Source organism: Enterobacter sp. BWH64 (assembly GCF_001037645.1).
Classification (GTDB): domain Bacteria; phylum Pseudomonadota; class Gammaproteobacteria; order Enterobacterales; family Enterobacteriaceae; genus Enterobacter; species Enterobacter hormaechei_C.
Window position 1 is genome coordinate 692,972 of the sequence record NZ_KQ089922.1, and the last position, 57,671, is coordinate 750,642.

Below are 57,671 nucleotides of genomic sequence, written 5' to 3' on the forward strand. Positions count from 1 at the left end.
CTATTTAATCCGACAAATTTGAAGTAGCTCACACTTATTCACTTCGCGCACGTTTGGATATTGCTTCTCATATGCCCCGGCAGGACAATGTTACCGATAACTGTTACCCGTAACAATTGACTGAGGGACACCCTTTGAGCACGACTAATCACGATCACCACGTTTACGTCCTGATGGGCGTGTCCGGTAGCGGTAAATCTGCCGTGGCGAGCGAAGTGGCGCATCAACTCCAGGCTGCGTTTCTTGATGGTGACTTCCTCCATCCGCGCAGCAACATCATGAAAATGGCTTCCGGCGAGCCGCTGAACGACGACGACCGCAAACCATGGTTGCAGGCGCTGAATGACGCCGCGTTCGCGATGCAGCGCACCAATAAAGTCTCCCTGATCGTCTGTTCCGCACTGAAAAAAACCTATCGCGACCTGCTGCGCGACGGCAACCCGAACCTCTCTTTCATCTACCTGAAAGGTGATTTCGGGGTGATTGAAAGCCGCCTGAAGGCGCGTAAAGGCCACTTCTTCAAAACCCAAATGCTGGTAACGCAGTTCGAAGCGTTGCAGGAGCCGGGAGCTGACGAACAGGATGTCTTAGTGGTTGATATCGATCAGCCGCTGGAAGGTGTTGTTGCCAGCACCATCGAGGTTATTAATAAAAGGCAGTAAGTTTTGAGTACATTAACGCTAGTTTTGACAGCAGTGGGTTCCGTATTGCTGCTGCTGTTTTTAGTGATGAAGGCGCGTATGCACGCCTTTGTGGCTTTGATGGTGGTTTCTATTGGTGCCGGTCTCTTTTCCGGCATGCCGCTCGACAAAATCGCGGCGACGATGGAAAAAGGGATGGGCGGCACGCTCGGCTTCCTGGCCATTGTGGTGGCGCTGGGCGCGATGTTTGGCAAGATTTTGCACGAGACGGGCGCGGTCGATCAGATTGCGGTCAAGATGCTGAAATCCTTCGGGCACAGCCGTGCGCACTACGCGATTGGTCTGGCCGGTCTGATTTGCGCGCTGCCGCTGTTCTTTGAAGTGGCCGTTGTGCTGCTGATTAGCGTGGCGTTCTCCATGGCGCGGCATACTGGTACCAACCTCGTGAAGCTGGTCATTCCGCTGTTTGCGGGCGTGGCGGCGGCGGCGGCGTTCCTGCTGCCGGGGCCTGCGCCGATGCTGCTGGCCTCCCAGATGCATGCTGACTTTGGCTGGATGATCCTGATTGGCCTGTGCGCGGCAATTCCGGGGATGATTATCGCTGGTCCGCTGTGGGGCAACTTCATCAGCCGTTACGTTGAGCTGCACATTCCGGATGACATCTCCGAGCCGCACCTGGGCGAGGGCAAAATGCCGTCCTTCGGCTTCAGCCTGTCGCTGATCCTGCTGCCGCTGGTGCTGGTGGGCCTGAAAACCATCGCTGCGCGCTTTGTGCCGGTGGGGTCAACCGCTTACGAATGGTTCGAATTTATTGGTCATCCGTTCACCGCGATCCTGGTGGCGTGTCTGGTAGCAATTTACGGCCTGGCGATGCGTCAGGGTATGCCGAAAGACCGCGTGATGGAGATCTGTGGTGCCGCGCTGCAACCGGCGGGGATTATCCTGCTGGTGATCGGGGCGGGCGGCGTGTTTAAGCAGGTGCTGGTGGATTCCGGCGTTGGCCCGGCGCTGGGTGAAGCGCTGACCGGGATGGGGCTGCCGATTGCAGTCACCTGTTTCGTGCTGGCCGCGGCGGTACGTATCATTCAGGGCTCCGCGACCGTAGCGTGCTTAACCGCCGTGGGTCTGGTAATGCCGGTGATTGAACAGCTGAACTACTCCGGTGCGCAGATGGCGGCGCTCTCTATCTGTATCGCGGGTGGCTCGATTGTGGTTTCTCACGTTAACGACGCGGGCTTCTGGCTGTTCGGTAAATTTACCGGCGCAACCGAAGCGCAAACCCTGAAAACCTGGACGCTGATGGAAACCATCCTCGGCACGACGGGTGCGGTTGTCGGGATGATTGCGTTTACGCTGCTGAGCTAATCCCGGTTTTCTCCCTCTCCCCGTGGGAGAGGGCTGGGGTGAGGGCATCAGGCCACACCCTAAAATAAAATTTCGTTTTGCGAGCCACCTTCCAGAGCCTCTCTTGTCACCCCGTCCCCAACGCAGTATCTTCTTGCCGCGCCTGCAAAATCAGGCGTCAGGATTAGCCTCCTGAACTACCTCATCAGCGACACGAGTGTTATCGTGTCGTGCGCTTGGCTACACTCCAATGGTGGGCCAGGCGGGGGCGTCGCAAGACGCGCCGGTAGCTGATGAGGCCGGTAAGGCTAACCCTGTCTGGTTCCACCACCCGTGAGATTAGCCTCTCCAGTGGTGGATACACATTACTCATCAGAGGCTGTCTTATGACTACTACCCCTAACTTTTCTCACACTTTATTTACTACCCCATTCGATCACACCACTGATTTCACCGAACTGGCAGATAATTGCTCGCGGTTTGTCGACGTGCTGGTTGAATGTGACGATCCAACCCAGAAGATGGCGCTGTGCGGACGGCTCTCAGCCTGCCTCGCACTGCTTCAGCCTACGCTGCTTGAACCTGTTCCGGAATATTTAAAAGCCAGCCTGACGGTGGATGACCTGCCGCTGGACGTGCCGGTCTTCGAACCGGAAGTGGATCAGTTAGGACGATATTGCCAGCTGTTAACGCAAATGCTGTTAGCGCATTCGCTGTCAGAAAGCGATGAAAGAGTCGCAGGAGATTTGTTGCAGGATTTAGTGGGGTTTTACAGTGATACGCTGAAAGCGCCGCGCTGGTTGCTCACAAAGGAAGGCATCGTGCCGCTGTAAAAAAACCGGGTGGCGCTTACGCTTACCCGGCCTACGGGACCAGAGTTTGTTGTAGGTCGGGTAAGGCGAAGCCGCCACCCGACAAAATAAGACCTCTGCGGCCTGATGCCCTCACCCCGGCCCTCTCCCACGGGGAGAGGGGGCAAACACTAAAAACGGCAATCTAAGATTACCGTTTTGCTTTTACCTACCCTTTCATCCACGCCCGGATCCCGTCCAGGAACATCTGCGTCGCCATCATCACCAGAATCAGCCCCATCAGGCGCTCCAGGGCGTTTACCCCTTTCTCACCCAGCAGGCGCAGGAACAGCGACGACTGCAACAGGATAATAAACGTCCCGCCCCAGGCGATCAGCAGGGCAATCACCAGATGGCTCATCTGATTCGGATACTGATGCGACAGCAGCATCAGCGTCGCCAGAATCGTTGGCCCGGCGACCAGCGGAATTGCCAGCGGCACGATAAACGGCTCTTCACCCGCAGGCAGGCCGCTGCTGCTGCCCTCCGCGCTCGGGAAAATCATCTTAATAGCAATCAGGAACAAAATGATCCCGCCGGAAATGGAGACCGTTTCGGCGCGTAAGTTCAGGAAAGCGAGGATTTTTTCACCGGCGAACAGGAAGATAAACATCACCAGCAGGGCGATGAGCAGCTCGCGGATCATGATCGCCCGGCGGCGCTTCGGCTCGGTATGCTTCAGCACCGACATGAAGATCGGCAGATTACCGAGCGGATCCATAATCAGGATCAATAAAACCGCTGCGGAAATGATTTCACTCATCTTAAATTATCCCTGATACTTATTGTGGTCATTGCGATGATTAGCACTTTTTCTGATTGCCGGGCAATCATCGATTAATTTCGCTTGCGACTTTGGCAGCATTTTGTAATGTGAAGCATATCCCAGTTCAATACTGGCTTGCACAATCAGCACACACCCCTTGCAGGAAAAAAATGCTATGAAAAACGTTGGTTTTATCGGCTGGCGCGGTATGGTCGGCTCTGTACTCATGCAACGCATGGTTGAAGAGCGCGATTTCGACGCCATCCGCCCGGTCTTCTTCTCCACTTCCCAGCTCGGCCAGGCTGCACCGTCCTTTGGGGGTACCACAGGCACGTTGCAGGATGCTTACGATCTGGAAGCGCTGAAGGCACTCGACATTATTGTGACCTGCCAGGGCGGCGATTATACCAACGAAATCTATCCGAAGCTGCGTGAAAGCGGCTGGCAGGGCTACTGGATTGATGCGGCCTCTTCGCTTCGCATGAAAGACGATGCCATCATTATTCTTGACCCGGTTAACCAGGGCGTCATCACTGACGGCCTGAACAACGGCGTGAAAACCTTTGTTGGAGGTAACTGCACCGTCAGCCTGATGCTGATGTCCCTCGGCGGCCTGTTCGCACAGGATCTGGTGGAGTGGGTCTCCGTGGCGACCTACCAGGCGGCCTCCGGCGGCGGCGCGCGTCATATGCGCGAGCTGCTGACCCAGATGGGCCAGCTGCACCAGAGCGTCGCTGCCGAGCTGGCAGACCCGGCGTCCGCCATCCTCGACATCGAGCGTAAAGTCACTCAGCTCACCCGCAGCGGCGAGCTGCCGGTGGATAACTTTGGCGTACCGCTGGCCGGTGGCCTGATCCCGTGGATCGACAAACAGCTGGATAACGGCCAGACCCGCGAAGAGTGGAAGGGCCAGGCTGAGACCAACAAAATCCTCGGCACCGCGAACACCATACCGGTTGACGGTCTGTGCGTGCGTATCGGCGCGCTGCGCTGCCACAGCCAGGCCTTCACCATTAAACTGAAAAAAGATGTGTCTATTCCGACCGTGGAAGAGCTGCTGGCCGCACACAACCCGTGGGCGAAAGTGGTGCCAAACGATCGCGATATCACCATGCGCGAACTGACCCCGGCAGCCGTTACCGGCACGCTGACCACCCCGGTTGGTCGTCTGCGCAAGCTGAACATGGGGCCGGAGTACCTCTCCGCGTTCACCGTTGGCGATCAGCTGCTGTGGGGTGCAGCCGAGCCGCTGCGCCGTATGCTGCGCCAGCTGGCGTAATAATTTGTTAAACACGGGGGGTGATTGTCACCCCCTTTTTTTGCGTACTACATGGAGTAAAACGCAGATGTCTTATTTTTTATCAGGAGGACCCACGACGTTGGCTATGCTTTAAGGAAGATTTATTTCTCACCTGAGGGTAGGGCGGAGCAGAGAGGATTAACTGCACCGTTTAGGTCACATTAAAAGTCGTCCCGGAGCGCGTAAAAAGGGCGACATAAAAAAACAGGATGAACACCATGTCCGATCGTATTTCGAGAGACGTGATTAATGCGCTTATTGCGGGTCACTTTGCCGACCCCTTTTCTGTGCTAGGGATGCACCGTACAGAGGCCGGACTGGAAGTTCGGGCGCTGTTACCGGATGCAACAGAAGTGTGGGTTATCGAACCCAAAACCGGCCGCAAGGTAGGTAATCTGGAATGCCTCGACTCGCGTGGCTTCTTCTCGGGCGTCATGCCCCGCCGTAAAAATCCTTTTCGTTATCAGCTTGCCGTTATCTGGCACGGTCAGCAAAACCTGATTGACGATCCCTATAGCTTCGGCCCGCTCTTAAAAGAGATGGACGCCTGGCTGCTGTCCGAAGGGACCCATTTACGCCCCTACGAAACGCTGGGTGCCCATGCGGATACCATGGACGGTATCACCGGCACGCGTTTTGCCGTATGGGCGCCAAACGCCCAGCGCGTCTCCGTCGTCGGGCAGTTCAACTACTGGGACGGTCGTCGTCACCCCATGCGCCTGCGCCGGGAAACCGGCATCTGGGAGCTGTTTATCCCCGGCGCGCACAACGGTCAGCTCTACAAATTCGAGATGATCGATGCCAACGGCAAGCTGCGCATTAAATCCGACCCGTACGCCTTTGAGGCAGAACTACGCCCGAATACCGCCTCGCTGATTTGCGGCCTGCCGGAGAAGGTTGTCCAGAGTGAGGAGCGCAAGCAGGCCAACCGCTTTGATGCGCCAATCTCCGTCTATGAAGTGCATCTCGGCTCGTGGCGTCGCCACACCGATAACAACTTCTGGCTGAGCTATCGCGAGCTGGCGGACCAGCTGGTGCCGTACGCCAAATGGATGGGCTTTACCCATCTGGAGCTGCTGCCGATCAACGAACACCCATTTGACGGCAGCTGGGGCTATCAGCCAACCGGGTTGTATGCGCCCACGCGCCGCTTCGGCACGCGCGATGACTTCCGCTATTTCATCGATGCCGCGCACGCCGCCGGGCTGAACGTGATCCTCGACTGGGTGCCGGGCCACTTCCCGTCGGATGATTTTGCGCTGGCAGAGTTCGACGGCACAAAGCTGTACGAGCACAGCGACCCGCGCGAAGGCTATCACCAGGACTGGAATACGCTGATCTATAACTACGGTCGCCGTGAAGTATCGAACTACCTGGTCGGGAACGCGCTGTACTGGATCGAACGTTTCGGCATTGATGCCCTGCGCGTGGATGCGGTGGCGTCGATGATCTACCGCGACTACAGCCGCAAAGAGGGGGAGTGGATCCCGAACGAGTATGGCGGCCGTGAAAACCTGGAAGCGATTGAGTTTCTGCGCAACACCAACCGCATTATCGGCGAGCAGGTGGAAGGCGCCGTGACCATGGCGGAAGAGTCCACCGACTTCCCGGGCGTTTCCCGTCCACCGGCAATGGGCGGCCTGGGCTTCTGGTACAAGTGGAACCTCGGCTGGATGCACGACACGCTCGACTACATGAAGCTCGACCCGGTTTATCGTCAGTATCACCACGATAAGCTCACCTTCGGGCTGCTCTACAACTACACCGAAAACTTCATGCTGCCGCTGTCGCACGATGAAGTGGTGCACGGCAAGAAATCCATTCTCGACCGCATGCCGGGGGACGCGTGGCAGAAGTTTGCCAACCTGCGCGCTTACTACGGCTGGCTGTTTGCTTTCCCGGGCAAAAAACTGCTGTTTATGGGCAACGAATTTGCGCAGGGGCGCGAATGGAACCACGATACCAGCCTTGACTGGCATCTGCTGGAAGGCGCGGACAACTGGCACCACGGCGTACAGCGTCTGGTCCGTGACCTGAACCTGACCTATCGCCACCACAAAGCGCTGCACGAGCTGGACTTCGATCCGTACGGCTTTGAGTGGCTGGTGGTGGACGACCACGAGCGCTCGGTGTTTGTCTTTGTGCGCCGCGATAAGGCGGGTAACGAGATCATTGTCGCCAGCAACTTCACGCCGGTGCCGCGCGAACACTATCGCTTCGGCATTAACCAGCCGGGCAAATGGCGCGAAATTCTCAATACCGACTCCATGCACTACCACGGCAGCAACGCGGGTAACGGTGGCCTGGTGCAGAGCGATGCGATTGAAAGCCACGGTCGTCCGAACTCCCTGAGCCTGACGCTGCCGCCGCTGAGCACCATCTGGCTGGTGCGGGAGGGCGAATGACGCAGCTCTCGGCAGGTAAACCCGAACCGCTCGGGGCGAGTTTTGACGGAAAGGGGGTGAACTTCACGCTCTTTTCTGCCCATGCGGAGCGGGTGGAACTCTGTGTGTTTGACGGGGAAGGTAACGAGCATCGTTACGATTTACCGGCGCGCACGGGGGATACCTGGCATGGCTACCTGGCCGGAGGACGGCCGGGGATGCACTACGGTTTTCGCGTACACGGCCCCTGGGAGCCCTCTCAGGGGCACTGGTTTAACCCGGCGAAGCTGCTGATTGACCCGTGCGCGCACCGCGTGGACGGTGAGTTTAAAGATGACTCGCTGTTCCACGTTGGCTACGGCGAACCTGACCACCGCGACAGCGCGCCCGTCGCGCCCAAAAGCGTGGTGGTGCACGATCTCTACGACTGGGAAGACGATGCCCCGCCGCGCACGCCGTGGGGCAACACCGTTATTTATGAAGCCCACGTTAAAGGGCTGACATATCTGCACCCGTCAATCCCTAAAGAGATGCGCGGCACCTACAAAGCGCTTGGGCATCCGACGATGGTCGCGTACCTGAAGCACTCAGGGATCACCGCGCTGGAGCTGTTGCCCGTAGCGCATTTCGCCAGCGAGCCGCGGCTACAGCGTCTTGGGTTAAGCAACTACTGGGGCTACAACCCGCTGGCGATGTTCGCCCTCGACCCGCGCTACGCGGTGCAGCCGGAGAAGGCACGGGATGAGTTTCGCGATGCGGTGAAGGCGCTTCACGCGGCGGGTATCGAGGTCATTCTGGACGTGGTGCTGAACCACAGTGCGGAAAGCGATCTTGACGGCCCGACGCTCTCACAGCGCGGAATCGATAACCGTAGCTATTATTGGATCAGGGACGACGGCGATTACGAGAACTGGACCGGGTGCGGTAACACCCTCAACCTCAGTCATCCGGCCGTTACGCATTACGCGTACGAGTGCCTGAAATACTGGGTTGAGACGTTCCACGTGGACGGTTTTCGCTTCGACCTGGCGCCGGTGATGGGGCGCACCCCGGCGTTCAGCCAGCAGGCGCCGCTGTTTGAGGCCATCAAAAACTGCCCGGTGCTCTCAAAGGTTAAGCTGATCGCGGAGCCCTGGGACATCGGAGAGGGCGGTTATCAGGTGGGGAATTTCCCGCCGCTGTTTGCCGAGTGGAACGACCACTTCCGCGATGCCATCCGCCGCTTCTGGCTGACGCGCGATCTGTCGCTGGGGGAGTTTGCCGGTCGCTTTGCCGGCTCCAGCGATCTCTTCAAGCGTGACGGCAAACGTCCGTCGGCCACCATTAACCTGCTGACGGCACACGACGGTTTTACGCTGCGCGACTGCGTTTGTTTCAATCAGAAACACAATGAGGCAAACGGCGAGGAGAATCGCGATGGGACTAACAATAACCATAGCTTCAACCATGGTATAGAAGGGTTAGGCGGAAGTCTGGATGTGATCGAGCGGCGACGCGCCAGCGTTCATGCGCTGCTGACGACGCTTTTGTTGTCGCAGGGCACGCCGATGCTGCTGGCGGGCGATGAGCACGGCCACAGCCAGCACGGCAACAACAACGCCTATTGCCAGGACAACACCCTGACCTGGCTCGACTGGGGAGAAGCGAATAGCGGGCTGACCCATTTCACCGCGGCGCTGATCCATCTTCGCCAGCGCATCCCCGCGCTCACCGCCGACCGCTGGTGGGAAGAGGGCGACGGAAACGTTCGCTGGCTGAATAAAGACGCGCAACCGTTAAGCGCGCAAGAGTGGCAACACGGCATACCCTGTCTGCAAATCCTGCTTTCGGATGCGTGGCTGGTGACGCTGAACGCGACGGATGACGTCGCAGAGATTGTTTTACCTGACGGGGAATGGCGAGCCATTCCTCCCTTTGCCGGAGCGGATAATCCGGTTGTTATGGCTGTCTGGCACGGGCCTGCGCACGGAGTGTGCGTATTCCAAAGATGATAAAAAAGGAGTTAGTCATGGTTAGATTAGAGAAGAACGATCCGTTAATGTTGGCGCGCCAGCTACCATTAAAAACAGTTGCCCTGATACTCGCGGGCGGGCGTGGTACCCGTCTGAAAGATTTGACCATCAAGCGCGCCAAACCGGCCGTTCACTTTGGTGGTAAGTTCCGTATTATCGATTTTGCACTTTCCAACTGCCTGAACTCAGGCATTCGCCGTATTGGCGTCATTACCCAGTATCAGTCGCACACGCTGGTGCAGCACATTCAGCGCGGCTGGTCATTCTTCAGCGAAGAGATGAACGAATTTGTCGATCTGCTCCCGGCGCAGCAGCGCGTTCATGGGGAGAACTGGTACCGCGGCACGGCGGATGCCGTGACCCAGAACCTCGACATCATTCGTCGCTACAACGCGGAATACATCGTTATCCTCGCCGGGGACCACATCTACAAGCAAGATTACTCCCACATGCTAATCGACCACGTCGAAAAAGGGGCGCGCTGCACCGTGGCGTGTCTGCCGGTGCCTGTTGCGGAAGCAACCGCGTTTGGCGTGATGCATGTAGATGGCGACGACAAGATTATCGACTTTGTCGAAAAACCGGCGAACCCGCCAACCATGCCGGGCGACGACACCAGATCGCTCGCCAGCATGGGGATCTATGTCTTTGATGCCGATTACCTTTATGAACTGCTGGAAGAGGACGACAAAGACGAAAACTCCAGCCACGACTTCGGTAAAGACATCATCCCGAAAATCACCAAAGCTGGCATGGCGTATGCGCATCCCTTCCCGCTGTCCTGCGTGCAGTCCGATCCGAATGCGGAGCCTTACTGGCGCGATGTGGGAACGCTGGAAGCGTACTGGAAAGCCAACCTCGATCTGGCGTCCGTCACGCCTGAGCTGGATATGTACGACCAGAACTGGCCGATTCGCACGCATATGGAATCGTTGCCGCCGGCGAAGTTCGTTCAGGATCGCTCCGGCAGCCACGGCATGACGCTCAACTCGCTGGTCTCTGGCGGTTGCATTATCTCCGGTTCGGTGGTGGTGCAGTCCGTGCTGTTCCCGCGCGTGCGTATAAACTCATTCTGTAATATCGATTCGGCAGTTCTGCTGCCGGATGTCTGGGTAGGACGCTCATGTCGTCTGCGTCGCTGCGTTATCGATCGTGCCTGCATCATTCCCGAAGGGATGGTGATTGGGGAAAACGCGGAAGAAGATGCGCGTCGTTTCTACCGTTCGGAAGAGGGGATCGTGTTAGTAACACGGGAAATGTTGCGGAAGCTGCAAATCAAACAGGAGCGATGATGCAGGTTTTACACGTATGTTCTGAGATGTTCCCGTTGTTAAAAACGGGCGGCCTGGCGGATGTTCTTGGTGCATTACCAGCGGCGCAAATCGCCGGAGGGGTGGATACCCGCGTGTTGTTGCCCGCTTTTCCGGATATCCGGCGCGGTATTCCCGATGCAAAGGTTGTTACCCGTCGCGAGACCTTCGCGGGACGTATCACCCTGCTGTTTGGACATTACAATGGCGTAGGGATTTACCTGATTGATGCCCCGCATTTATACGATCGACCCGGCAGCCCGTATCACGATACCAACCTGTACGCCTATACCGATAACGTGATGCGCTTTGCCCTGCTCGGCTGGGTGGGGGCGGAAATGGCCGTCGGACTGGATCCGTTCTGGCGTCCGAACGTGGTGCACGCGCATGACTGGCATGCGGGGCTGGCTCCTGCGTATCTGGCGGCGAAGGGGCACCCGGCCAAATCGGTGTTTACGGTGCACAACCTGGCGTATCAGGGCATGTATTACGCGCATCATATGAATGACATCGATCTGCCATGGTCGTTCTTTAACATGCACGGACTGGAGTTTAACGGACAGATTTCGTTCCTGAAGGCGGGTCTGTACTACGCCGACCACATCACGGCGGTCAGCCCAACCTACGCGCGGGAAATTACCCAGCCGGAGTTCGGTTACGGTATGGAAGGGCTGCTGCAACAGCGCCACCGTGAAGGTCGCCTGTCGGGCATTCTGAACGGCGTGGATGAACAGATCTGGAATCCGGAAACGGACCTCCTGCTGGCGGCGCGCTATGGTCGCGACTCCGTGGAGGACAAAGCGGAGAACAAGCGCCAGCTACAGATTGCGATGGGGCTGAAGGTCAACGACAAGGTGCCGCTGTTTGCGGTGGTCAGCCGCCTGACCAGCCAGAAAGGGCTGGATCTGGTGCTGGAAGCGCTGCCGGGATTACTGGAGCAGGGCGGCCAGCTGGCGCTGCTCGGCGCGGGCGACCCGGTATTGCAGGAAGGTTTCCTTGCGGCCGCGGCGGAACATCCGGGGCAGGTGGGCGTGCAGATTGGCTATCACGAAGCGTTCTCGCACCGCATCATGGGCGGCGCGGACGTGATTCTGGTGCCGAGCCGCTTCGAGCCCTGCGGCCTGACGCAGCTCTATGGTCTGAAATACGGCACGTTGCCGCTGGTACGCCGCACGGGCGGGCTGGCGGATACGGTGTCTGATAGCTCCCTCGAAAACCTGGCGGACGGTATCGCCAGCGGGTTTGTTTTCGAGGACAGTAATGCCTGGTCGCTGCTTCGGGCGATCCGGCGTGCTTTCGTCTTGTGGTCCCGTCCATCCCTGTGGCGTTACGTACAACGTCAGGCGATGTCCATGGACTTTGGCTGGCACGTTGCGGCGCAGTCCTACCGCGACCTTTATCAACGCTTGATGTAACGAGGCGAAGTTACTGATATGAATGCTCCATTTAGCTACTCTTCCCCCACGCTCAGCGTTGAGGCGTTGAAACACTCCATCGCCTATAAGCTGATGTTTACCATTGGGAAAGATCCCGTTATTGCCAACAAACATGAGTGGCTGAACGCCACGCTGTTTGCAGTGCGTGACCGTATGGTCGAACGCTGGCTGCGCTCCAACCGCGCCCAGCTTTCGCAGGAGACGCGACAGGTGTATTACCTGTCGATGGAGTTTCTGATTGGTCGCACCCTCTCCAATGCGCTGTTATCGCTCGGGATTTATGACGACGTCAAAAACGCACTGGAAGAGATGGGGCTGGATTTAGAAGAGCTGATTGACGAAGAGAACGACCCGGGGCTGGGTAACGGTGGTCTCGGGCGTCTTGCCGCCTGTTTCCTCGATTCACTGGCGACGCTGGCGCTGCCGGGGCGCGGCTACGGTATTCGCTACGACTACGGTATGTTCAAGCAGAACATCGTGGATGGTCGTCAGAAAGAGTCTCCAGACTACTGGCTGGAGTACGGTAACCCGTGGGAGTTCAAGCGCCACAACACGCGTTACAAGGTGCGTTTTGGCGGGCGTATTCAGCAGGAAGGGAAAAAATCCCGCTGGGTGGAAACCGAGGAGATCCTCGCCGTGGCCTATGACCAGATCATCCCCGGCTACGACACCGATGCGACCAATACGCTGCGCCTGTGGAACGCGCAGGCCAGTAGCGAGATCAACCTGGGTAAATTCAACCAGGGTGACTACTTCGCGGCGGTGGAAGATAAAAACCACTCCGAGAATGTGTCACGCGTCCTGTATCCGGATGACTCGACCTACTCAGGCCGCGAGCTGCGCCTGCGTCAGGAGTATTTCCTCGTCTCGGCAACGATTCAGGATATCCTTAGCCGTCACTATCAGCTGCACAAAACCTATGCGAATCTGGCGGAAAAAACCGCCATTCACCTCAACGATACCCATCCGGTGCTGTCGATCCCTGAGCTGATGCGCCTGCTGATTGACGAGCATAAGTTCAGCTGGGATGACGCGTTTGAAGTAACCTGCCAGGTGTTCTCGTACACCAACCATACGCTGATGAGTGAAGCGCTGGAGACGTGGCCGGTGGATATGCTCGGCAAAATTCTGCCACGCCATCTGCAAATCATCTTCGAGATCAACGACTATTTCCTCAAGACCTTGCAGGAGCAGTACCCGAACGATACCGGTCTGCTGAGCCGCGCCTCGATCATTGATGAATCCAACGGGCGTCGCGTACGCATGGCCTGGCTGGCGGTGGTGATCAGCCACAAGGTGAACGGCGTGTCAGAGCTGCACTCGAACCTGATGGTGCAGTCCCTGTTTGCGGACTTTGCGAAGATCTTCCCGACGCGTTTCTGCAACGTGACCAACGGCGTCACCCCGCGCCGCTGGCTGGCGCTGGCGAACCAGCCGCTCTCCGACGTTCTGGATGAGAACATTGGCCGCACCTGGCGCACCGATTTGAGCCAGCTGAGCGAGCTGGAGCAGCACATTGATTTCCCGACGGTGAATAAAGCGGTACGGGAAGCCAAGCTGCTGAACAAGAAGCGTCTGGCGGTCTGGCTGGCGATGCATCTGAACGTGGTGGCGAACCCGAAAGCGCTGTTCGACGTGCAGATCAAACGTATCCACGAGTACAAGCGTCAGCTGATGAATGTCCTGCACGTTATTACCCACTACAACCGCATTAAGGCTGACCCGACGGCGGAGTGGGTGCCGCGCGTGAAAATCTTTGCCGGTAAGGCGGCGTCCGCGTACTACATGGCGAAGCACATCATTCATCTCATCAACGATGTGGCGAAGGTGGTGAATCACGATCCGGACATTGGCGATAAGCTGAAGGTCGTGTTTATCCCGAACTACAGCGTAAGCCTGGCGCAGCTGATTATTCCGGCGGCGGATCTCTCTGAGCAGATTTCCACGGCGGGGACGGAAGCATCCGGCACCAGTAATATGAAGTTTGCCCTGAACGGCGCGCTGACTATCGGCACGCTGGACGGCGCAAATGTCGAAATGCTGGAGCATGTGGGCGCGGAGAATATCTTTATTTTCGGGAATACGGCGGAAGAGGTGGAGGCGCTGCGCAAGCAGGGCTACTCGCCGCGTGAGTATTATGAAGAGGATGACGAGTTACGCCAGGTGCTGACGCAAATCGCCACCGGCGTGTTTAACCCTGAGGAGCCCGGACGCTATCGCGATCTGGTGGACTCGCTGATTAACTTTGGCGATCACTATCAGGTGCTGGCGGATTACCGCAGCTACGTGGATTGTCAGGATAAGGTGGACGAACTGTACCGTCAGCAGGAGAAGTGGACCAGCGCCGCGATGCATAACATCGCCAACATGGGATACTTCTCGTCGGACAGGACTATCAAAGAGTATGCCGAGAATATCTGGCATATTGATCCGGTGCGGTTGTAAAAACAAAGCCCGGTGGCGCTGCGCTTACCGGGCCTACGGGATCGAGTAGGCCGGGTAAGGCGGAGCCGCCACCCGGCTTTTTTTCAATTACGACGCCAACGACAATTCACGCTTTCCCGCATGCTGCTGCAACCATTGCGCCACGCGAGACTGCTGCTCGGCATTCAGCCACATCCCTTCTTTAGTACGACGCCAGATAGCATCGTCCAGACGGCGCACCCACTCGTGTTCCACCAGGTAGCGCAGTTCCGCTTCGTACAGCTCATGGCCAAAATGCTCGCCCAGATCGGCAATCTCTTTCGCCTCGCCGAGGAACAGTTCGGTGTTGCTGCCGTAGGTGCGGGCATAGTGGCGCGCCATTCCTTCGGTAATGAACGGGAAGCGGCGACGCAGCTTCGCGGCGTAATCGTCGCGGTTATCGCCGATATCGCCGCCAGGCAGCACGGCGCCTTTCGTCCACGCCGGGCCGATGCCTTTGTAATACGGCGCCAGTTTCTCCAGCGCGTGCTCCGCCAGTTTACGGTAGGTGGTGAGCTTACCGCCAAATACCGACAGCAGGGGCGCCTGACCGTCCACGTCATGAATATCAAGCGTATAGTCACGGGTGATGGCCTGCGGTGAGTCAGACTCGTCATCACACAGCGGACGCACGCCGGAGTAGGTCCAGACCACGTCATCGCGCGCCAGCTGTTTCTTAAAGTGCGCGTTGTACACTTTCAACAGGTAGCTGACTTCACTCTCGTCGATCTCAACGTTTTTCGGATCGCCCTTGTACTCCACGTCGGTGGTGCCGATGATGGAGAACTCGTCCATCCACGGGATCACAAACACAATGCGCTTGTCTTCATTTTGCAGGATATAAGCCTGTTTCTGGGTATGCACGCGCGGCACCACAATGTGGCTGCCCTTGATCAGGCGGATGCCGTACGGAGAAGGCAGGTGCATACCGTCATCGAAGAACTGTTTTACCCACGGGCCGGTGGCGTTCACCAGGCCGCGCGCTTTCCAGCTAAACTTCTCACCGGTATCCACGTCTTCCGCTTCCACAATCCACAGGCCGTTTTCGCGGCGTGCGGCGGTCGCGCGGGTACGGGTTTTCACCTCGCCGCCTTTCTTCTCGACCATCTGCGCGTTAGCCAGCACCAGACGCGCATCGTCCACCCAGCAGTCGGAATATTCGAAACCGCGCACGATTTCAGGTTTAAGAACCGATTCTGAGCCAAAACGCAAGCCGTTCGATCCCGGCAGGCTGGTGCGTTTGCCGAGATGATCGTACATAAACAGGCCGATGCGGATCATCCACGCCGGGCGTAGATGCGGGCGATGCGGCAGACGAAAGCGCATTGGGATCGCCAGATGCGGCGCCATCTTCAGCAGCACTTCGCGTTCAGCTAAGGCTTCACTGACCAGACGGAATTCGTAGTGTTCCAGGTAGCGCAGGCCGCCATGAATCAGTTTGGAGCTGGCGGACGACGTCGCGCAGGCGAGATCGTTAGCTTCCAGCATCAGCACGGATAAACCGCGTCCTGCGGCATCAACCGCAATACCGGCACCGTTGATGCCCCCGCCTATCACAATCAGATCTTTGGTTTCCATAACACCCTCATGCACTTTCGTTAAAGCTCAAAAATGTTCGATATCGCTCATAATAGCAAAGGAACGCGCCTTTGGTAACATCAAAAAAACAATTTAGAGTGATATGGATAACATAATGGCGTTTACCCGCCGCCAGGACGTACACTACGGGGTAAAATAGTGCGGCTTGATGCCCTCACCCCAACCCTCTCCCACGGGGAGAGGGGGTTCCCTTTTCCTCTCCCTCCGGGAGAGGGCAGGGTGAGGGGGGAAAACCGCGCCACACCTGAACAGAAGATGAGAACACCATGGATCAGTTTGAATGTATTAACGTAGAAGAAGCCCACCAGAAGATGCACCAGGGAAAAGCGGTGCTGGTGGACATCCGCGATCCGCAGAGCTTTGCGATGGGCCATACGCCGGGCGCGTTCCATCTCACCAACGATACGCTGGGCGCGTTTATGCGCGATAACGACTTCGAAACGCCGGTGATGGTGATGTGCTACCACGGCAACAGCAGCAAAGGCGCGGCGCAGTATCTGCTTCAGCAGGGTTACGATGCGGTGTACAGCGTTGATGGCGGCTTCGATGCCTGGCATCGCCATTTCCCGGCAGAAGTTGAGTACGCGTTTGAGCGCTGATCTCGCTATACTGTCCTCTTTTGTGTGGAAATAAGCGACCGCCGCCCATGTTGATGATCACCTCCTTTACCAACCCGCGCGTCGCCCAGGCGTTTGTCGACTATATGGCGACGCAGGGCGTTATCCTTACCCTTCAGCAACATACGCAAACCGACGTCTGGCTCGCCGACGAAAGCCAGGCCGCGCGCGTCAACGAGGAGCTGGCGCGTTTCCTTGAGAATCCCGCCGACCCGCGCTACCTCGCCGCGAGCTGGCAGTCCGGCCAGACGGGAAGCGGGCTGCAATACCGTCGTTTTCCTTTTATCGCCACGCTGCGCGAACGCGCCGGGCCGTTTACGCTGCTGCTGATGGCGGCCTGTATTCTGGTCTTTATCATTATGAACGTGGTCGGCGACCAGCCCGTGATGCTTGCGCTGGCGTGGCCGTACGATCCCTCCCTGCAGTTTGACGTCTGGCGTTACTTCACCCATACGCTGATGCACTTCTCGGTGATGCATATTCTCTTTAACCTGCTGTGGTGGTGGTACCTCGGCGGTATCGTTGAGAAGCGACTGGGCAGCGGCAAGCTGATTGTGCTTACCGTGATTAGCGCCCTGCTGAGCGGCTATGTGCAGCATAAATTCAGCGGGCCATGGTTCGGCGGCCTGTCCGGGGTGGTCTACGCCCTGATGGGGTACGTCTGGCTCAGGGGCGAGCGCGATCCGGAGAGCGGCATCTATCTGCAGCGCGGATTAATCGCCTTTGCGTTAATATGGCTTATTGCCGGATGGTTTGATCTGTTTGGTATGTCCATTGCCAACGGTGCCCACGTCACCGGTCTGGCCGTCGGGCTGGCGATGGCCTTCGCCGACACGCTCCATGCGCGAAAACGAACATAATTCCAGGGATATTTCATGAAACAAACGCAGCGTCATGACGCCATTATCGAACTGGTAAAAAAACAGGGATACGTCAGTACCGAAGAGCTGGTGGAACAGTTTGCCGTCAGCCCGCAAACCATTCGTCGCGATTTAAACGACCTGGCCGATCAAAGCCGTATTCTGCGCCATCACGGTGGGGCGGCGCTGCCGTCCAGCTCGGTGAACACCTCCTGGCACGACCGTAAGGCGACACAAACGGCGGAGAAAGAGCGTATTGCGCGTAAGGTCGCCAGCCAGATCCCCAACGGCGCGACGCTGTTTATTGATATCGGTACCACGCCAGAGGCGGTTGCGCACGCGCTGCTGCAACACGAGAACCTGCGCGTGGTCACCAACAACCTGAACGTTGCCAATACCCTGATGCAGAAAGATGATTTCCGCATCATTCTCGCGGGTGGCGAACTGCGCAGCCGCGACGGCGGGATCATCGGCGAAGCGACGCTCGATTTCATCTCTCAGTTCCGCCTCGATTTCGGCATTCTGGGGATCAGCGGTATCGACAGCGACGGCTCGCTGCTGGAGTTTGATTACCACGAAGTTCGCACCAAGCGTGCGATCATTGAGAATTCACGCCACGTGATGCTGGTGGCGGACCACTCCAAGTTTGGCCGAAACGCGATGGTGAATATGGGCAGCATCAGCATGGTCAATGCGCTTTACACCGACGTGATGCCTCCGGCGGGCGTGTTGCAGGTGATTAAAGATAATAATTTGCAGTTAGAGTTGTGTTGATCGGTCTTTCTCCCTCTCCCTGTGGGAGAGGGCCGGGGTGAGGGCATCAGGCCGCACAAAACCTACACGCCATACCCCATCATCTTCAGCAGCTGCTGCGCATGCTGCACCGCATCCTGACGATGCGCCACGCCGAGCTTCTGATACAGATTACGGATGTGCGTCTTAATGGTCGTCGCCGCGACGGCCAGCTCGCCGGCAATCTGCTCATTGCTGTACCCTGAATAGATCAGCCCCAGTACCTGCCATTCACGCTGGGTGAGCGGACTGGTGCGGATAAGTTCCGGCACTTCAGGATGGTTCAGCAAACGTTCGACGAAATTCTCGTCAAAATGGGCGAACTTGTGCCGATGATGCTGATTAATCTCACGCAGAATGCGCTGAGCGCGGTGCTGGTCCAGCTCCGGCAGCGTGTTGAGCTGAATCAGCTGGCGCAGCTGTTGCGCCATCACTTCACCCTCAATCACAAAGTGACTGATAAACCCGGTGCGGTTAGCCAGCTGCAGCGCTTCCAGCAGCACGCGCTGCGCGTCGTTTTTGCGACCCGCCTGCCAGTAAAGCTGGTTGAGCAGCAGCAGGTTGCGGTTCAGATCGCTCATCAGGCGCAGGCTGCGGGCGTTTTCGTTCAACTCTTCCAGCACAATTTCGGCAGGCTCAAATTCACCGAGCAGGATCTGCACGCGGGCAATGTTTCGCCACTGGCTTTGCAGGAAGTGGTTATTGGCAAATTCAGGTTTCGGCGTGTGGCGCAGCCAGTTGGCGGCGGATTTTTTGTCGCCGGTCATCTGCCAGTAAATCACCCGGACCTTATCGGCGTTGGAAACCCAGTCGCTGTGGTACTGGCCGTTGCCGAGCAGGTTTTCCAGGCGGTTGAGATGGTTGCGCGCATTGTCCAAATCCCCACGCGCCAGCGAGCATTGCACCAGCAGCGCCAGGCATTGCAGCTGCTGCTGCGGCTGGAAGCTGGAGAGCACGTTCACGCCCTGACGCGCGGCGCTTTCCGCCTCGTCCAGACGCGACCACGCCCACAGCAGCTGAGCGCGAATGCGCAGCAGGAACTCGTGCATCGGCAGCTGTTCCAGATGCTGCTCACGAATAAGCTGGAAGGCTTTCTCCTGGTTCTCCCAGGCGGCCTGCAGGAACCCCTGCGCGAATAAAATCTCGCTTTGCTGGATCAGGCTCCACAGCGCGTAATGCCACACGTCATGGCGGCGCGCCATCTGTTCGGTTTGCTGCATCAGCGACAGCGAGCGCGTCAGGTCGCCTTTGCAGTGCAGCACTTCGCCGTGTACCGAGGTGGCCACAATACGGCTGTAAAAATTCGCCAGCGGCAGCTCATCCAGCGCGACCATCGCCAGCCGTTCGGCTTCCTCAGGGTCACCGTCGTTAATCGCCACCTGCGCACGCAGGGCGTTAAATTCGCCATGCAGGGTGGTATCCATCTCGCTTTCCATCTCCTGCTCGGCGCGCGCCAGCAGGGTGTTCACTTCGCTGTAGCGATGCTGGCTCTGCATCAGCCAGGCCTGGAGCAGCACCAGACGCGGATTTTCCAGCAGGCTTTCCCACGGCAGCGCTTTTAACGACTCTTCCAGCAGCGTCAGTTCACTGTGGTTGAACAGTCCCCACGCGTGGTTGAGCAGAATATCGCGCAGCATACCGGCATCCCCGGCGGCCAGCGCATGGTGGATAGCCTCGCTCGGGAAACCTTGCGCCATCCAGCTTTCGGCGGCGGCGCGGTGAATGTCAGGCAGCTCTGCGGCCAGTTCCCACTGGCAACGCTGGCGCAGGAAGCTGCCAAACAGCGGATGGTAGCTAAACCATTCGCCGGGATCGTCCATGCGCGTCAGGAACAGACCCTGACGTTCAATCTCTTCGAGCTGAAGCTGCCCGTTTTCAATGCCGGTGACGCGTACAATCAGCGCATCGTTCATGGAACGCAGCAGGGAGCTTTTCAGCAGGAAATGGCGGGTGGAGAGGTCAACGCTGTCGAGTACCTCATCCACCAGATAATCCGACAGGTGGCTGGCGTTGATGCCCGCCAGGCGGCGCGCGGACTGATGCGTCGGGCTGTTGTTTTGCCGCGCGGAGAGGGCAATCAGCTGAAGCGCCGTGGCCCAGCCGGCAACGTCATCGCACAGGCGGCTGCTTTCCGACGCCTCAATCGGAGACGTCAGGCGGCAGTCAAAGAACTGCTTCGCTTCCTGATGGGTAAAGGCCAGCTGCTGACTGCCGATTTCCAGCAGCTGATCGCGCACGCGCAGGTTGGCAATGCCCAACTGCGGAAGGTTACGCGACAGGACAACCAGCGTCAGGTTTTCCGGCTGATGGCGCAGGAAGAAACGCATGGACTCGTGAATAACCGGGTTGGTGATCAGATGATAATCATCAATCACCACATACAGCGGGCGATGCCATTCGGCCAGCTCGATAAACAGCTGGGAGAAAAGAGAGGACAGGCTGGCGTACTGGCGCTTTTGCACCATCACCTCGCTGGTGACGCAGTGTCCGTTGGTTGCCTGCTGAATCGCGGCAATTAAATAGCTGGCAAAACGCTCCTGCTGGTTATCCCCTTCATCCAGGGAGTACCAGCCAAGATCGCTTTTACCTGCCGCCCATTGCGAAATGAGCGTTGTTTTTCCATAACCCGCAGGACTCGTAACCAGCGCCAGTCGGAAATTATGCGCACCGGAAAGTTTAGCCAGCAGGCGCTCGCGGACCACAGTATGGTCAAGACGAACCGGGCGACTTAATTTGGACGGAATCAACATAGTTTTCACTTCACTGTGGGGAACGAGAGAATTTATTTTTTTTGCGCTTCGTAATTAATATCTATAAGTTCGGCCAATAGAGGAACTATTGCAAGTTATGTCTGGGTTTGGAGGCTCTGAATTTGCACTCTGTCACAAAACATTCTCATCACTGATGGAACTTTCCGTAAATGGCTGGATGCCGCGCTGCTTCTGGCTTGTGTGCATAAGTCGCGGTTGCGCTGAAACTGGTTTCAGAAAGAGATAATGACGCTGAAGTTAATTAACTTCGGGGAAAGTTGCATCGGCTTAATAGGGGTGCTGAATAATCGCGACGCGCGGAAATATTATTCTACGTAAGTAATCATTTCAGCGATGATTAATTTCCTCCGAAACTGCATTTCATTTCTTTGACGCTCTTCCGGGATCGCTTTTTCAGCGAAGCGCACACTCACACAGTGGCCTCGATCACACTTTTATGCTCATCCCCGCTACTCCTCCCTGTCTAATCCCCGACAGGAGGAGGAAGAGGCGCAATGAGCCAGGCACACTAGCGTTAAATGTTTTTACTCTCTACAGGATGCCGATTCCCTATGTCACAGCCTACTTTCAACAAAGCTCAATTTCAGGCTGCCCTGACACGTCAGTGGCAGCGTTTTGGCCTTCATGCTGCAAACGAAATGACGCCTCACCAGTGGTGGCAGGCGGTGAGCGGGGCGCTCGCAGAGCAGCTGGACGCTCAGCCTGTGACGAAGCCCGTGAAAGGCCAGCGTCACGTCAACTACATTTCAATGGAGTTCCTGATTGGCCGTCTGACGGGTAACAATCTGCTGAACCTTGGCTGGTATCAGGAGGTCGGTGACGTGCTGAAAGAACACGACATCAACCTGACCGATCTGCTGGAAGAAGAGATTGATCCGGCGCTGGGTAACGGCGGTCTGGGACGTCTGGCAGCCTGTTTCCTGGATTCCATGGCAACCGTGGGCCAGTCGGCGATTGGCTATGGCCTGAACTATCAGTACGGCCTGTTCCGTCAGTCATTTGCCGACGGCCATCAGATGGAAGCGCCAGACGACTGGCACCGCAATACCTATCCGTGGTTCCGCCACAACGCGCAGCTGGATGTGCAGGTCGGGATTGGCGGGAAAGTCACGAAGCAGGGACTCTGGGAACCGGCGTTCACCATTACCGGTGAAGCCTGGGACCTGCCGGTACTCGGCTACCGTAACGGCGTGGCGCAGCCGCTGCGCCTGTGGCAGGCGAAGCACGCGCATCCGTTTAACCTGACCAAATTCAACGACGGTGATTTCCTGCGCGCCGAGCAGCAGGGGATCGACGCCGAGAAGCTGACCAAAGTCCTCTACCCGAACGATAATCATCTGGCGGGTAAAAAGCTGCGTCTGATGCAGCAGTACTTCCAGTGCGCCTGCTCCGTGGCGGATATTCTGCGTCGCCACCACCTGGCGGGCCGCAAGCTGGCTCAGCTGCCGGACTTCGAAGTTATTCAGCTTAACGACACGCATCCGACCATTGCGATCCCGGAGCTGCTGCGCGTGCTGATCGACGAGCATCAGCTGAGCTGGGACGACGCCTGGGCCATTACCAGCCGCACCTTCGCCTACACCAACCACACCCTGATGCCGGAAGCGCTCGAGTGCTGGGATGAGAAGCTGGTGAAAACGCTGCTGCCGCGCCATATGCAGATCATCAACAAGATTAACGACCAGTTCAAAACGCTGGTGGAGAAAACCTGGCCGGGCGATAAGGCCGTCTGGGCGAAGCTGGCCGTTGTGCACGACAAGCAGGTGCGCATGGCGAACATGTGCGTGGTCAGCGGCTTTGCGGTGAACGGCGTGGCCGCGCTGCACTCGGATCTGGTGGTGAAAGATCTCTTCCCGGAATACCACCAGCTGTGGCCGACCAAATTCCATAACGTGACCAACGGCATCACGCCGCGTCGCTGGATTAAGCAGTGCAACCCGCTGCTGGCCGGCCTGCTGGACAAGACCCTGAAGAAAGAGTGGGCCAACGACCTGGACCAGCTCATCAACCTGGAAAAACAGGCCGACAACGCGAAGTTCCGCGAGCAGTACCGCGCCATTAAGCTGGAGAACAAGGTTCGTCTGGCCGAGTTTGTGAAAATGCGCACCGGAATTGAGATCAACCCGAATGCGATTTTCGATATCCAGATCAAACGACTGCACGAGTACAAACGTCAGCACCTGAACCTGCTGCACATTCTGGCGCTGTACAAAGAGATCCGCGAGAACCCGCAGGCCGACCGCGTCCCGCGCGTGTTCCTGTTCGGTGCGAAAGCGGCGCCGGGCTACTACCTGGCGAAAAACATTATCCTTGCCATTAATAAAGTGGCGGCGGCGATCAACAGCGATCCGAAAGTGGGCGACAAGCTGAAGGTGGTGTTCCTGCCGGACTACTGCGTTTCTGCGGCTGAAATGCTGATCCCGGCGGCGGATATTTCCGAGCAGATCTCTACCGCCGGTAAAGAAGCGTCCGGTACCGGCAACATGAAGCTGGCCCTGAACGGCGCGCTGACCGTCGGCACGCTGGACGGTGCGAACGTCGAAATTGCCGAGAAGGTCGGCGAAGAGAACATCTTTATCTTCGGCCATACTGTTGAAGAAGTGAAAGCCATCAAAGCCAAAGGGTACGACCCGGTGAAATGGCGTAAAAAAGACAAAGTGCTGGATGCGGTGCTCAAAGAGCTGGAAAGCGGGAAGTACAGCGACGGCGACAAGCACGCGTTTGACCAGATGCTGCACAGCATGGACAAACAGGGCGGCGACCCGTACCTGGTGATGGCTGACTTCTCGGCTTACGTTGAAGCGCAGAAGCAGGTCGACGTGCTGTATCGCGACCAGGATGCCTGGACCCGCGCGTGTATCCTGAACACCGCGCGCTGCGGTATGTTCAGCTCTGACCGCTCAATCCGTGATTATCAGGCTCGTATCTGGCAGGCAAAACGCTAAGGAAGCGCGATGGAGAGTAAACGTCTGGACAGTGCCGCGCAGGCGGCGGGAATTAGCCTCAGTTACATCAATGCGCACGGCAAACCGCAGTCTATTGGTGCGGACACCAAAAGACGTTTGCTGGATGCCATGCACAAAACCGACGCGAAAGCGTCGGGTGCGCCGGTGCCGAACGTCAAGGTCTTTACCGCAGGCAAAAAGATGCCGCTGGCGGTGGAAGGGCGCGGCGAGTTCAGTTGGCTGCTCACCACCGAAGAGGGGCATCAGCACAAAGGCCATGCCACCGGCGGCAAAACCCTTAACCTTCCGGCGAAGCTGCCGGAGGGCTACCACACGCTTACGCTGACCCGGGACGACCAGCGTTTTCACTGTCGGGTGATTGTGGCGCCAAAGCGCTGCTATGAGCCGCAGGCGCTGCGTGAAGGCAAAAAGCTGTGGGGCGCCTGCGTGCAGCTCTATACCCTGCGTTCGGACAGCAACTGGGGCATTGGTGATTTTGGCGACCTGAAAAAGATGCTGGCATCTGTTGGTGAGCGCGGCGGCGCGTTCATCGGCCTCAACCCGATCCACGCCCTCTATCCGGCGAATCCGGAAAGCGCCAGCCCGTACAGCCCGTCTTCCCGTCGCTGGCTGAACGTGATTTACATCGACGTTAACGCGTTAGACGATTTCAAAAACAGCAAAGAGGCGCAGGCGTGGTGGAAGCTTGAAACCACGCAACAGCTGCTGAAACAAGCCCGCGATGCGGACTGGGTTGATTACGCCTCCGTTACCGCGCTGAAAATGGCGGCTCTGCGTCTGGCCTGGAAGGGCTTTGCGAAGCGTGACGACGAGCAGATGGCAGCCTTCCGCCAGTTTGTGATGCAGGAAGGCGAGAGCCTTTACTGGCAGGCAGCGTTTGATGCGCTGCATGCGTATCAGGTTCAGGAGGACGAGATGCGCTGGGGCTGGCCGGTGTGGCCGGAAGCCTATCAGTCCGTTGATACCCCGGAAGTGAAGGCATTCTGTGAGACGCATGCCGACGAGGTGGATTTCTATCTCTGGTTGCAGTGGCTGGCGTACAGCCAGTTTGCCGCCTGCTGGCAGGTGAGCCAGGGCTATAACATGCCGATCGGGTTGTATCGCGATCTGGCCGTCGGCGTGGCGGAAGGCGGGGCGGAAACCTGGTGTGACCGTGAACTTTACTGCCTGAAAGCTTCTGTGGGGGCGCCGCCGGATATTCTGGGCCCGCTTGGTCAGAACTGGGGCTTACCGCCGATGGATCCGCACGTGATGGCGGCGCGTGCCTACGAGCCGTTTATCGACCTGCTGCGCGCTAACATGAAGAACTGCGGTGCGTTGCGTATCGACCACGTGATGTCCGTGCTGCGCCTGTGGTGGATCCCGTACGGTGAAACGGCTGACCACGGGGCGTACGTGCAGTATCCGGTGGACGACCTGCTCTCAATCCTCGCGCTGGAGAGTAAACGTCATCAGTGCATGGTGATTGGCGAAGATCTCGGTACCGTGCCGGTGGAAATTGTCAGCAAGCTCCGCGACAGCGGGGTTTACTCCTACAAAGTGCTCTATTTTGAAAACGACCATGAGAAAACCTTCCGCGCGCCGAAAGCGTACCCTGAACAGTCAATGGCAGTCGCGACGACGCATGATCTTCCTACGCTCAGAGGCTACTGGGAAAGCGGCGACCTGACGCTCGGCAAAACGCTGGGTCTCTACCCGGATGAAGAGGTTCTGCGTGGGCTGTATCAGGATCGCGAGCTGGCGAAGCAGGGGTTGCTGGATGCGCTGCATAAGCATGGCTGTCTGCCGAAGCGCGCCGGGCATAAGGCGTCGCTGATGTCGATGACGCCAACGCTTAACCGTGGCTTACAGCGCTATATTGCCGACAGCAACAGCGCGTTGCTCGGTCTGCAACCGGAAGACTGGATTGATATGGCGGAGCCGGTAAACATCCCCGGCACCAGCTATCAGTACAAAAACTGGCGTCGCAAGCTGTCCACAACGCTTGAAGCGATGTTTGCCGATGACGGGGTGAACAGGTTGATTAAGGATTTGGATAAACGGCGAAAAGCAGCAGCGAAGAAGTGATAAAAAACCCGCCAGTGGCGGGTTTTTTATTGCCCGGTGGCGCTAACGCTTACCGGGCCTACGTGCATTAAGTAGGTCGGGTAAGGCATAGCCGCCACCCGACTTAATACATCAAACCACCATATTCAACAGCAGCACCCCGACCAGACCGCACACCGAAATAATGGTTTCCAGCGCGGACCAGGACTTGATGGTTTCACCGATGGTCAGGTTGAAGTACTCCTTGAACAGCCAGAAGCCCGGATCGTTCACGTGGGAGAAAATCACGCTACCGGAACCGACCGCAATAACCATCAGCTCAGGGCTTACGCCCGTGGTCGCAATCAGCGGCGCAACGATACCGCCCGCGGTAATCGCCGCAACGGTCGCAGAGCCCAGCGCGATACGCAACACCGCGGCAATAGACCATGCCATCAGCAGCGGGGAGACGTTGGTTTCATGCATCATGGCCGCGATGTATTTATCCACGCCGCTGTCGACCAGCACCTGCTTGAACGCGCCGCCACCGCCGATGATCAGCAGCATCATGGCAATGATTTTGATGGAAGAAGTCAGCGTGTCGTTGATCTGATCCATGGAACGGCCACGGTTAAGACCGAAGGTGAACATGGCGATCAGGACCGCAATCAGCGTCGCCATCACCGGGTCGCCCAGGAACTCCGCAACGGACAGGAACGCGTGACCTTTCGGCAGAACCATCTCTGCTATGGCACGCATCGCCATCAGGATCACCGGTACCAGTGAGGTCCAGACGCTGACGCCAAAGCCTGGCATCTCTTCTTCAGTAAAGGTTTTGGCGCTATACAGCCCTTCCGGGATAGGCTTATCAATGCCTTTCAGGAAGCGCGCATACACCGGGCCTGCCAGAATCACCGTCGGGATCGCCAGAATCGTACCAAACAGCAGGGTTTTACCCATATCGGCATGGAAGATGGTGGCGATAGCCGTTGGGCCCGGGTGCGGCGGCAGGAAACCGTGGGTGACGGACAGCGCCGCAGCCATCGGCACACCCACGAACAGCAGCGGGATGTTGGCGGCAGCGGCGATGGTGAACACCAGCGGCAGCATCAGCACGAAGCCCACTTCATAGAACAGCGCGAAACCGACGGTAAAACCGGTTAACACCACCGCCCATTGAATGTTCTTCTTACCAAATTTGTCGATCAGCGTGGTGGCAATACGCTGTGCGCCACCGCAGTCCGCGAGCATTTTACCGAGCATGGCGCCGAAGCCCATGATCAGCGCCAGGCTGCCGAGCGTACCGCCGACACCGGCTTTAATGGAGCTGATAACTTTAACCAGCGGCATTCCCTGCATCAGACCGACTGCAAGTGCCACCAGAACCAGAGCGATAAATCCGTTCATTTTGAAGCGGATCATCAAGAGCAGTAATAACACAACACCGATAGCGACGATGACTAATGGCATGATTGACCTGGCCTTTGAATTGTTATGGGTAACGTCATTGTTTCAACGACAAATTCCGGTTGTCCCAACTGGGAACAGAGTGTTAACGGCACTCATACTGATGCCTGCGAAAACGTTAAGTTTAGTCGGCTGTTATAAGGGTGTTGAGTGCCCACGAGAATGATACGGGTAACATGATGTGATTGAGAATCACCCAGGCAGGTAAAATTTAAATTATGAGACGCAGGTCAACATACAGAGGGGGAGGCAAGAAAAAGTAGGCCCGGTAAGCGCAGCGCCACCGGGCAATACAGACGGGTACTGAATCAGTAGTAAGAGTGCTCGCCGCGCTGGTGCTCGGTCAGATCGCGCACGCCTTTCAGTTCCGGGAATTCGTTCAGCAGCTGCTTCTCGATCCCTTCTTTCAGGGTTACATCAACCATGGAGCAGCCGTTACAGCCGCCGCCGAATTGCAGGATCGCCAGACCATCTTCGGTGATTTCCATCAGGGAAACACGTCCCCCGTGGCCGGCCAGCTGCGGGTTGATCTGCGATTGCAGCAGATATTCCACACGCTCCATCAGCGGGGCATCGTCAGAGACTTTACGCATCTTCGCGTTTGGCGCCTTCAGCGTCAGCTGAGAACCCAGCTGGTCAGTGACGAAATCAATCTCCGCATCTTCAAGATACGGCGCGCTCAGCTCATCAACGTACGCGGTGAGCTGTTCAAATTTAAGGGCAGTGTCAGTTGCTTCCACAGCATCCGGAGGACAATAAGAGACACCACATTCTGCATTCGGAGTGCCTGGATTGATCACAAACACGCGGATCTGCGTCCCTTCTTCCTGATTTGCCAGCAGTTTGGCAAAGTGCGCTTGTGCAGAATCGGAAATACGGATCATAGCTTTGGCCTAATAGTTGACTAAATTACCTGGGTATAATCATACGCCCATTGAAGAAGGGCTACAAGGTACGGCACAGACACCATACCTGAACTGACGCGGCGCCGCTTTGCAAAAGCAGTCGGGAAAGTTCAGCCACGGTACTGCCCGTGGTGACGACATCATCCACAATCGCGATATGGAGGCCGTTGACCGGCAATTCAAGGCGAAAGGCGTTTTTCAGGTTCCTTTTGCGCGACCGGGCGTTGAGCCGGTGCTGAACGGCAGTGGCATGAGTACGTTTCAGCGCAGAGGCGGGGTACCGGCAACCCAGCCAGCGGGCAAGCGGACGACACAGCAGGTCGCTCTGATTGTATCCCCGCCGCCAGTGCCGACGCTGAAACAGTGGCACGTTCACAAGCGTGTCGACCGGCGGCAGCCCGCGCGTTCTTCGCGCCTGTAATACCGCCAGTAACAACAGGCGTGCCAGGGGCTGCGCCAGTGCAGTCTGGCTGGAAAACTTAAACTGATGAACCAGACGACTCAGCGGCAAAACGTAATCATCCACCGCCACCAGCGCGCTCCACGGCGGCGCTTTTTTCAGGCAACGGCCGCAGGGGAGCGTCTGGCTTACGGCAGGCAAGCCGCATTGCGGACAGCCCTTCAGGTAACCCAGTGCTCGCGTACAAACGGAACAGACGCCCCACGCGCTCATCGCAAGTGGCATTCGGCATAGCCAGCACAAGCCGGGCACTGTTAGCATACGCAACCTCCATGTGAAAAAAGAGAACGTTAACTGATGAAGACGCTGTGGTGGCAGACCGTTGGGACGGGAAATTGTCATCTTGTGCTGCTGCACGGATGGGGACTGAACGCCGAAGTGTGGCGTTGCATAAGTGAGGAACTGGCCTCGCAATTCACGGTACACCTGGTGGATCTACCGGGCTATGGCCGCAGCCACGGCTACGGCGCGATGACGCTCGACGACATGGCGGAGCAGGTTCTGGAAGCGGCGCCGCAAAAAGCCGTCTGGCTCGGCTGGAGCCTGGGGGGGCTGGTGGCAAGCCAGATTGCGCTGCGCCATCCTGAGCGGGTCCAGGCGCTGATCACCGTTGCCTCATCACCCTGTTTCAGCGCCCGCGAGGCGTGGCCGGGCATCAAACCTGAGGTGCTGGCCGGGTTCCAGCATCAGCTGAGCGAAGACTTCCAGCGGACGGTGGAGCGTTTCCTGGCATTACAGACGATGGGAACAGAAACCGCCCGTCAGGATGCGCGGACGCTGAAGCAGACGGTGCTTTCTCTGCCGATGCCGGAGGTTGAGGTGCTGAACGGAGGGCTGGAAATCCTGAAAACGGTCGATCTGCGCGAGCCGCTGGCGTCGTTAACGGTGCCGCATCTGCGTATTTATGGCTATCTGGATGGACTGGTTCCGCGCAAGGTGGTTCCGCTGCTGGATGCGCTGTGGCCGGAGAGTAAATCAATGGTGGTTGCCAAAGCGGCACATGCGCCGTTCATCTCTCATCCTGCTGAGTTTTGTTCGGCGCTGTCCGGTTTTATCAGCGAAGCGTCCACCACTCCCTGAGACAGGCTTTACCTTCAGGACAACTCTTACAACTGCCGGACAGACAACCGTCCGGCTCTTCCTGAATGCGCACGGCTTTCCCCATGGCCTCCAGCCTTTCCAGCATGGCATCGATCATCGGCTGCGGCGTATGCAGGCTGAGGCTGAGCTGCTTCGCCTCCATTCGTCCCTGTAACGCCAGTAAGTCACGAACCTGAATCAACGATGCCATCTTTTTTCCCCTCAGTGACAGTCGCCCGCAGGGCTGCTACAGCAGGTCGTCGGGGTTTTGCGCGTTGCCAGCAGGTTAACGTCAACGCGGCTACGCGCCCGGCGCAGCAGGCCAATCACCATCACGTTAAACAGGATCACCGCGAGGATACAGACCAGGCTGTAGCGCGGATGCTGGCTGTAATTGACGGCCTGATAAAACACGGTTGCCAGCGAGTAGGCAATGTTCAGCCCCCACAGAATGGAGAAGCCCATCCAGCCGCGGCTGGACTCACGGGCAATGGCGCCCATGACCGAGATGCACGGAATATAGAGCAGGACGAAGATCAGGTAGCTGTAGGCCGCCGACGCGCTGCCAAATTTCTGGCCCATCACGCCCATTGCTCCGGTCGCCATTTCGCCGTCGCCTTTGCTGGCTTCAATCGGGTTCGCCAGTACGCTCAGGCTGAAGGTGTCTTTCAGGCTCTGCCAGGTTTCTTCCACCGCGCCAAGCAGTTCATCGCCGAGGTTGAACGCTGCCGGATTAAACTCCTCTTCCTGGATGTTTTCCGCGGTGTAAAGCGTGTTCAGGGTGCCGACAACCACCTCTTTTGCCATCGCGCCGGTGAACAGGCCCACGGTTGCCTGCCAGTTGTCTTCCTGAACGCCAATCGGTTTGAAGACCGGCGTAATGATCCGGCTGACGGAGGCCAGGGCAGAGTCATTAATGTTGTCCGCGGCCTGGCCGCTCAGAGTGAAGCTGTTCAGGGCGCTCAGGAAAATGCTGACCACCACAATCACCTTACCGGCGCGCAGAACGAAGCCCTTCAGGCGCTGCCATGTCTGAATAATCAGGCTTTTCAGATGCGGAACGTGATAAACCGGCAGTTCCATCACGAACGGCGACGCTTCGCCACGCATGATGGTGTGCTTCAGCATCAGGCCGGTGAGAATAGCCATCACGATACCCAGCACATACAGGGAGAAGACGGCCAGCGCCCCTTCCTGACCAAAGAACGCCGCGGCAAAGACCGCGAAGATCGCCAGCCGCGCGCCGCAGGACATGAACGGCGCCATCATGATGGTCATCAGGCGTTCGCGCGGGGCATCCAGCGTACGCGCGCCCATGACTGACGGCACGTTACAGCCAAAGCCGACAATCAGCGGCACGAAGGATTTGCCCGGCAGCCCCAGCGCCTGCATCAGGCGGTCCATCACGAAGGCGGCGCGCGCCATGTAACCGGAATCCTCAAGGAAGGAGAGGAACAGGTACATCATGCCGATCTGCGGCACCAGCGGCAGGACGGTATTGATCCCGCCGCCGATCCCCTGCGCAAGGAAGATGGTCAACCATTCCGGGAAGTGGAGGGTGTAGCCCAGCCACTGAATACCGTGCACGAAGATAGCGACAGAGCCGCCATCAAAGATAGGTTGTAATGCACCGCCGATGTTAATGGCGAGCAGGAACATCACATACATCACCAGTAAAAAGATCGGCAAACCGAGGAAGCGGTTGAGCACAATCTTATCCACGGCGGCGGTGAAGCGGCTGGGTTCAGCGGTTAATGCATTGCTGACCACGTCACAGATAGCGGCGATGGCCTGATAGCGCGCATCCGCAATGTGCAGGGCCGGGTCATCCAGCTCGTCGCTAAGGCGAGCCTGTGCGACATCCAGCTTATCCGCCGCATCGCCTGCGTAGGCGCGGCTGTAGATATCGCCTTCCAGCATTTGCAGGCCAAGCCACAGACGTTGTCTGGCGGGCATGCTGTTATCCATCTCCTGCGCCAGCTGCCCGGCTTCGCGCAGCAGCGGCTGGGCGTAGTGCACCAGTTCGACGTCGGCATTGCCCGTGTGGCGGTCAATCGCCAGCTTCAGGGCGTCAATGCCGCGCGCGCGGGTAGAAACCAGCGGAACCACCGGGCAGCCCAGACGGGCGGAGAGGGCATCGACGTCGATGCGCAGCTTTTGCTTCTCCGCGATGTCGAGCATGTTAAGCGCCACGATGCAGGGAATACCCAGCTCCAGCAGCTGTAACGTGAGATACAGATTTCGTTCGAGGTTAGAGGCATCCACTACGTTGATAAGCAGATCCGCGTCGCCGCTCAGAATATAGTGGCAGGCAATTTGCTCATCGAGAGAGGTCTGGGATGAAATCGTGGTGAGGGAATAGGTCCCCGGTAAATCAACCAGCGTGACCTGATTATCTGTCGTGGTGAACTGGCCTTCTTTGCGTTCCACCGTCACGCCTGCCCAATTTCCCACACGCTGGCGTGCGCCAGTTAACTGATTAAATAAGGTTGTCTTGCCGGAATTAGGATTGCCAATTAAGCCAATAGTTAATTTTTTCATTGTAGTAGACTCACTGAAACCGCTGGCTTGTTAACGGGATAAAGATTCAATTTCAATTAATGCGAGATCTTTTTTACGCAGAACCAGATTAACGCGTCGGGTTTCGATATGAACTGGATCGCCCAACGGCGCAACGCGCACAACCTGGAATGATGAGCCGGGTAGCATGCCCAGTGACAGGAGCTTCTGCCGATAGGCCGGGCTTATCTCACGGGTAAAACCGATAATTTTCCACGCACTGTCTGGAGTGAATTGCATAGCGCCTGATTCCACGATAGGTTAAATAATCTACACTGCGATGATAATGAGAATAGTTTTTATCAGCAATAATAAAAATGTGACGGGATGTTGTTAATCGTATTAATTTGCGGTCTGCTTGACCTTGCTCAATATTTTCGAAATTGAGGTGAAAATAAAAAGAGGGCTATTTGTTAATGAGGTGATAATTCGTGGTTTAAATATGGATACAACATATTTATTTTAATTCCCTGCGGCCTGCTTGCCGGGCGGCACTGCGTTTGCCCGGCCTACAAAACCGTAGGCCCGGTAAGCGTCGCGCCACCGGGCATTTACAGCATTAGCGTTTCTTACCCATCGCCGCTGCCAGCGCATCCATCATCGCGCTGTTGCCCGCCGGCTGTGCGTCACGTCCGCGTGGCTTCGCGGCTTTCGCTGCCGGACGCTGCTGTTCACGGCCACCGCCATTACCGCCACGGCGCGCGTTAGTGTCGCCCGGCTGCTCGTCCAGACGCATGGTCAGGGCAATACGCTTGCGCTGGAGATCCACTTCCAGCACTTTCACCTTCACGATGTCGCCCGCTTTGACCACGGTGTGCGGATCTTCAACGAACTTGTCGGCGAGGGAAGAGATATGCACCAGACCATCCTGATGTACGCCGATATCCACAAACGCGCCAAAGTTGGTGACGTTGGTTACCGCCCCCTCCAGCACCATGCCCGGCAGCAGGTCGTTCATGGTTTCTACGCCCTCAGCAAAGGTCGCGGTTTTAAACTCAGGGCGCGGATCGCGGCCCGGTTTTTCCAGCTCTTTGATGATGTCGGTGACCGTCGGCACGCCGAACTGTTCGTCGGTGAAATCCACCGCTTTCAGGTTACGCAGCGCGCTGCTGTCGCCCATCAGGTCTTTCAGCGCCTGCCGGGTGGCGGCCAGGATACGCTCGACAACTGGATAGGCTTCCGGGTGAACGGTAGAGGCATCCAGCGGGTTATCGCCGTGATTGATGCGCAGGAAGCCCGCGCACTGCTCAAATGCTTTTGGCCCCAGACGGCTCACCTTCAGCAGCTGCTGGCGGTTCTGGAACTGACCGTTCTCATCACGCCAGGCGACGATATTCTGCGCCATCATACGGGTCAGGCCCGCCACGCGGGTCAGCAGGGGAACGGAAGCGGTGTTCAGGTCCACGCCGACGGCGTTAACACAGTCTTCCACTACCGCATCCAGCTTGCGCGCCAGCTGCGTCTGGCTCACGTCGTGCTGATACTGGCCCACGCCGATGGATTTCGGGTCAATCTTCACCAGCTCCGCCAGCGGATCCTGCAAACGACGGGCGATAGAGACCGCACCGCGCAGGGAAACGTCCAGATCCGGGAACTCCTGCGCTGCCAGCTCAGAGGCGGAGTAGACCGATGCCCCCGCTTCGCTGACGATCACTTTCTGCGCCGTCACTTTCGGGAACTGCTTCTGCACGTCGAGATAGAAACGTTCGGTTTCGCGGGACGCCGTACCGTTACCGATGGCAACCAGCTCAACGTTGTACTTCTCGCACAGCGCGGCGACGACGACAGCCGCTTTCGCTGCCTGACCGGTGTGCGGGTAAATGGTGTCGGTGGCAACCAGCTTGCCGGTGCCGTCAACCACAGCCACCTTCACGCCGGTACGCAGACCCGGATCGAGACCCATGGTGGCGCGCAGGCCAGCTGGCGCCGCCATCAGCAGGTCGTGCAGGTTACGGGCGAAGACGTTGATCGCTTCGTCTTCGGCGCGCTCGCGCACGGTGCCCATCAGCTCGGTTTCGAGGTGCATCAGAACCTTGATGCGCCAGGTCCAGCTCACCACGCCTTTGCGCCAGCTGTCCGCCGGGGCGTTGTTCAGGCGCAGACCCAGATGGTCGATAATGATCTGCTCGCAGTGACTCTCTTTTGGCGGCTCGTCAAACTGCGGATCGGCATTCAGGGAGAGTTGCAGCACGCCTTCGTTACGGCCGCGGAACATCGCCAGCGCGCGGTGAGACGGCGCGGTAGAAATGGGTTCGTGGTGATCGAAGTAGTCGCGGAATTTCGCGCCTTCTTCCTCTTTGCCGGACACCACGGTGGAGACGATATGCGCGTTCTTCCACAGGTAATCACGCACTTTGGCCAGCAGCGCCGCGTCTTCGGCGAAGCGCTCCATCAGAATATAGCGCGCGCCGTCCAGCGCGGCTTTGGTGTCCGCTACGCCTTTATCGGCGTCGATAAATTTGGCGGCTTCGGTTTCCGGATCGTGAGACGGCTCGTTCCACAGCAGATCGGCCAGTGGCTCAAGGCCGGCTTCGATCGCAATCTGCCCGCGCGTGCGGCGCTTCGGTTTGTACGGCAGATAGAGGTCTTCGAGCTCGGTTTTACTCAGGGTACCGTTAATGGCTTTTTCCAGGTCACTGGTCAGCTTGCCCTGCTCGCCGATAGATTTGAGGATCGCCTGACGTCGGTCTTCCAGCTCGCGCAGATAGCCCAGACGGGTCTCCAGGTTTCGCAGCTGCGTGTCATCCAGACCGCCGGTGACTTCCTTACGATAACGTGCAATAAACGGCACGGTGTTCCCTTCATCAAGCAGGCGAACGGCAGCTTCTACCTGTTCGGCTCTGGCCTGAAGTTCACCCGCAATAATGCGGCAGAGCGACTCTTTCATCATGGTCAGTTCATCTTGTGGATCGAAAATCAGGGGGATAGTTATACGGGCTGACACCAAAAAATGCCAGCCGGGGAGGGCGCTCTCGGACTATTTAACATACTCGATTTCGTTGACGTACCAGCTTGCTTCACCCGCAGGCGTCTGGACAACGGCTAAATCGCCTACCTCTTTTTTCAGCAGGGCGCGGGCCATGGGGGAGTCGATAGAAATGTAATCCTTACGCCCGAAAATTTCATCGTAGCCGACGATACGAAAACGCAGGGTGTCGCCGCTGTCGTTTTCAATTTCGACCCACGCGCCGAAGAAGACTTTACCTTCCTGCTGCGGGGAGTAATCGACAATTTTGAGATTCTCGAGGCACTTCGTCAGGTAGCGTACCCGGCGATCGATTTCGCGCAGCCGCTTTTTATTGTACTGGTAGTCCGCATTCTCGCTGCGGTCGCCCAGGCTTGCTGCCCAGGTGACTTTTTTGGTCACTTCCGGACGCTCTTCGCGCCACAGGTAATCCATCTCTTTTTTGAGTTTCTCGTACCCTTCACGGGTGATCAGAGGCGTTTTCATGGTGCAGCCTTTAATGCCGGTTAACTGTCTTTGCGCACAATACGTAGCGCACAGTGTAACAGACAAGATTAATAATGATTTATGTGATGAAATGAACAGATAAGCTGCTGTTAAATATGCTTTGTAACAATTTCGTCTAGAATTTATACCAGAATTTGCTGGTCGAACCCGTGCACTTTTTTAGAATACGCTGTTCCAGGCTTATCCGAACCTTTGGGAGTACACACAATGCAAGAGAACTACAAAATTCTGGTCGTAGATGACGACATGCGCCTGCGTGCGCTGCTGGAACGTTATCTGACCGAGCAGGGCTTCCAGGTTCGTAGCGTCGCGAACGCGGAACAGATGGATCGTCTGCTGACGCGTGAATCCTTCCACCTGATGGTGTTGGACCTGATGCTGCCTGGCGAAGACGGGCTCTCTATTTGCCGCCGTCTGCGCAGCCAGAGCAACCCGATGCCGATCATCATGGTGACGGCGAAGGGTGAAGAAGTTGACCGCATTGTCGGCCTTGAGATTGGCGCTGATGACTACATTCCAAAGCCGTTTAACCCGCGTGAACTGCTGGCACGTATTCGCGCCGTGCTGCGTCGTCAGGCGAACGAGCTGCCGGGCGCGCCATCTCAGGAAGAGGCCGTCATTGCATTCGGTAAGTTCAAGCTGAACCTCGGCACCCGTGAAATGTTCCGTGAAGATGAGCCAATGCCGCTCACCAGCGGCGAGTTCGCGGTGCTGAAAGCGCTGGTCAGTCACCCGCGTGAGCCGCTCTCCCGTGACAAGCTGATGAACCTGGCGCGTGGTCGTGAATACTCCGCGATGGAGCGTTCTATCGACGTGCAGATCTCTCGTCTGCGCCGTATGGTGGAAGAAGATCCGGCGCATCCTCGTTATATTCAGACCGTGTGGGGTCTGGGCTACGTGTTTGTTCCGGACGGCTCTAAAGCATGAGGCGAATGCGCTTCTCGCCGCGAAGTTCGTTTGCCCGCACGCTGTTATTGATCGTCACCCTGCTGTTTGTCAGTCTGGTGACGACCTACCTGGTGGTGCTGAACTTTGCAATCCTGCCGAGCCTTCAGCAGTTTAATAAGGTGCTGGCATACGAAGTGCGTATGCTGATGACCGACAAACTGCAACTGGAGGACGGCACGCAGTTGGTTGTTCCCCCGGCATTCCGTCGGGAAATCTACCGTGAGCTGGGCATTTCTCTCTACTCGAACGAAGCGGCGGAAGATGCCGGCCTGCGCTGGGCGCAGCACTATGAATTCCTTAGCCAGCAGATGGCGCAGCAGCTTGGCGGCCCGACGGAAGTGCGCGTTGAGGTCAATAAAAGCTCGCCGGTTGTCTGGCTGAAAACCTGGCTGTCACCCAACATCTGGGTGCGCGTTCCGCTCACCGAGATTCATCAGGGCGACTTCTCGCCGCTGTTCCGATACACCCTGGCGATCATGCTGCTGGCCATCGGCGGCGCATGGCTGTTTATTCGTATCCAGAACCGACCGCTGGTCGATCTGGAGCATGCGGCATTGCAGGTCGGTAAAGGTATTATCCCTCCGCCGCTGCGTGAGTATGGCGCATCGGAAGTGCGCTCGGTAACGCGTGCGTTTAACCACATGGCGGCAGGCGTTAAACAGCTGGCGGACGACCGTACGCTGCTGATGGCGGGGGTCAGCCATGACCTTCGCACCCCGTTGACGCGTATCCGGCTGGCAACAGAGATGATGGGCGAGCAGGATGTTTATCTTGCAGAGTCCATCAACAAGGATATCGAAGAGTGTAACGCCATCATCGAGCAGTTTATCGACTACCTGCGCACCGGGCAGGAGATGCCGATGGAGATGGCGGATCTGAACGCGGTTCTGGGCGAAGTGGTTGCCGCCGAAAGCGGCTACGAACGTGAAATTGCGACCGACCTTCAGGCAGGTGAGATTCAGGTACGTATGCATCCGCTCTCCATTAAACGCGCGGTGGCGAATATGGTGGTCAACGCGGCGCGGTACGGCAACGGCTGGATCAAAGTCAGCAGCGGTACGGAACTCAACCGCGCCTGGTTCCAGGTGGAAGACGATGGTCCGGGCATTAAGCCTGAGCAGCGTAAGCACCTGTTCCAGCCATTTGTGCGCGGCGACAGCGCGCGCAGCACCAGCGGAACCGGCTTAGGCCTGGCGATTGTGCAGCGTATTGTTGATAACCATAACGGACTGCTGGAAATTGGCACCAGCGAGCGGGGCGGTTTGAGCATTCGTGCGTGGTTACCGGTGCCGGTTTTACGGGGGCAGGTGAAAGAGAGTTAAAAAAGGGGGGGCCTGATGCCCTCACCCCGGCCCTCTCCCACGGGGAGAGGGAGAAAACATTAAAAAAGGCAACTTTCGTTGCCTTTTTGCTTTTACCTTGGTCCCGCACTCACCAGCGCAGCACCGGCCGGTGTGTCGGTATACTTCTCGAAGTTTTCGATAAACAGTTTCGCCAGCGATTCAGCCTTCTCACGCCACTGTTCCGGTGAACCGTAGGTGTTACGCGGATCCAGGATACGCGTATCCACGCCCGGCAGCTCTGTTGGGATCGCCAGATCGAACATCGGCAGCGTAAAGGTCTCGGCGTTATCCAGCGAACCATCCAGAATCGCGTCGATGATGGCGCGTGTATCTTTGATGGAGATACGTTTGCCCGTACCGTTCCAGCCGGTGTTCACCAGGTACGCCTGGGCGCCGGATGCCTGCATGCGTTTCACCAGCACTTCCGCGTACTGCGTTGGGTGCAGCGACAGGAACGCCGCGCCGAAGCAGGCGGAGAAGGTTGGGGTTGGCTCGGTCACACCGCGCTCGGTACCCGCCAGTTTAGCGGTAAAGCCGGAGAGGAAATGGTACTGCGTCTGGCTGGCGGTCAGGCGGGAAACCGGTGGCAGCACGCCGAACGCATCCGCGGTCAGGAAAATCACCTTCGTGGCATGACCCGCCTTCGATACCGGCTTGACGATGTTCTCGATGTGGTAGATCGGGTAAGAGACGCGGGTGTTTTCCGTTTTCGAGGCATCGTCGAAGTCGATAGAACCATCGGCACGCACGGTGACGTTTTCCAGCAGCGCATCGCGGCGAATCGCGTGGTAGATATCCGGCTCTGCCTCTTCCGACAGGCGAATGGTCTTCGCGTAGCAGCCGCCTTCAAAGTTAAACACGCCGTCATCATCCCAGCCGTGTTCATCGTCGCCAATCAGACGACGTTTTGGATCGGTGGACAGCGTTGTTTTACCGGTGCCGGAAAGGCCGAAGAACACTGCTACATCGCCTTTTTCCCCGACGTTCGCCGAGCAGTGCATGGAGGCGATACCGCGCAGCGGCAGCAGGTAGTTCATGACCGAGAACATCCCTTTCTTCATTTCGCCGCCGTACCAGGTACCGCCGATCAGCTGGATACGCTCGGTCAGGTTGAAGGCGATAAAGTTTTCGGAATTAAGACCCTGCTCTTTCCACTGCGGGTTGGTGCATTTCGCGCCGTTCATCACGATAAAGTCAGGGGTGAAGTCTTGCAGTTCTTCATCGGTCGGACGAATGAACATGTTCTTCACGAAATGCGCCTGCCAGGCCACTTCAGTAATGAACCGTACGGAGAGACGGGTGTCGGCGTTAGCGCCGCAGAACGCATCAATAATAAACAGACGCTTGCCGGAAAGCTGATGGGTGACAAGTCCTTTCAGATGCTGCCAGGTTTCCGGGGAGAGCGGTTTGTTATCGTTCTTCCCTTTGCCCTTATCAGCCCACCACAGCGTATCGCGGGTGGTGTCGTCTCGGACGATATACTTATCTTTAGGCGAACGACCGGTAAAAATACCCGTATCGACGGCGATAGCACCCAGGTTCGTCAACACACCGCGCTCGTATCCTTCCAGTGCCGGATTGAGCTCTTCCTGATACAGCGTATCGTAATCGGGGTTGTAGACCACTTCCTGGACGTCGTGAATACCATAAGCCTTGAGATCTTGCGGGGTTAAACCATTAACACGCATATCACTGCTCCTTAGCCAATATGTACTGCCTGAAATTGTAGGGTTTTTCTGGGGATGTTAACCGCGACGGGGCTCATAGATTTACGTATCTGGTCAAAACCCTTACTAACGGAAAACGCTGCGACTCCAGTCACAGGGCGGGCAGATTATCGCAGGAATCGCTTTTTGGATGGGGAAAATGTTCTTAAAAGGTTAATCTCTGGTGAATTTATCCAGAAGAATGTGAATGTAATCGCATACATGTAAGAAAATTACGTAAGGGTTACATTGGGAAAACGATTCAGGTCTCTTGGGTCAGCTATTTTCAGAGTTTGAGGTGGGGGCCAGAGTTTTGCTTTGATGAGACAATAGATTTTTCATGAACAAGGGATGAGAAATGGAAAACCGTGAGGCGTTATCCCCTTCAACGCGCGTAGCCGTCGTGCTGGCGGGGGCTTTACAGGGCGTAATTTGCTATGTAATCACGTGGTATATCGAGTACGCAAAATTGCCATCGGATACGCTGTGGCTGATGTGTGTAGTACCTGCCACCGTGGTAATGACAACCACGTTGTCGCTTGCCATGACGTCATTCAGAAAGCCATTTTTGTGGCTGTCACTCGGGATAATTGGCGCGGCAGTCGCGGGGATGGGCGGCTGGCTTAAGTGGAGCGTTGCGGGGCTGGACAACTGGGATACCAGAAATGCGGTGCTCCTTTTCGGTTTTCATCTGCTCCTGATGACGCTTCTCCTGTTGCCATGGCTTCAGCGACGCCTTGAGACCGCACCGACGGACGCTTTCTACCGCGATTTCAACGATAAAAACTGGCATAACGCGCTGACATTTCTTCTTGTTTTTGTCTCGAATGGGCTGTTCTAGCTGGTGCTTTTCCTCTGGGCTGAGCTTTTTAAACTCATTGGCATCTCTTTTTTTGATCGGCTTTTCTTTAATTCTGACTGGTTTATTTCAGTGGCGATTGGCGTGGTTTCAGCCAGCGCGGCAGTACTTGCGCGTATGCAGGTTCGGCTGATTCTGGCATTGCAAAATCTCCTTACGCTTATCGCGACAGGTTTGCTTCCACTGATGGCTGCGCTGGCGCTGCTCTTTATAGGCATATTGCCCTTCGTTGGCTTAGAGGCTGTTTCAGCACGGATCTCGGCTGCGGGCTTACTGACGACGCTGGCGCTGTTGCTGTTATTGCTGGTGACTGTCGTATGGCACCCACAACGTCAAAAGCTGCCTTACTTCTCTCCCCTGCGAGGAATGATTCATCTTGCCGTGATTATCGCTCCTGCGTATCCCGTCCTGGCGGGCTGGGCGCTCTGGCTGCGCATCGCACAGTATGGCTGGTCACCGGAGCGTCTGTACGGTGTGCTGATTACGATAGTGGCGCTGGTCTGGACGGTAGGATTCTGTCTTAGCGTACTTTTTTACCGTCGGGATCCACAAAGGCTCCAGGCTCATATCACTCCGGCTACCGGATTACTGGCGCTGATCTTCCTGGTGTTGGTCTATACACCGGTGCTTGATCCCTGGCGTATCAGCGTTGAAAGCCATATGGCGCGTTATCAGGATGGCAGAATAAACGCAGACCAGGTAAGCCTGTATATGCTCAGCAATACCGGACGAAAGGGGCGAGAGGCGATGCAAATGCTGCAAAATGATCCACAGTTTATCTCAAACCCAAAACGCCAGCGTGAAATAAATGGACTTCTCTCCGGGAACGCTGGCGGAGCAGGTAAGATGACCGCCGCGATGCTGGAAAAACAGATCCAGCTCGCACCGGGAATGGCCCGTCCAGATAAGGCATTGTGGCGAGCCATGCTCAGCAATCAGTATCGCTTTGAGAGCTGCGATAGCGCCCAGAGAAACTGTTTACTCATTCCGCTGGATCTTAACAGCGACGGCAAGCCGGAAGCCGTGCTATTTCAATTTACCGATCGCAGGATCGTGGCTTACACACAAACCAACACGGGCTGGAGGATCGCCGGGGACGCGTGGAAAATGCCGGAGGCGTTGACCAGAGAAGAACTTGACCGCGCATTAAGGCAGAGGAAAGTGAAATCTGTCGTGAAGCCCTGGGCGGATATTGAGATTTTTGGGGAGCGTGTCGATATGAGCTACGACAGTTACAATAATGCGCAGTGGCGTTAGTGCTTTTTCTTGCCGGGTGGCGCTACGCTTACCCGGCCTACAACTAGCAATCATATCAAAAAATTGCACAATTCATTGTAGGCCCGTGCAAGCATAGCGCCGCCGGGCAACAGGCTCAGAGCTCAGTGAACCTGCGGGTCCGCCGGAGAGGCGTTATTGCGGATCTCCGCGATATCCATGGAATTGAACACGTAGTGCGTACCGCAGTAATCACAGTGCATATCGATCTCACCGTCTTCCGCCATGATGCTGTCGATCTCTTCATCCGGCAGCGTTTTCAGGGCGCCAGCACAACGCTCGCGAGAGCAGGTGCACTTAAATTCCACATCCTGCGGATCGTAAACCGTCACTTCTTCTTCGTGGTACAGACGCCACAGCACGTCGGTCGCCGACAGGGTGAACAACTCTTCCGCTTTGATGGTTTCCGTCAACGTTGCCAGATGCTCGAAATCATTGGTCTGCGCATCCTGCGCAGGCAGAACCTGAAGCAGCATACCACCGGCAGCAGGCTGACCATCCACTTCACCGGTGCGGATGAACAGGCGGGTTGGCAGCTGTTCGGAACGCATGAAGTAATCTTCCAGGCAGGCGGCAAGCGTGTCGCCTTCCAGACCGACAACGCCCTGATAGCGCTCACCCTCTTCAGGCGAGATCGTGATAACCAGGTAGCCATTTCCGACCAGCGTTTTCAGATCCGCATTTTCAGGAATATCGCCCTGAATGCGCGCCACGCCGCGCATCTGCTGTTGGTTATTGCCGTTGATCACCGCCAGCGACATCGGGCCATCACCCTGCAACTGAACGGTAATATCGCCAGCGAACTTCAGCGTGGCGGTCAGCAGGCTGGTGGCAACCAGCAGTTCGCCCAACAGGGTTTTCACCGGCAGCGGGTAGTTGTGGTTTTCCAGAATCTGTTTCCAGGTTTCGGATACGGTGACCAGCTCGCCGCGCACGGCGAATTGTTCAAACAGATAGCGGTGTAATTGGTCGTGTTGGGCCATTTTCATCTCTCGTGCAGGTGAGGGTTACTCGCTCTCACCGTGTTTAAATTTCATCAGATCGCGGCGCTCTTTTTTATCCGGTCGCCGGTCCGGGTGAGGCATGGTCAGCGCATTCATCTTGCGCGCCAGCGCGGTTTTCTCGCGCTTCTCTATGCTTTCGGCCGTCTCTTCATACAGCAAAACGGCTTCGGTTGCGGGCCGCCGCTGCTCGGTAATGGCTTTCACCACCACCGTTTTCTCATCGTTGCCCTGGCGAAGCGTTAGCGTGGCATTCAGTTCAACCAGCTTGCTCGGTTTGCTGCGCTGACCGTTGTAATGCACCTTTCCGCCATCAACCATTTCACGGGCAAGGGCGCGCGTTTTGTAAAAACGGGCGGCCCACAGCCATTTATCCAGTCTTACCCCATCAGCGGGTTTTTCTTTCATGGCGTCTCCTTCACGGTGAGTGAGGGGATCATCCGGCGATAGTCGTTCAGCCCCGGATGTCGCAGATAGCTTTTTTCAGCCAGGCCGGAATCCGGATTGGTCACGCCCAGACAATAGCGAATGCCAAAAGCGGCCGCAGAATCCAGAATCGGCTCGCTGTCGTCAATAAACAGCGTGCGTTCCGGCTGTAAACCGGTCTCTTCCACCACGGCATGCCACAACCGCTGATCCTCTTTCGGATAACCAAATGTGTGGGTGGAAAGCAATAAATCAAGGTGTGAAGCAAGACCGGTATGTTCCAGCTTCACGGCCAGGTTATGGGGATGCGCATTCGTCAGCAAAATGCGGCGCTTACCGCAGGCTTTCAGCGCATCCAGGAACGGGACCGTATCGTCGCGCAGTACGGCGCGTGCGCCCTGGGCGGTGGTCATGGCACAAATATCCAAACCGAGTCGCTCGCTCCAGTAGTCAAGACAGTACCAGTTTAGCGTATGCTGCACCGCGCTATATTGCGAACGAATGAATTCCTGCGCTTCCGCCGGGGAGATCCCCTGCTGTTCACCGTATGTTTCCGGGACCAGCTTTTGCCAGAAATAGTTATCAAAGGCGAGATCAAGCAGCGTGCCGTCCATATCAAGCAGGACGGTATCGACCGCCTGCCAGTCGATATTAAGATGCATAAGGGGGAACTCCAGCCAGAAGAAACGTGCGCGACAGGGTAGCACAACTTGTCGCGCAGGGACGTTATCCGATCAGGCTCTCGGAAGAGGAGATCAGTTTCGGGTTCAGGCAATTTTCGTAGTAGGCCTGGATTTCTGCCAGCCGCGTGCGGGAACGCTGATAGCGGCGTACGGCCTGATAACCGTTCCAGACAATGCACGCCAGCATTGCAATCAGCAGCAGGGATGTCCCTATATAGCGCCACAGGCCAGCGCTATCCGGCATACGGTGCAGGCCAATATGACGCGTGCCGTTGGCGTCGGTAAAGAGGGTGGTGACGATCCCTTCCGCGCTGAATGGCGTCTGCATCAGCATCTGCGCCAGACGCTGGAATTCGCTCCACTGCTCCTGGGCAGGATAGTCATAGAGCGAAACCTGCGGATAAGGTTGATCCACCAGGTCGCTGCCTTCATCGCTGGCAATCACAAAACCGCCGGGCGCCGGGCTGTTAAGCGCCTGGGCAGCACGGGTGGTTTCACGCATCACGAAGGGGGCGGTAGAGGTCGCCACAAGGTTATCTAGCGACTCGGCGCTGACCGGACGCAGAAGCACGTTCACACCGTCCAGGCGTCCCGCTTCGGCGCGTTTCACTAGCGCGTCCCAGTCTTTGCTGTTGCCGAGGTTGACCAGCGCGTTCTTGAGCCGGATACAGTCATCCTGGGCGGAACAGAGATCCTCTGTTTTCAGGACGATTTCGCCAAAGTCATCCAGCAGTACCATGCCCGACTTCTGAATAGCCGAACGCAGGGCAGGGCTGACGCGAGAATCATCATCCGGTTTTGGATGGAGCTGGCGATTAATCGTCTGGGTGAGCGCAGTGGCCTTGTTGACCACATCCGATTCCGGCAGCGGCAGCGGAGAGGCGTCATTCCAGATGATCTGAGAGCAGTCGAACGGCGCGAACGGCGAGTTCTGGCGCGTGTTCCAGGCGCCCGGCGTGTGGATATTACACATCCCGGTGCCTTTGAGGCGCAACGTATCTCCCACGCGTACACCCGCTTCTTCGAGCTGCTGTACGCTGGTGGCTTCCACAGTTTGCGCCCCTTTGATCCACGACAGGGTAAATTTAATCGGCATATCCAGCGGCACGAAGAGCAGCAGCATGACGAAGATTAACGCGGCACCACCGGCAATCACCGCGCTGCGGAGCCAGTGCTGAAGCGGGAAGTTTTTCACTTCGTCGTGCAGGGATAAGTAGCGCCCCTGGCGTACAACGTGGCGGTCGAGATAGATATCAATATCCGTTTTGTGGCCAAGGTCCTGCGCTATCCACGGCTGCCAGTGGCGCGGATAGATAAGATCGATGATCCCGAGCGAGATATTGTTGATATGTTCCTGATCGTTCTCACCGAACAGTCCCCAGCGTTTTGGGGTTCCGCGCAGGCAGTGAATTTCGCGTAATGACGTTTTTGCCGGCGGAGCAAATATGCCCCACAGCCCGGCGGCCAGAAGCAGTACTGCGCCACCCGCGAGCCACGGAACAAACACGTCCGGCGTCAGCAGGCAGATGAAAAAGAGCAGGAACGAGGCGACAATCAACACCGCTTCGCGAATGCCATCCGGGCGGCTCAGGACGTACTCTTCATGCGTCTCCTGGCGGATGTTCAGCAGTTCGATCTGCTCAGTCTCTTCACCGCGAATAGAGGCCTGCGTTCCGCTTGCGCGTTCCAGCGCAAAGCGTGGCGCTTCCTGAACATATTCGCTCAGAGTATGACCATTGAGGGAGATAACCAGCGGCAGCGTATCGGTATGGATGAGCTCGACGCTGTTTTCGTCGTTAATATACTGCTCCCAGAAGGGAGGCAGGTGCACTTCAACAGAGTCGAGATAGTAACGCCACTTGTTGGGATCGTCGGTTGTAATGCCGTAGCGGGTAATGGAGCGCGTTACGCACAGAACGGTGTCACTTTGGGCGTTCAGGTTGAGCGATACGGGGGCGGCGCTGGCGCCGGTAGGGCCAGGCGAAAGCCGGGATCGGTTCAGCGTGTCGAGATACTGCTCAACGGTGCTGCGTTCCTCTGGCGAAAGCTTGCGCGTGTTTGCCCCGGCAAACGCGTTCAAAAAGGGCAGCCGATAACGGCGATGTACGCGGCGCCTGAATACCCACACCGCAATCGACGCGCAGGCCAGCACAGCAGCGAGAAAAATCAAAATGGTGCTCATGCTTTCCCCATCTTACTTATCTTCTTACAGGTGTTGTCAGTCGCACCTTTTGTACAATGAATGAGATTCTGTGGTCGGCTATCGGCAAGTATGGAGTCTAACTTGAGCATGTTGACGCGCATCCCAGTGACCGGTAATGATAACAAAGCCTGTTCCGGCGCGATATCAGCAAATTCCTGGAAACATTTCAACCTCTTGACATTTGTTTTGAAATGAGAATCGCCTACAGTTACGTTGCATAAATGTAAATAAAGAGCAATTGACATTGCCGAAACCGTGCGGCGTATCGCACAATAAAGCCAGTTCACCCAGCAAAGACCCGTCAAGATGACCAAACCCTTACAAAAGCCCACCATTCTGAATGTTGAAACCGTCGCGAAATCGCGTCTGTTTAATGTCGAAAGCGTGGATCTGGAGTTCAGCAACGGTGTGCGTCGTGTTTATGAGCGTATGCGCCCCTCCTCGCGTGAAGCGGTGATGATTGTGCCCATCGTCGACGAGCACCTGATCCTCATTCGTGAATACGCCGTGGGCACAGAATCCTACGAGCTGGGTTTCTCCAAAGGACTGATCGATCCGGGCGAAACGGTGTTTGAAGCGGCAAACCGGGAGCTGAAAGAAGAGGTCGGTTTTGGCGCGAAAGAGCTGACGTTCCTGAAAAAGCTGAGCATGGCACCGTCCTATTTCTCCAGCAAAATGAACATCGTTGTCGCGGAAGATCTCTATCCTGAATCGCTGGAAGGAGACGAGCCGGAACCGCTACCGCAGGTTCGCTGGCCGCTGGCTCATCTGATGGATTTGCTGGAAGATCCTGACTTTAACGAGGCGCGCAACGTGAGCGCACTGTTCCTGGTGCGGGAGTGGCTGAAGGGACAGGGACGTTTGTAGCGCCACCATTAAAAACGGCAACCGAAGGTTGCCGTTTTGCATTGACGTTGTAGGCCGGGTCAGGCGTAGTCGCCACCCGGCTTTTTTGTTGGCGTCAGAACAGCTCGTGCGTTTCGCCGTTATCAATCAATTCCGTACCCACCTCATGCACTGCCTGCGTGGTTGGCTGAGTGCCCTCGATGAAATACTCGGCACGGCTGTTACCGCCATTCGCGAGCTGTCCGGTACTGCGGTCGATATTCACCGTCACCACGCCCGGTGGAGGCGTTAGCGGCTGCTCTGGTACGCCCTCGAGAACGGCCTTCATGTATGCATCCCAGGCAGGTTGCGCACTCTTCGCGCCGCCTTCGTAACCGGAAATCTGATCTTTAATCGCGCCAGAGGCGGTCGTGCGCCCCAGATCGCGGCGGTGATCGTCAAAACCAATCCAGACGGAGGTGACAACCCCCGGGCCATAACCTGAGAACCAGGCATCTTTTGAACTGTTGGTTGTCCCGGTTTTGCCGCCGATGTCGTGGCGCTGCAAATCGCGGCCCGCTCGCCAGCCGGTGCCTTGCCAGCCCGGTTCACCAAAGATGTTGGTGTTCAGTGCGCTCTTAATCAGGAACGACAGCGGCGTGCTGATCACGTGCGGGGCATACTCCTGCGCGCCACTCTGGGCGACCAGCGCCTGATTGGCCTGTTCCAGCTGGGGCTGCGGCACCGCCAGATTCTGACGTTCCTGAGAGATCGCCACATCTTCCATATCCTTGTTTTCCAGGACATTGGATTTTGGCGTGTCGCCGTAAATCACCGGAATATCGCATTCAGGGCAGGCAATTTTCGGTTTCGCTTCAAACAGTACGCCGCCCTGATCGTTCTCTATTTTGCTGATGAAATACGGATCGACCAGGAAGCCGCCGTTCGCCATCACCGAGTAGCCACGCGCAACCTGGAGCGGCGTAAAGGACGCGGAGCCGAGCGCCAGAGATTCAGTATGAACGATGTTTTGCGCCGGGAAGCCAAAGCGTTGCAGATACTCTGCCGCATAATCCACGCCCATCGCACGCATCGCGCGAACCATGACCACGTTCTTCGACTGGCCAAGGCCCTGGCGCAGACGGATAGGGCCAGCGTATTGCGCCGGAGAGTTCTTCGGCTGCCAGTCAGAGCCCGCACCGGCATCCCAGCGGGAAATTGGCACGTCGTTGAGAAGGCTGGCGAGAGTCAGCCCCTTATCCATCGCCGCGGTATACAGGAACGGTTTGATGTTCGAACCAACCTGACGCAGCGCCTGGGTCGCGCGGTTAAATTTGCTCTGGTTGAAATCGAACCCGCCAACCAGCGCCATCACGGCGCCGTTCTGCGGATTGATGGAGACCAGCGCAGAGTTTACGTCCGGCACCTGCGCCAGCCACCAGGCATCACCGACCTGACGCACCCAGATTTGTTGTCCGGTTTGTACGACATCGGTCACTTTACGTGGCGTAGGCCCCTGAAGGGTGTCAGAACGGTATGGACGCGCCCAGCGGACACCCTCCATGCGCAGCGAAACGGATGTGCCATCGGCCATCATCGCCACTGCTTCCTGTGGATCGGCCTGGGTGACGACCGCCGGACGCAGCGGGCCATAGGTCGGCAGCGCTTTCAGGGAATCCGTGATTTTTTTACTGTCCCATGCGCCTTCACCCACTTTCCACAGCACGTTGGACGGGCCGCGATAGCCGTGACGCATATCGTAATCCATCACGTTATTACGCACCGCCTGCTGGGCAGCCTGCTGCACCTTGCGGGTCACGGTGGTATAGACGCGATAACCATCTTCATACGCTTTATCACCGTAGCGACTCACCATCTCCTGGCGAACCATTTCAGTGAGATACGGTGCAGAGAAAGCAATTTCCGGCGCATGGTAATTGGCGTCAATAACGTCGCTGCGCGCCTTATCGTACTCAGACTGGCTGATATAGCCTTCGCTCAACATACGCGACAGCACCACGTTACGGCGCGCGGTGGCGCGGTCCAGCGAGTAGAGCGGGTTAAACGTGGATGGCGCTTTTGGCAGGCCGGCAATAGTCGCCATTTCGCTCAGCGTGAGCTGATCGATCGGCTTACCAAAATAGACCTGAGCCGCAGCCCCTACGCCATAGGCGCGGTAGCCCAGATAGATCTTGTTGAGGTAAAGCTCAAGGATCTCGTCTTTGCTCAGCAGTTGCTCAATGCGGATCGCGAGGAACACCTCTTTGATCTTACGCATCAGCGTCTTTTCCGGGCTGAGGAAGAAGTTACGCGCCAGCTGCTGGGTAATGGTACTTGCCCCCTGAGAGGCATGACCGGAGAACAGCGCCACGCTTGCCGCACGGAAAATACCGACCGGATCGACACCGTGGTGCTCGTAAAAACGGCTGTCCTCGGTGGCGATAAAAGCCTTCACCATCACGGGTGGAATTTGATTTAAGGTCAGAGGGATACGACGTTTCTCGCCGTATTGCGCCATCAGTTCACCATCGGCGCTATAGACCTGCATAGGGATCTGAAGCCGCACATCACGAAGCGTGGCGACATCAGGGAGTTGCGGCTCGACATATTTGTACAAACCAATAATCGAGCCTGCTCCCAGCAGAATGCAACAGACTGCAAGGATCAATAAATACTTTACGAACTTCACCGGAGATTTCCCATTTGGTTTAGCCTGGGCAGTTTCTAAACAATCGCGCGGTAGTATAAAGGCAAGCCTGATTCATTGATATAGCCGTCACTCCGACGGGCGATAAGGAGATCGTGAAGCATGGCTTTTAAAACGTGGCAAACAGGCGTTCATATTCAACAGGATAAGGTGGTTGCGGTAGCGCTGACCAGAGAGCGGGCCGGCTGGCGTTTACGGCGCTGGTGGGCGGTACCGCTGTCGGACGGCGTTATCGGGGAAGGCAAAATACTTAAGCCAGAACAGCTGGTTAACGCATTACGTGGCTGGCGGAAAACATTGCCGCACTCGCATCGGGTATTTCTCTCATTTCCGGCGACGCGCGTTCTGCAACGCGCGTTGCCCCGTCCATCCGTTACCTTGCGTGACAGCGAACAGCTCACCTGGGTAGGCGCCGCATTAGCACGTGAGCTGGAGATGCCCGCCGATACGCTCTGTTTTGACTACGCGCAGGATACGTTCAGCAACACTTTTCAGGTTACCGCAGCGCAAAACAGAGAGGTCGATACCCTGTTGACGCTGGCGAACGCGCTGCGTTTGCGTCTGGCAGCAATCGCCCCGGATGCCGGCGCGCTGGCTAATCTTCTCTCTGCTGTTGCCCCCGCCCGGTGCGTCGCCTGGAGAGATCAACACCAGTGGCTATGGGCGATGCGTCACCAGTGGGGGCGGCGCTACACCACAGAAGCGGCGACGGTGAATGAACTGGCGGCGCTGCTTGCGCTTTCTCCTTCTGATATCGCCGTGTTTGATGCTGCCCGCGATCCCTGGGAAGCGGTGACGCTGTGCCAGCCGCCGCTGCCGGAATGCGGTGCTGATTACACCGTCGCCCTGGCGCTGGCCATGAGCGAGGCGCCGTAATGAGCATGCCCAATCTTTTACCCTGGCGTCGGCAGCAACGTAATCAGCGCCTGCGTTTCTGGGGGCTGCTGTTTGCTGGCTCATGGCTGGTGATGCTGGCGGGGAGTATCAGCCTGCGGGCGACGCAGACTCTCGCATTGCAGGCGTTGCAGAGCGAACTGGCGGGGACACGTGCGGTACAGAAAGTATTGAGAGCCCGTCAGCCGCAGTCAGCGGGGCAGAAAACCCCTTCGCTGCCGTTTGATCCGGCCTGGCAACCTGCGCTGGAGTCCCTTGCCAGCGCAATGCCCCGGCAGGCGTGGCTAACGGCGCTGCGTTATCAGCCACCCTCGCTGACCCTGACCGGCTATACCACCTCACTGCCAGCGCTCACCGCCATGACCGATGCCCTGAAAAGGGTGACGGGATTTAACCCCGGACCGGCAGGCGAAATGCAACAGGATAGCCAGGGGCGATGGATGTTCTCTTTTCAACTGCATAGCCGGAGGTAGCCCGTGGGTATCTGGTATCAACGCTGGACTGATGCACGTCCTTCCCGGCGCGTCCTTTGCTGGTTGATCGCATCGGGGCTTGTTGCGTGGGCAATTTGGGGACTGCTGCTCAGGCCCGCAGCTCTGCGCTACACCGATATTCAGGCGCAGGCCATCAGTGCGAAGCGAATCAACGCCTCGCTGTGGTCAGAGGCCGGACGGCGAGCAGTGGTTACGCAAGTGACGCCCTCGCAGCCCTTTTCTCCCCTGGCTTTTCAGCGTGAGGGCGCAAGGCTGGTGTACTGGAAGCCGCAGCAGAGTGGGGGAGAGCTGGCGCTGGATGCCTCCTGGGGCGCGGTCCCGGCGCTCTTTTCCCGGCTGGCGCTTGAGAACGCGCGGGTGAGCGCGTTTTCCATCACCCCACAGGGCAAACAGTTACGCCTCAGCCTGCAACTGGAGATCGGTCATGCGCAGTAAAGCCCGTTTGCTGATCCTGCTTTCTCCGCTTTTCCTGACCGGGATGCGGGATCCCTTCTCTGTGCCGGAAGAGCGTTGCGCAGCCGGGCAGCTCAGCCAGTGGCGGTATCAGGGGATAGTCAGCGGCAGCAGGGATATCGGCCTTATGCAGGACGGGCAGAAGCGTTGGTACCGGGTAAAAACGCAGGTGCGGTTACCGACAGGCTGGCGGGTGAGCGCGATAGATAAACAACAACTGACCGTTGATGTCGGCGACATGTGCGAGCCGAAGCGATGGACATGGCAACGAGAAGGAACGAAAAAAAGTGAAGATAAGGATAGGGCTGTTACTGGCGGCACTCAGCCAGCCCCTGTGGGCCGCGACGCCAAAACCGGTCACCCTGCTGGTGGATGATGTCCCGGTGGTGCAGATATTACAGGCGCTGGTGGCGCAGGAGGATCGCAATCTGGTGGTGTCGCCGGATGTCAGCGGTTCGCTTTCGCTGAATTTAACGCGGGTGCCCTGGAGACAGGCGCTTCAGACAGTAGTGAACAGCGCCGGGCTGGTATTGCGGGAAGAGGGCGGCATTTTTTATGTGCATACGGCGGCCTGGCAACGGGAGCAACAGACGCGTAAAGAGCAGGAGCGGGCCCAGCGTCTGCTTGACGCCCCGCTGCACTCTCACAGCATTCCGTTTGCTTATGCGGATGCAGCCGAATTGCAAAAAGCGGCAGAAAAGCTCTTAAGCCCGAAAGGCAGTCTCTCCGTCGACAAGCGCACCAACCGTTTCCTGGTCAGGGATAACCAGACGGTGGTGGATATGCTCCAGCGCTGGGCTGTGCAGATGGATCTGCCCGTCGAGCAGGTGGAACTGGCGGCGCAGATTGTGACCATCAGTGAAAAAAGCCTGCGTGAACTGGGGGTGAAATGGAACCTCGCTGACGCAACGGAGGCCGGTAAGGTTGGTCAGGTCACGACGCTGGGGGCGGACCTGTCGGTGGCCAGTGCAACCACCCACGCAGGGTTTAACATCGGGCGCATCAACGGCAGGATGCTGGATCTTGAGTTGTCGGCGCTTGAGCAAAAGCAGCAGGTGGATATCATCGCCAGCCCGCGGCTGCTGGCATCGCACATGCAGCCGGCCAGCATCAAGCAGGGCAGCGAAATTCCGTATCAGGTTTCCAGCGGCGAGAGCGGGGCGACGTCCGTTGAATTTAAAGAGGCGGTATTAGGCATGGAGGTCACGCCGGTGGTCCTGCCGGGCGGTCGCGTGCGCCTGAAACTGCATATCAGTGAAAATATGCCCGGCCAGGTGCTGCAACAGGCAGACGGCGAAACGCTGGCGATCGATAAGCAGGAGATCGAAACGCAGGTAGAGGTAAAAAGTGGGGAAACGCTCGCGCTGGGCGGGATCTTTTCGCAAAAGAATAAAACCGGACGCGACAGCGTGCCCGTGCTGGGCAACATTCCGTGGCTGGGTCAGCTGTTCCGCCATGACGGAAAAGATAACGAACGGCGCGAGTTAGTGGTGTTTATCACGCCACGTCTGGTCAGTATTCATTAATGGGTAACGATCCCCGCAATGATTTTGCATTCAGTTTGTTGCAGATGTTTGACGTGGGGCATGAATTAGCATACAAGGAGTACCGATTTGAGTTGGACTTACGTCTTATTTCCTTATGCGCCGGGAACGGTGATTTAATCAGTTGCCAAACAAGCCGGAGTATTGAGATAATTTTTCGTCTGACTCTCGCTCTATTGCAAATGAGGTTTCAGTTCATGTCCTGCTACGCCGGGTGTCTGCGCAGCGGGGATTACCATTAACGAATAGTCTTAGTAGTACCGAAAAAATGGCAGAGAAACGCAATATCTTTCTGGTTGGGCCTATGGGTGCCGGCAAAAGCACTATTGGGCGTCAGTTAGCTCAACAACTCAATATGGAATTTTACGATTCTGATCAAGAGATTGAGAAACGAACCGGAGCGGATGTGGGCTGGGTCTTCGACGTAGAAGGCGAAGAAGGTTTCCGTGACCGAGAAGAAAAAGTGATCAACGAACTCACGGAAAAACAGGGCATTGTGCTGGCAACTGGCGGCGGCTCTGTAAAATCTCGCGAAACCCGCAACCGTCTCTCCGCCCGTGGCGTAGTGGTCTATCTTGAGACGACCATCGAAAAACAGCTGGCACGCACGCAGCGTGATAAAAAGCGCCCGTTGTTGCAGGTTGAAACACCGCCACGTGAAGTTCTGGAAGCTTTGGCCGATGAACGCAATCCTCTGTACGAAGAGATTGCTGATGTGACCATTCGTACTGACGATCAAAGCGCTAAAGTGGTTGCAAACCAGATTATTCATATGCTGGAAAGCAACTGATTCTGGCTTTATATACACTCGCCTGCGGGTAAAAGCATTTAAGGTGGATGTCGCGTCATGGAGAGGATTACAGTTACTCTCGGGGAACGTAGTTACCCTATCACCATCGCGGCTGGTTTGTTTAACGACCCAGCTTCCTTCTTACCACTGAAAGCGGGTGATCAGGCGATGCTGGTCACCAACGAGACGCTGGCTCCGCTTTATCTCGACCGTGTACGTCACCTGCTTGAGCAGGCGGGCGTGAAGGTCGACAGTGTGATTCTGCCCGATGGCGAGCAGTACAAAAGCCTGACGGTACTGGATACCGTCTTTACCGCACTTCTGCAAAAACCGCACGGTCGTGATACAACACTGCTTGCCCTGGGCGGCGGCGTTGTGGGCGATCTGACCGGTTTTGCAGCCGCCAGCTATCAGCGCGGCGTGCGCTTTATTCAAATTCCAACCACGTTGCTCTCACAGGTCGATTCTTCTGTGGGCGGTAAAACGGCGGTTAACCATCCGCTCGGCAAAAACATGATTGGCGCGTTCTACCAGCCTGCCTCGGTGGTGGTGGATCTCGACTGTCTGAAAACCTTGCCAGCGCGCGAACTGGCGTCCGGCCTTGCAGAAGTGATCAAATACGGCATTATTCTTGACGGGGAATTCTTCACCTGGCTGGAAGAGAATATGGATGCGCTGCTGCGCCTCGACGGGCAGGCAATGGCCTACTGTATTCGCCGTTGTTGTGAGCTGAAAGCAGAAGTCGTTGCCGCAGATGAGCGTGAAACCGGCTTACGTGCTTTACTGAATCTGGGGCATACGTTTGGTCATGCGATCGAAGCCGAAATGGGCTACGGTAACTGGCTTCACGGTGAAGCTGTCGCTGCCGGAATGGTTATGGCGGCGCGAGCCTCTGAACGTCTGGGGCAGTTCAGGCCGGAAGAGACAGCACGTATCATCGCGTTGCTTAAACGTGCTGGCTTGCCGGTGAGTGGTCCGCAGGAAATGTCTGCGCAGGCGTACCTTCCCCACATGATGCGCGATAAAAAAGTATTGGCAGGTGAGATGCGTCTGGTACTCCCGCTTGCAATAGGGAAAAGTGAAGTGCGCGGCGGAGTGCCGCACGAAGTCGTACTTGGCGCTATTGCTGATTGTCAGCAGGCGTAACAACTAGAAAGGTCAGACCGCTGTAACAGGTGGTCGTTTTAGCTTCAGGTAAATGCAGAGTCGTTGGCAGAAGCCTTTGAGTGGGGTGTTAAATGGATGAATTCAAACCAGAAGACGAGCTGAAACCCGATCCCAGCGATCGTCGTACTGGTCGTTCTCGTCAATCTTCAGAACGTGATAACGAGCCGCAGATCAATTTTGACGATGTCGAACTGGATGCAGACGATCGTCGCCCTTCGCGTAGCCGTAACGCGCGAAATGAGCGAGAAGACGAGGAGTATGAATCCGAAGAAGAGTTAATGGATGAACAGCCTGTTGAACGTCGTCCGCGCAAACGTAAAAAAGCGGTAGCGGCAAAACCGGCCTCCCGTCAGTACATTATGATGGGCCTTGGCGTTCTGGTGCTGGTCTTGCTGATTGTCGGCATTGGGTCCGCGCTAAAAGCACCTTCTACCAATTCTACCGAGCAGACGGCGTCTGCCGAGAAGAGCATTGACCTGTCTGGTAACGATGCGAGCAACCAGGCGAATGGCGCTCAGCCTGCGCCGGGCACCACTTCCGCAGAGCAGACCGCAGGTAACACCAGCGCTGGCCAGGATATCTCTCTGCCGCCTGTCTCTGCGACCCCGACTCAGGGCCAGGCGCCTGCGACGCCTGAAGGTCAGCAGCGTGTTGAAGTTCAGGGCGATCTGAACAATGCGCTGATGCAGCCGCAGAATCAGGAGCAGGTTAACGCTGCCGTGGTGAACTCCACGCTGCCAACTGAACCAGCCACCGTTGCGCCAGTTCATGGCAGCAATGCCCAGCAGCAAACGGCGACAACGGAAACCAAACCGCGCCAGACGCAGACTGCGCCACGCCAGGAGCGTAAGCAGGCTGTGATTGAGCCGAAGCGTGAGACGAAACCGCAAACCGTGGCAAAAGCGCCAGAAACGAAAGCGCCAGCGCAGACCAAACCTGCTGTGAGCCAGCCGGTTAAAGCGCCAACGCCTGCGGCAACCACTGCACCGAAAGCAACGGCGACCACAACCGCGCCTGCTGCAACAACACCTTCTGCAACAACACCTGCGGCTCCCGCAGCCAAAACGGGCGCTGCATCAGGTAAAACGACGGGCAACGTGGGTTCTTTGCAGTCGGCCTCTTCCAGCAACTACACCCTTCAGCTGAGCAGTTCGTCTAACTATGACAACCTCAACGCCTGGGCGAAGAAATCGAATCTGAAAAACTACGTGGTTTATCAGACGACCCGTAACGGTCAACCGTGGTATGTGCTGGTGAGTGGTATTTATGCTTCCAAAGATGAAGCAAAACGTGCCGTTTCCACGCTGCCAGCCGACGTGCAGGCGAAAAACCCGTGGGCGAAGCCGATTCATCAGGTGCAGGCCGATCTGAAGTAATGTTTAAAGCGCAGGATGCTGTCGGAGCTTTCTCCACAGCCGGAGAAGGTGTAATCAGTTAGTCAGCATGAAAAAAAATCGCGCTTTTCTGAAATGGGCAGGGGGGAAATACCCCCTGCTCGACGATATTAAAAAGCACCTGCCGAAAGGCGAGTGTCTTATCGAGCCCTTCGTGGGTGCTGGATCGGTGTTCCTGAATACCGATTTTTCTCGTTATATCCTGGCGGATATCAACAGCGACCTTATCAGCCTCTATAACATCGTCAAACTGCGTACCGATGAGTATGTGGAAGAGGCGCGGAAGCTGTTTACGCCAGAGAACAACAACCCGGACGTCTACTATCAGTTCCGCGCTGAGTTTAATCAAAGCCAGGATCCGTTCCGTCGCGCGCTGTTGTTTCTTTATCTCAACCGCCATGGTTACAACGGTCTGTGCCGGTATAATCTGCGTGGCGAGTTTAACGTGCCGTTTGGCCGCTATAAGCGTCCCTACTTCCCACAGGACGAGCTGTATCACTTTGCTGAAAAAGCGCAGAATGCCGAGTTCTACTGTCTCTCCTATGAAGAGTGCATGGATCTGGCGGGCGTAAACTCGGTGGTCTACTGCGACCCGCCTTACGCGCCACTGTCTGCCACGGCAAATTTCACCGCCTACCACACCAATAGCTTCAGCCCGGCCGAGCAGGCTCGTCTGGCTGAGATGGCGGAAAAGCTGGTCAGCAAAAGAATTCCGGTGTTAATTTCGAATCACGACACGCCTGATACGCGCGAATGGTACAAAGCCGCGAAGCATTTTCAGGTAAAAGTGCGGCGTAGCATTAGCAGCAACGGCGGCACACGTAAAAAGGTGGACGAACTTCTGGCGCTTTATCGACCCTGAGCCTTTGCCCGCCGGTA

Annotated in this window: 47 protein-coding genes (1 of these 47 cut by a window edge); 30 read left to right on the top strand and 17 right to left on the bottom strand. The window is 56.9% G+C overall.

Features of this window, described 5'->3' with window-relative positions; translation table 11 throughout:
- The 4 genes from gntR to SK50_RS03260 all read left to right on the top strand — a co-directional run.
- Window positions 1-8: the 3' end of a gluconate operon transcriptional repressor GntR gene (gntR, locus tag SK50_RS03245; protein ID WP_003861567.1), read on the top strand. Its footprint begins 988 nt before the window's first position; only the last 8 of its 996 coding nucleotides appear in the window; its start codon lies off the left edge, out of view; the stop codon is at window positions 6-8.
- 126 nt (window positions 9-134) lie between these two features.
- Window positions 135-662 (top strand): gluconokinase, encoded by a 528-nt coding sequence (gene gntK, locus SK50_RS03250; RefSeq protein WP_003861569.1) that lies wholly within the window; start codon window positions 135-137, stop codon window positions 660-662.
- 3 nt (window positions 663-665) lie between these two features.
- Window positions 666-2,006, top strand: a complete 1,341-nt coding sequence (gene gntU / locus SK50_RS03255; protein WP_017693851.1) for a gluconate transporter — start codon at window positions 666-668, stop codon at window positions 2,004-2,006.
- Between the two features lie 365 nt (window positions 2,007-2,371).
- Window positions 2,372-2,818, top strand: coding sequence for a hypothetical protein (locus tag SK50_RS03260; RefSeq protein WP_017693852.1), 447 nt, complete (start codon window positions 2,372-2,374; stop codon window positions 2,816-2,818).
- A gap of 187 nt (window positions 2,819-3,005) precedes the next feature.
- On the opposite strand, the gene yhgN is transcribed toward SK50_RS03260, so the two are convergent.
- Window positions 3,006-3,599, bottom strand: coding sequence for an NAAT family transporter YhgN (yhgN, locus tag SK50_RS03265; protein ID WP_003861574.1), 594 nt, complete (start codon window positions 3,597-3,599; stop codon window positions 3,006-3,008).
- A gap of 178 nt (window positions 3,600-3,777) precedes the next feature.
- Between yhgN and asd the strand changes: the two genes are divergently transcribed.
- The 6 genes from asd (at window position 3,778) to glgP (ending at window position 14,489) form a co-directional block, all read left to right on the top strand.
- Window positions 3,778-4,881: an aspartate-semialdehyde dehydrogenase gene (gene asd / locus SK50_RS03275; RefSeq protein WP_003861575.1), complete on the top strand. Its 1,104-nt coding sequence runs from the start codon at window positions 3,778-3,780 to the stop codon at window positions 4,879-4,881.
- A gap of 239 nt (window positions 4,882-5,120) precedes the next feature.
- Window positions 5,121-7,307, top strand: a complete 2,187-nt coding sequence (gene glgB, locus SK50_RS03280) for a 1,4-alpha-glucan branching enzyme (protein ID WP_017693853.1) — start codon at window positions 5,121-5,123, stop codon at window positions 7,305-7,307.
- Complete coding sequence (gene glgX / locus SK50_RS03285; RefSeq protein WP_048229092.1) at window positions 7,304-9,277, top strand: glycogen debranching protein GlgX; 1,974 nt, start codon at window positions 7,304-7,306, stop codon at window positions 9,275-9,277. The genes glgB and glgX overlap by 4 nt, the downstream gene beginning before the upstream one ends.
- Before the next feature lie 17 nt (window positions 9,278-9,294).
- On the top strand, window positions 9,295-10,590 hold the full coding sequence (gene glgC / locus SK50_RS03290) for a glucose-1-phosphate adenylyltransferase (RefSeq protein ID WP_017693855.1): 1,296 nt from the start codon (window positions 9,295-9,297) through the stop codon (window positions 10,588-10,590).
- Complete coding sequence (gene glgA / locus SK50_RS03295) at window positions 10,590-12,023, top strand: glycogen synthase GlgA (protein WP_017384140.1); 1,434 nt, start codon at window positions 10,590-10,592, stop codon at window positions 12,021-12,023. The genes glgC and glgA overlap by 1 nt, the downstream gene beginning before the upstream one ends.
- Before the next feature lie 18 nt (window positions 12,024-12,041).
- Complete coding sequence (glgP, locus tag SK50_RS03300; RefSeq protein WP_015571454.1) at window positions 12,042-14,489, top strand: glycogen phosphorylase; 2,448 nt, start codon at window positions 12,042-12,044, stop codon at window positions 14,487-14,489.
- 87 nt (window positions 14,490-14,576) lie between these two features.
- Here glgP and glpD read toward each other — a convergent pair whose 3' ends face one another.
- On the bottom strand, window positions 14,577-16,085 hold the full coding sequence (gene glpD, locus SK50_RS03305; protein WP_017693856.1) for a glycerol-3-phosphate dehydrogenase: 1,509 nt from the start codon (window positions 16,083-16,085) through the stop codon (window positions 14,577-14,579).
- Window positions 16,086-16,372: 287 nt separating this feature from the next.
- Here glpD and glpE point away from each other — a divergent pair, with 287 nt between their 5' ends.
- Genes glpE through SK50_RS03325 form a run of 3 tightly spaced genes read left to right on the top strand, consistent with a single transcriptional unit; the run spans window position 16,373 to window position 18,357 of the window.
- The gene (glpE, locus tag SK50_RS03315; RefSeq protein ID WP_006177908.1) at window positions 16,373-16,705 is read left to right on the top strand and encodes a thiosulfate sulfurtransferase GlpE; all 333 of its coding nucleotides are present in this window, start codon (window positions 16,373-16,375) and stop codon (window positions 16,703-16,705) included.
- A 47-nt stretch (window positions 16,706-16,752) separates the two neighbouring features.
- The gene (glpG, locus tag SK50_RS03320) at window positions 16,753-17,583 is read left to right on the top strand and encodes a rhomboid family intramembrane serine protease GlpG (protein ID WP_006177907.1); all 831 of its coding nucleotides are present in this window, start codon (window positions 16,753-16,755) and stop codon (window positions 17,581-17,583) included.
- A 15-nt stretch (window positions 17,584-17,598) separates the two neighbouring features.
- A complete protein-coding gene (locus SK50_RS03325; RefSeq protein ID WP_006177906.1) occupies window positions 17,599-18,357 on the top strand; it encodes a DeoR/GlpR family transcriptional regulator in 759 nt (252 codons plus the stop codon).
- Between the two features lie 62 nt (window positions 18,358-18,419).
- On the opposite strand, the gene malT is transcribed toward SK50_RS03325, so the two are convergent.
- Complete coding sequence (gene malT / locus SK50_RS03330) at window positions 18,420-21,125, bottom strand: HTH-type transcriptional regulator MalT (RefSeq protein WP_017693857.1); 2,706 nt, start codon at window positions 21,123-21,125, stop codon at window positions 18,420-18,422.
- Between the two features lie 572 nt (window positions 21,126-21,697).
- Here malT and malP point away from each other — a divergent pair.
- Together malP and malQ are read left to right on the top strand one after the other, a co-directional pair.
- Entirely contained in the window at window positions 21,698-24,091 is a 2,394-nt protein-coding gene (gene malP / locus SK50_RS03335) for a maltodextrin phosphorylase (protein ID WP_015571448.1), read from the top strand.
- A gap of 9 nt (window positions 24,092-24,100) precedes the next feature.
- Window positions 24,101-26,179 (top strand): 4-alpha-glucanotransferase, encoded by a 2,079-nt coding sequence (gene malQ / locus SK50_RS03340; protein ID WP_017384144.1) that lies wholly within the window; start codon window positions 24,101-24,103, stop codon window positions 26,177-26,179.
- A gap of 111 nt (window positions 26,180-26,290) precedes the next feature.
- On the opposite strand, the gene gntT is transcribed toward malQ, so the two are convergent.
- From gntT to gntX, 3 genes are all read right to left on the bottom strand, one after another.
- The gene (gene gntT / locus SK50_RS03345) at window positions 26,291-27,607 is read right to left on the bottom strand and encodes a gluconate transporter (protein WP_017384145.1); all 1,317 of its coding nucleotides are present in this window, start codon (window positions 27,605-27,607) and stop codon (window positions 26,291-26,293) included.
- A 305-nt stretch (window positions 27,608-27,912) separates the two neighbouring features.
- Window positions 27,913-28,488: a Fe-S biogenesis protein NfuA gene (nfuA, locus tag SK50_RS03350; RefSeq protein ID WP_003861601.1), complete on the bottom strand. Its 576-nt coding sequence runs from the start codon at window positions 28,486-28,488 to the stop codon at window positions 27,913-27,915.
- 61 nt (window positions 28,489-28,549) lie between these two features.
- On the bottom strand, window positions 28,550-29,230 hold the full coding sequence (gntX, locus tag SK50_RS03355; protein ID WP_023304553.1) for a DNA utilization protein GntX: 681 nt from the start codon (window positions 29,228-29,230) through the stop codon (window positions 28,550-28,552).
- Window positions 29,231-29,266: 36 nt separating this feature from the next.
- Here gntX and bioH point away from each other — a divergent pair, with 36 nt between their 5' ends.
- Window positions 29,267-30,049, top strand: a complete 783-nt coding sequence (gene bioH / locus SK50_RS03360; protein ID WP_017693858.1) for a pimeloyl-ACP methyl ester esterase BioH — start codon at window positions 29,267-29,269, stop codon at window positions 30,047-30,049.
- Here bioH and feoC read toward each other — a convergent pair.
- The 5 genes from feoC to greB form a co-directional block, all read right to left on the bottom strand.
- Window positions 30,024-30,260, bottom strand: coding sequence for a [Fe-S]-dependent transcriptional repressor FeoC (feoC, locus tag SK50_RS03365; RefSeq protein WP_017384148.1), 237 nt, complete (start codon window positions 30,258-30,260; stop codon window positions 30,024-30,026). The two genes, bioH and feoC, sit on opposite strands and share 26 nt — an antisense overlap.
- Window positions 30,261-30,271: 11 nt before the next feature.
- On the bottom strand, window positions 30,272-32,590 hold the full coding sequence (feoB, locus tag SK50_RS03370; protein ID WP_015571442.1) for a Fe(2+) transporter permease subunit FeoB: 2,319 nt from the start codon (window positions 32,588-32,590) through the stop codon (window positions 30,272-30,274).
- A 30-nt stretch (window positions 32,591-32,620) separates the two neighbouring features.
- Window positions 32,621-32,848: a ferrous iron transporter A gene (gene feoA / locus SK50_RS03375; protein ID WP_015571441.1), complete on the bottom strand. Its 228-nt coding sequence runs from the start codon at window positions 32,846-32,848 to the stop codon at window positions 32,621-32,623.
- A 319-nt stretch (window positions 32,849-33,167) separates the two neighbouring features.
- Window positions 33,168-35,498, bottom strand: a complete 2,331-nt coding sequence (locus tag SK50_RS03380) for a Tex family protein (RefSeq protein ID WP_015571440.1) — start codon at window positions 35,496-35,498, stop codon at window positions 33,168-33,170.
- An 87-nt stretch (window positions 35,499-35,585) separates the two neighbouring features.
- Entirely contained in the window at window positions 35,586-36,059 is a 474-nt protein-coding gene (gene greB, locus SK50_RS03385) for a transcription elongation factor GreB (RefSeq protein WP_017384149.1), read from the bottom strand.
- A gap of 228 nt (window positions 36,060-36,287) precedes the next feature.
- Here greB and ompR point away from each other — a divergent pair, with 228 nt between their 5' ends.
- Both ompR and envZ read left to right on the top strand, forming a co-directional pair.
- A complete protein-coding gene (ompR, locus tag SK50_RS03390) occupies window positions 36,288-37,007 on the top strand; it encodes an osmolarity response regulator transcription factor OmpR (RefSeq protein ID WP_001157751.1) in 720 nt (239 codons plus the stop codon).
- Window positions 37,004-38,350, top strand: a complete 1,347-nt coding sequence (gene envZ / locus SK50_RS03395) for a two-component system sensor histidine kinase EnvZ (protein ID WP_048229094.1) — start codon at window positions 37,004-37,006, stop codon at window positions 38,348-38,350. The genes ompR and envZ overlap by 4 nt, the downstream gene beginning before the upstream one ends.
- A gap of 92 nt (window positions 38,351-38,442) precedes the next feature.
- On the opposite strand, the gene pckA is transcribed toward envZ, so the two are convergent.
- Window positions 38,443-40,059 carry a phosphoenolpyruvate carboxykinase (ATP) gene (gene pckA / locus SK50_RS03400; protein ID WP_017693860.1) on the bottom strand — a complete coding sequence of 539 codons (1,617 nt, stop codon included), beginning with the start codon at window positions 40,057-40,059 and terminating at the stop codon, window positions 38,443-38,445.
- A 376-nt stretch (window positions 40,060-40,435) separates the two neighbouring features.
- On the opposite strand from pckA, the gene SK50_RS24120 reads away from it, so the two are divergent.
- Entirely contained in the window at window positions 40,436-40,918 is a 483-nt protein-coding gene (locus SK50_RS24120) for a hypothetical protein (protein ID WP_255353941.1), read from the top strand.
- Window positions 40,919-40,921: 3 nt separating this feature from the next.
- On the top strand, window positions 40,922-42,193 hold the full coding sequence (locus tag SK50_RS03405) for a DUF4153 domain-containing protein (protein ID WP_232933961.1): 1,272 nt from the start codon (window positions 40,922-40,924) through the stop codon (window positions 42,191-42,193).
- A gap of 122 nt (window positions 42,194-42,315) precedes the next feature.
- Here the strand turns inward: SK50_RS03405 and hslO are convergent, their stop codons facing one another.
- From hslO to SK50_RS03425, 4 genes are all read right to left on the bottom strand, one after another.
- Window positions 42,316-43,194 (bottom strand): Hsp33 family molecular chaperone HslO, encoded by an 879-nt coding sequence (gene hslO / locus SK50_RS03410; RefSeq protein ID WP_026094339.1) that lies wholly within the window; start codon window positions 43,192-43,194, stop codon window positions 42,316-42,318.
- A 24-nt stretch (window positions 43,195-43,218) separates the two neighbouring features.
- Window positions 43,219-43,620, bottom strand: a complete 402-nt coding sequence (gene hslR / locus SK50_RS03415; protein WP_017693863.1) for a ribosome-associated heat shock protein Hsp15 — start codon at window positions 43,618-43,620, stop codon at window positions 43,219-43,221.
- Window positions 43,617-44,300: a GMP/IMP nucleotidase gene (gene yrfG / locus SK50_RS03420; protein WP_000550486.1), complete on the bottom strand. Its 684-nt coding sequence runs from the start codon at window positions 44,298-44,300 to the stop codon at window positions 43,617-43,619. The genes hslR and yrfG overlap by 4 nt, the downstream gene beginning before the upstream one ends.
- A 64-nt stretch (window positions 44,301-44,364) precedes the next feature.
- Entirely contained in the window at window positions 44,365-46,503 is a 2,139-nt protein-coding gene (locus SK50_RS03425; protein ID WP_017384151.1) for an intracellular growth attenuator family protein, read from the bottom strand.
- Between the two features lie 327 nt (window positions 46,504-46,830).
- Between SK50_RS03425 and nudE the strand changes: the two genes are divergently transcribed.
- A complete protein-coding gene (gene nudE / locus SK50_RS03435) occupies window positions 46,831-47,391 on the top strand; it encodes an ADP compounds hydrolase NudE (protein WP_003861622.1) in 561 nt (186 codons plus the stop codon).
- Between the two features lie 94 nt (window positions 47,392-47,485).
- Here the strand turns inward: nudE and mrcA are convergent, their stop codons facing one another.
- Window positions 47,486-50,038, bottom strand: a complete 2,553-nt coding sequence (gene mrcA, locus SK50_RS03440) for a peptidoglycan glycosyltransferase/peptidoglycan DD-transpeptidase MrcA (protein ID WP_045344742.1) — start codon at window positions 50,036-50,038, stop codon at window positions 47,486-47,488.
- 120 nt (window positions 50,039-50,158) lie between these two features.
- Here mrcA and pilM point away from each other — a divergent pair, with 120 nt between their 5' ends.
- The 9 genes from pilM (at window position 50,159) to dam (ending at window position 57,654) form a co-directional block, all read left to right on the top strand.
- Window positions 50,159-50,932, top strand: coding sequence for a pilus assembly protein PilM (gene pilM / locus SK50_RS03445; RefSeq protein WP_017384153.1), 774 nt, complete (start codon window positions 50,159-50,161; stop codon window positions 50,930-50,932).
- Window positions 50,932-51,423, top strand: a complete 492-nt coding sequence (locus SK50_RS03450; RefSeq protein WP_017384154.1) for a PilN domain-containing protein — start codon at window positions 50,932-50,934, stop codon at window positions 51,421-51,423. Before pilM ends, SK50_RS03450 begins: the two co-directional genes overlap by 1 nt.
- A 63-nt stretch (window positions 51,424-51,486) precedes the next feature.
- Entirely contained in the window at window positions 51,487-51,879 is a 393-nt protein-coding gene (locus SK50_RS03455; protein ID WP_226874348.1) for a HofO family protein, read from the top strand.
- The gene (locus tag SK50_RS03460; protein WP_015571434.1) at window positions 51,869-52,273 is read left to right on the top strand and encodes a HofP DNA utilization family protein; all 405 of its coding nucleotides are present in this window, start codon (window positions 51,869-51,871) and stop codon (window positions 52,271-52,273) included. Before SK50_RS03455 ends, SK50_RS03460 begins: the two co-directional genes overlap by 11 nt.
- Window positions 52,185-53,423 carry a DNA uptake porin HofQ gene (gene hofQ / locus SK50_RS03465; RefSeq protein ID WP_032104286.1) on the top strand — a complete coding sequence of 413 codons (1,239 nt, stop codon included), beginning with the start codon at window positions 52,185-52,187 and terminating at the stop codon, window positions 53,421-53,423. The genes SK50_RS03460 and hofQ overlap by 89 nt, the downstream gene beginning before the upstream one ends.
- 286 nt (window positions 53,424-53,709) lie before the next feature.
- On the top strand, window positions 53,710-54,231 hold the full coding sequence (gene aroK / locus SK50_RS03475; protein ID WP_003861630.1) for a shikimate kinase AroK: 522 nt from the start codon (window positions 53,710-53,712) through the stop codon (window positions 54,229-54,231).
- Window positions 54,232-54,288: 57 nt separating this feature from the next.
- Window positions 54,289-55,377, top strand: coding sequence for a 3-dehydroquinate synthase (gene aroB / locus SK50_RS03480; protein ID WP_003861631.1), 1,089 nt, complete (start codon window positions 54,289-54,291; stop codon window positions 55,375-55,377).
- 92 nt (window positions 55,378-55,469) lie between these two features.
- On the top strand, window positions 55,470-56,774 hold the full coding sequence (damX, locus tag SK50_RS03485; RefSeq protein ID WP_017693869.1) for a cell division protein DamX: 1,305 nt from the start codon (window positions 55,470-55,472) through the stop codon (window positions 56,772-56,774).
- A gap of 67 nt (window positions 56,775-56,841) precedes the next feature.
- Window positions 56,842-57,654, top strand: coding sequence for an adenine-specific DNA-methyltransferase (gene dam / locus SK50_RS03490; RefSeq protein ID WP_015571432.1), 813 nt, complete (start codon window positions 56,842-56,844; stop codon window positions 57,652-57,654).
- Window positions 57,655-57,671: the final 17 nt, after the last annotated feature.

Bases quoted from the DNA above. Each gene is read 5' to 3' on its own strand.
- malQ (WP_017384144.1), top strand. From the start codon at position 24,101: ATGGAGAGTAAACGTCTGGACAGTGCCGCGCAGGCGGCGGGAATTAGC.
- dam (WP_015571432.1), top strand. From the start codon at position 56,842: ATGAAAAAAAATCGCGCTTTTCTGAAATGGGCAGGGGGGAAATACCCC.
- bioH (WP_017693858.1), top strand. From the start codon at position 29,267: ATGAAGACGCTGTGGTGGCAGACCGTTGGGACGGGAAATTGTCATCTT.
- hslR (WP_017693863.1), bottom strand. From the start codon at position 43,620: ATGAAAGAAAAACCCGCTGATGGGGTAAGACTGGATAAATGGCTGTGG.
- SK50_RS03450 (WP_017384154.1), top strand. From the start codon at position 50,932: ATGAGCATGCCCAATCTTTTACCCTGGCGTCGGCAGCAACGTAATCAG.
- gntT (WP_017384145.1), bottom strand. From the start codon at position 27,607: ATGCCATTAGTCATCGTCGCTATCGGTGTTGTGTTATTACTGCTCTTG.
- nfuA (WP_003861601.1), bottom strand. From the start codon at position 28,488: ATGATCCGTATTTCCGATTCTGCACAAGCGCACTTTGCCAAACTGCTG.
- feoC (WP_017384148.1), bottom strand. From the start codon at position 30,260: ATGGCATCGTTGATTCAGGTTCGTGACTTACTGGCGTTACAGGGACGA.
- feoA (WP_015571441.1), bottom strand. From the start codon at position 32,848: ATGCAATTCACTCCAGACAGTGCGTGGAAAATTATCGGTTTTACCCGT.
- SK50_RS24120 (WP_255353941.1), top strand. From the start codon at position 40,436: ATGGAAAACCGTGAGGCGTTATCCCCTTCAACGCGCGTAGCCGTCGTG.
- yhgN (WP_003861574.1), bottom strand. From the start codon at position 3,599: ATGAGTGAAATCATTTCCGCAGCGGTTTTATTGATCCTGATTATGGAT.
- aroB (WP_003861631.1), top strand. From the start codon at position 54,289: ATGGAGAGGATTACAGTTACTCTCGGGGAACGTAGTTACCCTATCACC.
- malP (WP_015571448.1), top strand. From the start codon at position 21,698: ATGTCACAGCCTACTTTCAACAAAGCTCAATTTCAGGCTGCCCTGACA.
- yrfG (WP_000550486.1), bottom strand. From the start codon at position 44,300: ATGCATCTTAATATCGACTGGCAGGCGGTCGATACCGTCCTGCTTGAT.
- malT (WP_017693857.1), bottom strand. From the start codon at position 21,125: ATGTTGATTCCGTCCAAATTAAGTCGCCCGGTTCGTCTTGACCATACT.
- SK50_RS03380 (WP_015571440.1), bottom strand. From the start codon at position 35,498: ATGATGAAAGAGTCGCTCTGCCGCATTATTGCGGGTGAACTTCAGGCC.
- damX (WP_017693869.1), top strand. From the start codon at position 55,470: ATGGATGAATTCAAACCAGAAGACGAGCTGAAACCCGATCCCAGCGAT.
- aroK (WP_003861630.1), top strand. From the start codon at position 53,710: ATGGCAGAGAAACGCAATATCTTTCTGGTTGGGCCTATGGGTGCCGGC.
- glgC (WP_017693855.1), top strand. From the start codon at position 9,295: ATGGTTAGATTAGAGAAGAACGATCCGTTAATGTTGGCGCGCCAGCTA.
- SK50_RS03325 (WP_006177906.1), top strand. From the start codon at position 17,599: ATGAAACAAACGCAGCGTCATGACGCCATTATCGAACTGGTAAAAAAA.
- glgP (WP_015571454.1), top strand. From the start codon at position 12,042: ATGAATGCTCCATTTAGCTACTCTTCCCCCACGCTCAGCGTTGAGGCG.
- hslO (WP_026094339.1), bottom strand. From the start codon at position 43,194: ATGGCCCAACACGACCAATTACACCGCTATCTGTTTGAACAATTCGCC.
- nudE (WP_003861622.1), top strand. From the start codon at position 46,831: ATGACCAAACCCTTACAAAAGCCCACCATTCTGAATGTTGAAACCGTC.
- glgA (WP_017384140.1), top strand. From the start codon at position 10,590: ATGCAGGTTTTACACGTATGTTCTGAGATGTTCCCGTTGTTAAAAACG.
- greB (WP_017384149.1), bottom strand. From the start codon at position 36,059: ATGAAAACGCCTCTGATCACCCGTGAAGGGTACGAGAAACTCAAAAAA.
- glpG (WP_006177907.1), top strand. From the start codon at position 16,753: ATGTTGATGATCACCTCCTTTACCAACCCGCGCGTCGCCCAGGCGTTT.
- feoB (WP_015571442.1), bottom strand. From the start codon at position 32,590: ATGAAAAAATTAACTATTGGCTTAATTGGCAATCCTAATTCCGGCAAG.
- pckA (WP_017693860.1), bottom strand. From the start codon at position 40,059: ATGCGTGTTAATGGTTTAACCCCGCAAGATCTCAAGGCTTATGGTATT.
- gntX (WP_023304553.1), bottom strand. From the start codon at position 29,230: ATGCTAACAGTGCCCGGCTTGTGCTGGCTATGCCGAATGCCACTTGCG.
- SK50_RS03260 (WP_017693852.1), top strand. From the start codon at position 2,372: ATGACTACTACCCCTAACTTTTCTCACACTTTATTTACTACCCCATTC.
- SK50_RS03460 (WP_015571434.1), top strand. From the start codon at position 51,869: ATGCGCAGTAAAGCCCGTTTGCTGATCCTGCTTTCTCCGCTTTTCCTG.
- glpE (WP_006177908.1), top strand. From the start codon at position 16,373: ATGGATCAGTTTGAATGTATTAACGTAGAAGAAGCCCACCAGAAGATG.
- SK50_RS03425 (WP_017384151.1), bottom strand. From the start codon at position 46,503: ATGAGCACCATTTTGATTTTTCTCGCTGCTGTGCTGGCCTGCGCGTCG.
- ompR (WP_001157751.1), top strand. From the start codon at position 36,288: ATGCAAGAGAACTACAAAATTCTGGTCGTAGATGACGACATGCGCCTG.
- glgB (WP_017693853.1), top strand. From the start codon at position 5,121: ATGTCCGATCGTATTTCGAGAGACGTGATTAATGCGCTTATTGCGGGT.
- envZ (WP_048229094.1), top strand. From the start codon at position 37,004: ATGAGGCGAATGCGCTTCTCGCCGCGAAGTTCGTTTGCCCGCACGCTG.
- asd (WP_003861575.1), top strand. From the start codon at position 3,778: ATGAAAAACGTTGGTTTTATCGGCTGGCGCGGTATGGTCGGCTCTGTA.
- pilM (WP_017384153.1), top strand. From the start codon at position 50,159: ATGGCTTTTAAAACGTGGCAAACAGGCGTTCATATTCAACAGGATAAG.
- glgX (WP_048229092.1), top strand. From the start codon at position 7,304: ATGACGCAGCTCTCGGCAGGTAAACCCGAACCGCTCGGGGCGAGTTTT.
- glpD (WP_017693856.1), bottom strand. From the start codon at position 16,085: ATGGAAACCAAAGATCTGATTGTGATAGGCGGGGGCATCAACGGTGCC.